Below are 57,147 nucleotides of genomic sequence, written 5' to 3'. Positions count from 1 at the left end.
GAACTCATCTCGGTTGTGTCGCAACGTTATCCAGGCATCGCGTTGCGCGTCGACATCGGATACGCGGGGCACCTGGCACAGTGGCTCGAACTCGGCGACGTAGACGTCGCATTGCTCTTCGAGCAGCCGAGTACCTCTGCGTTTCGCATCCGTCCGCTGCTGCGCGAAGACCTGTGGGCGGTGGCGCCGAGTTCGGCTGGTCTACACGCCGACGAACCTGTCGCGCTGGAGGAGTTGCTGCAGCATCCCCTCGTGCTGCCCGCCCCTCCGCACGGGTTGCGCAGCATCGTCGACGCCGCGTCCGCGGGCGTCGACATCTCCGTCGCGGTGGAGACCAACGATGCCGGCGTACAACGTCGGCTCGTCGCCGATGGTCACGGGTGGACGGTGCTTCCGGCCGCGATGGCGATCGACGCGGCGGAGGCGGTGAGCTGTGCGCCGATCGTCGGCGCGGCTCTGTCACGGACGATCGGCACCGCGGTAGCGCGCAACCGGGCGCAATCGACGGCTTGTGACCTCGTCGTCGAGTTGCTCGGAGAGGTCGTCGCCACCTCTGTCGCGAGTGGACGGTGGCCGTCGGCCCGGCTGGTCTGAGGATGGTCTGACCGCGCTTTCGGTAGGGGGCATCGGCAAACGGCACGAGCTTTCCAAAGGGACTGTTAGGAAACGCCGCGAGGCATTGGCTGCGCTTGTGACCGCTGCCACAGTGATGGGGAAAGCAAGTCCCACCTCACAAAAGTCCCATTTCACAAAGGAGCGTGTGATGACTCAACAGTCCTCCACATCCAACCGGCGCGTCGTCGCCAACGTCTTCCGAGGGTGCATCGGCAACCTGATCGAGTGGTACGACTGGTTCGTCTACGCAGCGTTCAGCGTGTTCTTCGCCCCGGTGTTCTTCCCCAGCGAAAGCCAAACGGCCCAATTGCTCTCCGCGGCAGTGGTGTTCGCCGTCGGCTTCCTGATGCGACCGCTCGGCGGCTACGTCCTCGGTCGATTCGCCGACCGATATGGACGGCGTAACGCACTGACACTATCGGTGTTGCTGATGGCGGCCGGATCGCTACTCATCGCGGTCACACCGGGTTTCGCCACCATCGGGATTCTCGCTCCGGTGATCCTGGTGCTCGCCCGGCTCCTGCAGGGCCTTTCGGTTGGAGGTGAATTCGGTTCGAGCGCAACCTATCTCTCGGAGGTCGCGACGCCGGGCCGACGTGGCTTCTTCTCCAGCTTCCAGTACGTGTCGATCGTGCTCGGCCAACTCTGCGCACTCGGCATCCAGATCATCCTGCTGCAGATCCTCACACCGGCGCAGATGGATTCGTGGGGCTGGCGTGTGCCGTTCGTGATCGGTGCGGTCGCAGCGGTGACAGTGATGATCATCCGGCGCGGAATGGATGAGTCGCCGCAGTACCTCGCGGAGAAGCAGCGGGTCGCCGCACTGGGTGCGGGTGCCGCCAAGCAGGAGGGAACACTCCGCACCCTCATGCAGTACCGCAAGTCGTTCGCGCTGGTCTTCGCACTGGCCATCGGTGGAACCGTTTGCTACTACACGTACACCACCTACCTGCAGAAATACATGATCAACACCGCGGGAATGGATAAGGAGACCGTCGCCTGGATCAGCTTCTGCGCGCTGTTCGTCTACATGTGCATGCAGCCGTTGGCCGGCGCTTTGTCGGACAAGATCGGACGCCGCAAGGTGATGCTCTTCTTCGGTGCGGGCGCCACGCTGCTCACGGTTCCGATCATGACAACCCTCGGCCACGTGTCCAACGCGTTCGTCGCCTTCTGCCTGATGATGGCGGGACTGACCATCGTCACCGCATACTCGGCATTGAGCCCCATCGTGAAGGCGGAGCTCTTCCCGACCAAGGTGCGTGCGCTCGGCGTCGGACTGCCTCACGCCCTGGTCACCGCTGTGTTCGGTGGAACGGCTGAGCCGATCGCGTTGGGACTCAAGCAGGCCGGTCACGAGGGAGCCTTCTTCTACTACGTCTCCGCCTGCGCCCTACTGACCTGGATCGCCGCGTACTTCATGAAGGAAACGCGGGGCGACTCGATGCTCGACCCGGCCGACGCCGGCGCGAAGGAGTCGACTTCCGCACAGGCTGCCTCGCCGGACTCGCTGGTCGGTTCGTCGAACCCATCGACCGTCGACTTTCCCTCGGCGACAGTGCAGTACGCCGAAACAGGAACGAAGTCGCTCATCGATGAGGGTCCCTCTTCATCTCGATGAATTGGACTGAATGCCACCATTATCCGCATTCCGCGACCGCGGGATGCGGATAATGGGCGTCGTGCGTATTGCGGTAGTGGAGGATGACGACGGCGTCGCAGGCGCGATCGTCTCGGGCCTGCGACGCTTCGGGCACGAACCGACCAGATACGCCGTCGGGGCCGATCTGTTGCTCCATCACGCCGGGTTCGATTTCGTGCTGCTCGATCTCGGCCTGCCTGATCAGGATGGCCTCGAGGTACTTCGGCAACTGAGACAGGTGAGTTCGGTACCGGTCATTGTGCTCACCGCGCGCGGCGACGAGCGGTCGGTCGTGCGCGGTCTACGTCTCGGAGCCGACGACTATCTGGTGAAGCCGGCCCGATTCGTCGAGTTGGTTGCGCGCATCGACAGCGTGAGTCGACGAGCCGCCCGCTCGGAACCCGCTGGGGCGCAACACCTCGTGGTGTCCGGCGACCTGGCCATCGACCTCGACGCCCGTACAGCTACCGTCGACGGACGCGATATCGAGCTCACCGCAAAGGAATTCGACATCTTGGCGGTTCTGGTCAGAAACGCGGGCTTGGCAGTCAGTCGTGCTGCGCTGATGGATCAGGTGTGGGGCGATGCCTTTGTGGCCGTATCGCGCTCGCTCGATGTCCATATGACCGGATTGCGCGCCAAGCTCGGTCGTCGGGGGCTCATCGCAACGATCCGCGGATTCGGCTACCGCTGGGACGGGGCCGTCGACGATGCGTAGGCGACTGCTGATTGTGCTCGCGATCATCGGGGCTGTCAGTATTGCCGGCTTTGCAGTGCCACTGATCGAGGTGTCGTCGCAGGCGCGCACGCGGCAGTTCGTGCAGCAGCGCGAGAGCGATGTGAATCGATTCGCTGCGATGTCGAATGAGTATGTGACGACGGGTAACTCGGCCCGTATCGCCGATGAGATCCGCGCCTATCACGACGTGTACGGCGACTCGGTGCTGATCGTCTCCACCCGTGGCGTCGCTGATCTGTCGGTGGGGCCGACGGATCAGGAGATGCGGGCCGCCGTGACACGCGGACTACGCAATGAGAAGTCGTCGGAGCTTCGACATGTAGCGCCGTGGGGTCCCGACTCGGCGGTGTTCGTCGCCCCGGTCGGCAGCGGCGCCCAGGTGAACGGCACTGTGGTCATGCGATCCTCGACAGCGGCGACGAGGTCCGACGTCACCCGCTGGTGGCTGCTCATCGTCGGTGGCGCCGCTGCGGTGATCCTCGCATTCGCCGCGCTCGCAGTGGTGTTGAGCCGCTGGGTGCTGCGTCCGCTCGCAGACCTGTCGGACGCGATGACCGATCTCGCAGCAGAACTGCCGTCCATTCCGACTTCGGCGGCCGACGATCCGATACACGCGGCGTCGGACGCCAAAACCGGTGGGCCGCCTGAGGTGCGTCAACTCACCGACACTTTCGACGGCTTGGTGACGACTGTGTTGAGGTCGGTCGAAATGCAGCGCCGCCTGGTGGCAGATGCCTCACACCAACTGCGTAACCCGTTGGCGGCGCTGCAGTTCCGGATCGACATCGTGGAGTCGGAGGTTCCCGATGCGTTGTCAGAAGACTTCGCGATGATCGGTGCCGAGGCGCAACGCCTGCAGCTGATCCTGGACAAGCTCCTGACCCTCGCCAGTGCGGAGACGCCGAGGCTCGAGAGTGGCCGACGTGACGAATGGAGCACGGCCGCAACGGTCCTCGCCGACCGCGTCGAGTTCTGGTCGGTGCCGGTGCGTGAACGAGGTGCGCGGCTGACCTTCCGCGACGAACTCGACGATCCGGCGACGCAGGCACGGATCAGCGAGGATGCGCTCGCGCAGGTGATCGACGTCCTCGTCGACAACGCGTCACGGCACGCCGGGCCACATCCGGAGATCGCGCTGTCGATCGTGATACCCGAGGACTCGCCCGACTCGGTGGTGATCGAGGTCGCCGACGATGGGCCCGGCGTGGCAGACGAGGACGTGCCGAGGCTGACGGAGCGATTCTTCACGCGCGACAAGGCGCACGGAACGGGCCTCGGACTCGCGATCGTCGACATCCTCGTCCGCGCAGTCGGGGGAGATGTGCACTTCGGCAGATCGACGGAAGGTGGGCTGAGCGTTCGTGTGCTGTTGGTGAGACGCACGGACACTACGACAGGCTTCGACACCGCAGTAGATGTCAACGCTGGGGGAGATGCCCTATGAAGCGTCGGACACTGCTCAAGGGCCTGGTGGTGATTCCGCTGCTTGCCGCCGGCTGCGCGAACGGTGACGTGCGCGAGTATCGGATCGCTACCGGTGAGCCGGGAGGGTTCCAGTCCGAGTTCGCCAAGCTGCTGTCGTCGGCGATGGCCGACGGTTCCACCCGTCTCGTACCGATGAACACCACCGGCTCGGTGCGCAATATCGAACTTCTCGAACAGGGGCGCGTCGACTTCGGCCTCTCACTCGGCGATGTTGCCGCGGCGCGGGGCGGGCCGCTGCGCGCCGTGGGACGTGTCTATGAGAACTACGTCCAATTCGCGGTGCCCGCGACGAGCGACATCCAGACGTTTGCCGATCTGCGCGGGAAGCGCATCAGTCTCGGTGCGCGTGGCTCGGGTACCGAATGGACGGGACGTCGCGTCCTCGCCGCGGCCTCGATGACGCCCGACGATGTCGAGATCACACCGGTATCGCTGACCAATGTGCTCGAATCACTGGCTTCGGGCACGGTTGCCGCGGCGATGTGGGCGGGTGGCGTTCCCACCCCGTCGGCCATCCCCCGACCGGGCTACGGTCCGGCGGGCGGGATCAGGTTGCTCGACCTGTCAGCCGAACTCGCCGTACTGCGCGAGAGGTACGGCCCGCTCTACGAGCCGGTTGCGGTGCCCGCGGGGATGTACGGCACGCGCACCGAGACGGCGACGATCGGCGTGCCAAGCGTGCTGCTCACCACTGCGAGCACACCGGACTCGGCGGTCACAGCGGTTGTCGACGCGTTGGTCGACAAGGCGTCGCAGCTGATCCCCAAAGGTACGGTCGGAGTGCAGTTCTTGGATACTCAGACCCTCATTCAGGTCTACGGACTGCAACTTCATCCGGCCGCGATCGCGGCCTATCGTCGCCACCACGGGTGACGGTCTTGCCGCACCGGCCACAGGGTCACCCCAGCGCGCTCAGTGCTTTCAGCCGCTCGTGTGCCTGATCCATGATCGACTGGATGAGGGCATCGCAACTGGGGAGGTCGTCGATCATCCCGACCACCTGGCCGGACGCGAGAACCCCTGCGCGCGTATCACCTTCGACGAGCCCCGCGCGCAACAGCATCGGGGTGTTGCCCGCCATGATGACCTGCTGCCAACTGCGCTCGCCCGACTTGCGCATCGCACGCCCGTCGCGCAGCATCGTCGTCCACTTCATGCCGGTCAACTGCTTGAACTCGTTGGCATTTCGTGCCGCCGCGAACAGCGCGCGGATCGGGCTGCCACTTTCGAGCGCCTCGACGAGTGGGGTGCGCAGCACCCGATGCGGCATACCGTCGACCTTCACCGAAACGACGGTGTCGTTGAGAGTGCGCGTCAGATACTCCTGCTTCACCGCGTCGGGAACTGCGGAGTCGGCGGTGAGCAGGAACCTGGTACCCATCGCGACACCCTCAGCCCCGTATGCCAGCGCCGCAGCGAGCCCCCGACCGTCGAAGAAGCCTCCCGCCGCGACGACCGGCATGTCGGAACCGCTGTCGCGCAATGCATCCAGCACGGAGGGAAGCAGTAGTGTCGTCGCGACCGGTCCGGTGTGGCCGCCGCCCTCACCGCCCTGCACGATCACCGCATCCGCACCCCACGACGCGACCTTCACGGCGTGCTTGGCCGCACCGATCGACGGGATCACGACGACACCGTTGTCCTTGAGCTTCGCGATCAGGTCCTTCTTCGGTGCCAGCGCAAACGACGCGACGCGCACCCCCTCGCGAATCAGCAGGTCGATCCGTTCGGTGGCATCGGTGGCGTCGGCGCGGATATTGACCCCAAAGGGCTTGTCGGTCAACGACTTCGTCTTCGCAATTGCCGATTCCAGCTCGGCATAGGTCATCGTCGCCGACGCCAGGATGCCGAGACCGCCCGCATTCGATGTCGCAGAGGTCAACGACGGGCCTGACACCCACCCCATCCCGGTCTGCACGATCGGATATTCGACGCCGACCAACTCGGTGAACCGGGTCGGTAGCGCGGCCGCGCGTGCCGTCGAACTCATTTCACCTCCCGGTCGCGAACACCCTTGGGGTCCAGAATGTCTCGGATGATGGCGAGCTCGTTCTCCGACGGCGCCCTGGTCGACGGGGCCTCCGTGAGACCCGCGATCTCGAACGAGGTGTTCTCGACGACCTCTGCCGCCTCGACGCCGGGGTGTAGCGACAGTGCCCGCATCGTGTGGCCGGGTCCGCCGAAGTCGAAGACGCCGAGATTGGTGACGACGCGATGAATGTCGAGGTCGTCGAATGCAGGATTGTCGGGATCGACCTTGTCGTAACCGATTCCGCTGACGACGTCGACCTTGTCGCCGAAGACACGCGCGGAATGTCGGGGGACCCAGTAACTCGTCGGATGGTTGATGGTGTTGCCCGGCGCTCCGCGCACACCGAACATCTGACGCGTGGGGTGTTGGAGTGGACCGAACGCCGACAGGTTCTGGTTACCGTGTCGGTCGATCTGGTTGGCGCCCATGACCACGTGTCGCCTACCGGACGCCACGACGTCGAAGACTTTTGAGAACGGCATCCATCCCTCGATGGGACCCGACTTCCCGATCGGCGGTGTGTCGGCGAGGATCAACGCCTCGCCGTCGGTGATGAGCAGGTCGGGTGAGAAGGTCAGGCGCGCCAACCGGGCACCGAGCAGCGGCACCGGCGCCATGGGCGACGCCATGATCTCGCCGGCATCGCGGAAGATCTCGGCGCACGCGACGACGCACACCTCTGCACGGGTGACATCGGTTTCCGTTGCCGCAGCTTCTGTTGCCGCAGTTGTCACTTCGACTCCTCCTGCTCACGGCGCCAGGCGTCGACCTCGCGCTGATATGTCGCCTCGTCGACGTCGAGAAAGCGACGACGGAACGTCGACCACTTCTCGGGATCCTTGGCGCATTCGACGTAGAACCGTTGAAACGCCTCGTCGCGGCCGTACTCGCCCGCAAACGTGAAGTGGGCGCCGTTGGGAGCGTGCACAACCTTGTCGACGTGCATCCGGTTGAGTAGAAGCCGTTGCGTCGGAACGGACTTGGCGAGTACCTCGGTCGAGACCAGTTGATCGGTCTCGAGGTAGCGACGCTGCGCCGCGGCGCAGAACAGATCGTCCATGTACGGGTCGACGCCGGTGTAGGCGGCGTTGCCGCGCGAGTCGGCGATGTCGAGGTGGACGAATGCGGCGTCGAGTTGCAGTGCAGGCATGGCGATCAGGGTCTGGGTTCGGCCGTCGCGATCGGGATACGGCGACGCGACGGTCTTCAGTTCGCCCTCCCAGAAGTCGGGCACCGACGATCCGAGACCGGCGCGTGTCGGTAGGAACGGCAGGCGAGCGGCAGCCGCTTGGAGCCCGCTCTTGACCATGCCCTCGTCCATCTCGCGGGATTCGATGGCGCCACTGGTGCGCGCCGCCGAGAACCACGGGTCGTAGAAGGGTGCCGAGTCGAGCGAGACGAAACCGTAGTACGCTCGGCGGACTTTGCTTGCGGCGCAGAGCAATCCGAGGTCGGGCCCACCGTAGGTGACGACGGTCAGATCCTTGACGTCGGAGCGCGCGAGAGCCCGGACGAGTGCCATCGGCTTGCGACGCGAACCCCACCCGCCGATTCCGATGGTCATGCCGTCGCGGAGTTCTCCGATGACGTCGTCGAGCGTGCTGGTCTTGTCGGCTGGTGTCGAGGTCTGGGGTGTCGAGGCCTGCAGCGTCGCGGTCTGGGGTGTTGAGGTGTCGGCCATGTCAGCGGCTCCCCTGTGTGGTCTTCGGCTTTCCCGTCGCGACGAATGCGTCGCGGTGCTCGTCGGCAACGCCTGCCAGATTGAGTTCGAACGTGTACCCCTGCTCCAGGCGATAGCTGGCCTTCACGTCGACGGGGTCGATGTGGTTGATCGCCGATTTCGCAGCACGGATGACCCGCGTGTCCTTGGCGGCGATCTGCTCGGCGACGTCGAGCGCCGTTGCGTCGAGCTCGTCGGCCGGCACCACCTTGTAGACGGACCCGAAGTGCAGGAGCTGTTCTGCGGTGACGTTGCTCGCCGTGTAGTACAGCGTGCGCATCATGTGCTGCGGGACGAGCCGGGCGAGGTGCGTTGCCGCGCCGAGCGCGCCGCGATCGACCTCCGGCAACCCGAAGACCGCGCCCTCCGACGCGACGATCACGTCGGCGTTGCCGACAAGACCGATTCCGCCCCCGACGCAGAACCCGTTGACCGCGACGATGACCGGCACCTTGCAGTCGTAGACCGCGGAGAACGCGGCGGCACAGCCGTGGTTGGCGGCGATCAGTGCGTCGAACCCCTCGGTTGCCTGCATCTCCTTGATGTCGACGCCCGCGTTGAATCCCCGACCTTCCGCCCGCAATACCACCGCGTGGGTGTCTAGATCGTCGCCCGCCGCGAGAATCGCGTCGGCCAACTCGAACCACGCTGCGGACGGCAGCGCGTTGACCGGCGGATAGTCGACGGTGATGGTCGTGACACCACTCGCCGAGCGCGTACTGGTGATCGGCACGCCATGCCCTCCTCCCGGGACGCATCCCGTGTGTGAACCCCGTGACCAAGGCAGTGAACTCGGATGACCACTGACTCTGAAAAACATACCAAGCAAATGCTTGGTTGTTTGGTAGGGTAGCACCCATGGGTCCGCGGTCACAGGTCACACGTCTCGACCCGCCACGGGAGACGAATCTCGGTGTGGAGAAGAAGGTCGTCCTCGTCACCGGTGGTGCGCGCGGCGTCGGCCTGGGTATCGCCAACGTGTTGGCCGATCTTGGTGCGGTTCCGGTGATCTGCGCGCGCAACCCGACCGACGATGCGTTGGCGCTCGGTGAGTTCATCGCGTGCGACGTGCGCGACGAAGCTGCGGTGGCCGCGATGGTTGCGCAGATCGTCGAGACCTACGGATCGCTCGACGGCGTGGTGAACAATGCCGGCGGATCGCCGTTCGCGCTTGCGGCCGACGCGTCGTCGTCGTTTGCGGGCAAGATCGTCGAGTTGAATCTTCTTGCACCGCTACTCGTCGCTCGCGCCGCGAATGCGGTGATGCAGCAACAGGAATCAGGTGGAGTGATCGTCAACGTGTCGAGTGTCAGCGGTCACCGACCGTCGCCGGGCACGTCCGCGTACGGCGCGGCAAAAGCCGGTCTCGACAACGCGGCAACGTCGCTTGCCGTCGAGTGGGCGCCCCGCGTTCGGGTCAACTCGGTGGTGGCCGGTCCGGTGGAAACCGAACTGGCACAGATGCATTACGGTGATGCAGATGGCATCGCGGCGGTGGGGCGCACCATCCCGATGGGGCGGATGGCAACGCCGCGCGACGTCGGCAATGCCGTCGCCTTCCTGCTTTCGCCGCTGGCCGGCTACATCACCGGCTCGACGCTCACCGTCCACGGCGGTGGCGAGAAGCCTGCATTCCTCGACGCCGCCAATGCGGGTAACGCCGTGTGAGTGACTCGGAGTCAAGGACATTGCATGGGTCGACGCTAGTGAAGGGATTGTGTTGAGCGACAACGGACATGGGTCGAACGCAGGTCGCGTGGCCATCGTAACGGGCGCGGGTCAGGGGATCGGACGTGCCCACGCGCTGGCGTTCGCGGCAGACGGTGCGTCCGTCGTGGTGAACGACTACGCCGAGGATGCCGCCGCGGCGGTCGTCGACGAGATCACCGCGAGCGGCGGTCAGGCCGTCGCTTCGGTCGGCGACGTCGCCGACTGGGACGCCGGTGCCGCGATGGTGGCGACCGCACTCGACGAGTTCGGGGGCCTCGACATCGTGGTCAACAACGCGGGATTCGTGCGCGACAGGATGCTCGTCGCGATGTCGGAGGACGAGTGGGATGCAGTCGTCCGCGTCCACCTGAAGGGGCACTTCGTCGGGCTACGCCACGCTGCAGCGTATTGGCGGGCGGAATCCAAAGCGGGGTCGACGCGGCAGGCCCGGGTGATCAACACCTCGTCGGGCGCAGGGTTGTTCGGATCGGTCGGCCAGGGCAACTATTCGGCGGCGAAAGCAGGCATAGCCGAACTGACCATCCAGGCGGCGGCCGAGCTGGGTGCCTACGGCGTGACGGTCAACGCGATCGCACCGTCGGCACGCACGCAGATGACGCTTGGCGCCGGTGAGGCGATGGCGGCGCAGATGGCTGCTCCCGATGACGGTTCGTTCGACGCGATGGACCCCGCGAACATCTCCGCGCTGGTCGTGTGGCTCGGATCGGTCGAATCGGCGAACGTCACCGGGAGGGTCTTCGAGGTCGAGGGCGGCAAGATCACCGTGGTCGACGGTTGGCAGCGCGCGGCGTCGATCGACAAGGGCGCCCGCTGGGAACCGGCCGAACTCACGCCTGTCGTCGACGATCTGTTGGCCAAGACGCCCGCCCCGGTGCCCGTGTACGGGGCACGATGACCGACAGTGCTCCTGCCGACGACGACGGCGATTCCGTTGGCGGACAACGGATCGCTGCCGCGCGGGCATACGTCGACGCGCTGGTCAGCCACGATTCCTCTGGCGTTCGCCTTCATCCGGATTGCACGAGGGTGGAGATGGGGATCAAGACCGGACGAAGCGGCGACCACATCGCCCGCAGCCTCGCGCGCGGCCCGCAATTTCGTCTGATTCATCGGGTCAGTGGGTTCGAGGCGGTGGTCGAAGGGCACACGGTGTCGACCAAGTATCGAGTCCACTTGGCCCCCAAGGCATTCGGCCTGTGGGCGCCGGTGAGCGAATCGTTTCTGATCGACGACGAGGTCCGGATTCGCACCATCGTCGCGCGTTTCGGGTTTCCGCGTCGACGCTGAGTGGGCCACTCAGCGCCGACGCGGTGATGCCAGACCCGGTTACGTCAGACGAGCTGTCCGTCAGACGCCCGGTGCGCGCACCACCATGGGAACCCCGGGGAAGTAGCCGGCCATCTCCGAGCGTGCCTTGCGCATGGCGGCGGTGGCGTAACCCTGCTTGCGGAAGTCGGGGTGGACCCAGACGCGGACGTCGACCTCGCCATCGGTGAGTTCGCCGAATACGAAACCCACCTTGTCGGTGCCGTCGGTCACGACCAGCCAGGCCGCCTCTTCTTCGTCGACGCGTCCGGCAGCCTGTGCGATCTCCTGGTCGATCTCGCGCGCGGGCTGTCCCGAGCCGTCTCCGGCGACCCCGAGTTCGCGGGTGCGCTCGGCGAACAGTTCGGCGTCGTCACTGGGGGAGAAAGCGCGCAGCACGACGGTGTCTCCGCTGCTCGCGGGCCGTTCGGCGAGCGTGAAGGTCAGTTGGTGGTTCAGGTCGTCGAGCTCGCTCTGGTTTCTGCGGCGCTCATCCTTGGTCAACTGGTCGAGCTTCATGTCGAGGATTGCCGATGCGCCGAGCTGTGATTTGCCGAGGAGTTCCGCGATCGCGGAGACGGCTTGGGTGTGATCGTCGGCGTCGACGATGGCGTCGAGCACCTCGTGTCGTCGGTCGAGGGCGGTGAGGAGAGCGTCGGCGATGTCGCGACGTTCGGTTGCCAGATCCACATCAGTCATGCTGTCGATCCTAATGAGCTACTGGCCGGTAGGACATGGAACAGGTTCTAGTTGATCTGATTGGGTTGTGAAGGCTGATAGGTGCACGTAGAGATATGAGTTCGACCTTGGAGCTTCCCTGAATCTAGAACACGTCCTACTCTGAAACTCATGGCATCTGAGATCTCTGAGTCCGGAATCGACCACTTGCGCGGATCGACCCATATGGGCGACCTTCTTGTCGCGGCACTGGCCAAGAACGCGTCGGGCAACGTGCTCGAACTCGGCGACACCACGCTCACCGGCGCCCAGATGGCCGACGAGATCAGCCGCTACGTCCAGGCTTTCGAAGGGTTGGGTTCGGGCACGGGATCGTCGGTAGGGCTTCTCGCGCTCAATCGCCCCGAGGTGCTGTTCGTGATCGGTGCCGGCCAGACGCAAGGTTGGCGACGCACCGCGCTGCATCCGTTGGGCTCGCTCGACGATCACGCCTACGTGCTGTCCGACGCGGGGGTGACAACGCTCGTCATCGATCCGGTGCCGATGTTCGTCGAGCGCGCTGTCGCGCTCATGGAGCGAGTCGACGGTCTCAAGCAGATCTTCACGCTCGGCCCCGTGCCCGAGGCGTTGTCGGAGGTGGGTCGAGACGTCGTCGCCGAGGCGGCGGGTTACGACGCTACGACGCTCACCGCGGCAGAGCTCTCGCCGGACCACATCATGTCGATCACCTACACCGGTGGCACCACGGGAAAACCCAAGGGCGTCATCGGCACGGTTCGCGCGATGACGACGATGACGCAGATCCAGTTGTCGGAGTGGGAATGGCCAACGCGGCCGCGCTTTCTGATGTGCACGCCGCTGTCGCACGCAGGCGCGGCGTTCTTCCTCCCGACGCTGATGAAGAACGGGTCGATGGTGGTGCTGAGCAAGTTCGATCCCGCGGAGGTGCTGCGGACCATCGAGGAGGAGAGAATAAGCGCGACCATGCTCGTGCCGTCGATGCTCTACGCCCTGATGGATCATCCGGACTCGCGCACCCGCGATCTCTCGTCACTGGAAACCGTATATTACGGTGCCTCGCCGATCAATCCGGTGCGGCTGGCCGAGGCCATCGAGCGATTCGGGCCGATCTTCGCGCAGTACTACGGGCAGTCAGAGGCGCCGATGGTCATCAGCTACCTCGCAAAGGACGAGCACCCCAAGCCGGGCGAAGACACGCACAAGCTGTCGAGTTGTGGGCGGCCGTCGTCGTTTCTGCGTACTGCGCTCCTCGGGCCAGACGACAAGCCGGTGGCGCCGGGCGAGCCGGGCGAAATCTGTGTCGCCGGACCACTTCTCGCCGCTGGGTACTGGGGGTTGCCGGAGCAGACAGCGGAGACGTTCCGCGACGGATGGCTGCGCACCGGCGACGTCGCGCGTGAAGACGCCGACGGATACTGGTACATCGTCGATCGCACAAAGGACATGATCGTCACCGGTGGCTTCAACGTGTTTCCGCGAGAAGTGGAAGACGTTGTCGCAGAACATCCGTCGGTCGGTCAGGTCGGTGTAATCGGTGTGCCGCACGAGAAGTGGGGTGAGGCGGTGACCGCCGTCGTCGTATTACGTGGCGACGTCGAGGCCGATGACGATGACCGGCAGCGGATCACGGCAGAGATCCAGGATGCGGTGAAGCAGCGGAAGGGCGCCGTGCAATCGCCGAAGGACGTGATCTTCGCCGAGTCGCTGCCACTCACCGGTCTCGGTAAGCCCGACAAGAAGGCGTTGCGCGCTAAGTTCTGGGCGTCGTCGGAGCGTGGCGTCGGCTAGCGCCGTCAGGCGGCACGCCTGCATATCTGGAGCCGTCAGGCGGCACGCCTGCATATAGAGTCGGGCCTGCCGCCGCTGCCTGCAGGATTACGTCACATGCGGCGTCGACTGCCTCTTCCGGATCGACGATGCGACTCGCCAACGCCTGCGCCGCGCGATAGGGCTCGCTGGCAGTGAGCAATTCGAGGTCGGTGTCCGCGAGCCGCGACAGCGGCGCGCCGGTCCCGGCTCCTCGATCGCGAAGAGCGGCCGCCCAGAGTGGTTGGTCGGCACTGAGCCAACCGATCACTGATGGGATTCCAGCTCGCAGAGCGGCGGCGGTGGTGCCGGCTCCACCGTGGTGGACGGCTGCTCGGCAAGCAGGGAAGAGGATCTCGTGGTCGACAGGGTCGGTGATGTGCAGCAGGCCATCGCGTTCTGGCAGTGCGTGAGGCGTATGGGCGATCACACGAAGGCGTAGCGACAGGATCGCATCAACGATCGAAGAGATGCGATCGGGTGGGATGTGCATACTCCCGAAGCCGACGTAGACGGGGGATGGCCCCGATCGAATCCAGTCGAGAATGCCGGTGGTCTGGCTATTGTCGTTGTGTCCGTTGAGTTTTGCTCGGGTCTGACTGTCAGGGAGCAGGAAGCCCGTGAACGGGCGCTGTTTTCCCCACTCGTCCTCGAGGAGTGGGAACAGTTCGGCGTCGTACGCCTGGATCTCCGGTGTTCCCTGCCGCCGAAGCCTCGCGCCTATCGTTCCCGATACCGACGGGAGACCCAGGCGACGGCGCAGAGCGCGGTCGTTCGGGCGCTGGGTGAGTGAGAAGAGGAAGTCGGCTGTGCGCCATACGGCGGCGCTGATCGCAGTGGGCAATGGCCGGTACAGCGGCGACAGCTGGTGGTTGGGACGTATCGGACAGTAATGCAGTGGCACGAAAGCGATGCGTCGACTCTCTGCGACTGTCGCGGCCCGCTCTTGCGCCAGTGGTCCGCCGACGAGGACATCCGCCGTATCGGCGAGTTCGCCCATGACTCTCTCCGACATCGCCGATCCGTGCGATCCGACCTTGCGGAGTGCGGTCAACCGCTTATACGGATTCCACGACTTGAGGTCTCGCTTCACGAGCGGACTCGAGAGCAATTCCGAAGTCGACGGACATAGGCTGCGCGTCGGCAATCCAGAACGTGACACCGCAGCGACCAGGTCGTCGGGAACAGCCAACTCGACGCTGTGTCCGCGTCGGCTGAGTTCGGCTCCGAGCGCGACCGCAGGTTGAACGTCACCTCGACTGCCGTGCATGACGAATGCTATTCGCATATGCCCCAATCTGTTTCGGTCAATTTCCACGAAGCGAACTCGGTGGCGATCAGTGCGCGGAGCGAATCCCGATCGTTGATCCGGGACGGGTTCAGCGAGCTCACCGCCAGCGTCAGCACCTCATCTCCGGTACACAACCAGCCACTGATACCGCCGGCGTGTCCGGCCAATCCGGCGGTATCCGTGGTGACCGCACGCATCGCGGTGACTCCGGGGCGGTCGGTACCGAATGACGCAAACAACGGATTCACCCGCCCGACGTTCGACGCGACACACAAGGGCGTCGACATCCCACCAGCGAGTCGACGCACGGCTCTGTCGCCCAAAGCCTGTGCAACAGTGGACATCGCGGCGATGGGACCGGGCTGCGAGTCGAGTGAGCGGTATGCGGCCTTGCATGCGTCGCGAATCTCGCTGAGGTCTGTGTAACGGTTGTCATCGAGACGAATGTGGGCGGTGACGCCTGTCGTGGCGTTGGCGCGTCGATCGTCCTCGCGATGCTGTGACACCGGAATCGACACCGGGACGACGTCTCCGGGCGATGCGATGCCGGCTTTGTCGAGGATCCCGACCATCAGTCCGACAAAGAGCGAGTTCAGTGTGCCATTGCGTTCTGCGGCAACCCGAAGTGCTTCCTCGCGATTCACGGTCACGATCACCGAGGGAGGTAGGCCTGGTTCAGTTCCTCTGGCCGCTCCCGCGCTCGTCGTCGCTACTGCACTGGTCGGGGTCGCGCTCTCAGAAGGTGCGTGCACCGGTTGTGGGCGCGCGGATCCTCGTGGTGATGCGTCGCGCATACTCGCGACGACACTGGAAACCGCCGCGCGAGCTGCCCGTGCCGCAGTGCCTGCTCCATCGGATACGTCGGATACGAGGGCAGGCATGTCTACGTCGGTGTCGTAGGCGGTCCCCGACAATGCTTCGACGATCGCCGTTATCAGCGTCGCACCGTCGCCGATCGCGTGGGCCGCCGTGAATGAGACGTACGTACCAATGCCATCGGAGTGAGCGGCGCTCAGTCGCCAGGAGGGTCCCGACACACTGTTCAGAGCGAACTGTGCCTGAGTGTCCATCCATGCGGCGGCGTGGTCGGCACTGACTGTCTCAGTGAAGAATTCGACCGAACCGGCGGTCGGCGTGTACCGCCACGCGTCGCGAGCCGGTGGTGGCCGTCGCGCGACGAGTCTCGATGCGCGACCCGCGCAGAGTCGCTCGCCGAGTCGGGAGAATGCGTCCTCGTCGAGGCGAGTGGGTAGCTGCCACACGCATTGATTCACAACCCCGAGTCCCAGGGCGTGTTCCATCCGTACGAACAGATCGTCGTCGGTGGTCAGACGCTCAACCGGCAGGGCCGAGTGTATCGACCCGGTCGTGCGCGTCGAAGTGATTGTCATGACCGCGAAAGGTAGGCACGCAACGTAAGGGGGACAAAGACAATCAAGATCGCGGTGGTTCCCACCAGCGTCCATCCGACGTCGCTTGTGATCTGTCCCTCGTTTGCCAGCCCGCGAAACGCGGAGATCAGGTGTGAGACCGGATTGACGTCAGCGATCGCCTGCATCCAACCGGGCATTGTCGTGGTCGGCACGAACGCATTGGACGTGAACGTCATCGGCATCAGCACGAGCATCGAGATGCCTTGTATCGCTGATACTTTGCGGAGCAGGACACCCAGCAACGCGAAGATCCAGCTCAGCGAGAACGCTGCGTAGACGACAAGTGTGACGCCTGCGATGACCCCGATCACGCTTTCCGGCCGGTAGCCCATGCAGAGGCCGACGACGAGAGACATCACGCTCGCGATGACGTATCGCAGGGTATCCGCAGTCAGCAAGCCTGCGAGTGGTGCGATGCGCGCTATCGGCATCGAGATCAGCCGATCGAACACACCGCTGTCGATGTCTTCACGCAACTGTGTTCCGGTGACCACCGACGTGGTCACCGCCACCGAGACCAGGACACCGGGGACAAGCAGTACGAGGTAGTTGTCGACGCCTCCCGCAACGGCTCCGCCGAAGATATTGGCAAACATCACTGTGAAGACGATGGGCACGATGATCACGTCGAACAGTTGCTGCGGGGAGTGCTTCATCCGGAGAAGCCCGCGACGAGCCAGTGCGAACGTCTGCCGCAGCCCCTGGCTGAAGGGAATCCTGTCGACAGGAGTGATCGGCCATTCGATTCCGCTACTGGTGGCGTCGGCCGTCGCCGCTGCTCCCGAATCGGCGACGCCGGACTCCGTCTGATCGATGGTGCTGCTCATGTCCGGGCCGACTCTCGGGTTGTCATGGCGAAGAAGACATCGTCCAGTGTGGGGCGCTGGAACGAGAAGTCGGCGACCTCGATGCCCGCGGACTCCAGTTGGGACACCGCGTATGCGGCCCGCCCCGGCTCCGAGGTGATCACCGAGAGAGCGCCCTCGGCAGGAATCTGAACGACATCCGCGGACAACGTTGCCCCCATGATCTCTGCGGCCTCCCGCATTCTGGATCGGTCTTCGAGTTGAACGTGCAGTGTGCGCGTTCCGATGCGCTCCTTGAGCGACTTGGCCGTACCTTCGGCCACCACCCGCCCGCCGTCGATCAGGACGATTGAGTCGGAGAGTTTGTCTGCCTCGTCGAGGTATTGGGTGGTGAGTAGCACCGTCGTACCGTTATCGACGAGGTCGCGGACGACGGCCCACATCTGAGTCCGTGTGGTGGGATCGAGACCTGTCGTCGGTTCGTCGAGGAAGAGTAGCGGCGGAGCGGAGATCAGTGAGGTGGCGATGTCGAGTCGTCGTCGCATGCCGCCGGAGAAGCCCGACACGGGGCGCGAGGCGGCGTGACTCAGTCCGAACTGTTCGATCAACTCGTGCGCACGAGAACGAGCCGCACGTCGGCCGAATCCGCGCAGGGTGGCGAACAGCTCGAGGTTTTGCTCTGCCGTCAGATCCTCGTCGAGTGAGGCGTACTGACCGGTCACCGCGATCATCGAACGCACGGCGGTCGCCTGCCTCACGACGTCACGGCCGAAGATTCGTGCTGAGCCGGAATCCGGCCGGATGAGCGTCGCCAGCATACGCACGGTCGTGGTCTTGCCTGCGCCGTTCGCGCCCAACAGTCCACACACCGATCCCGTCGGTATCGACAAGGAAATGTCTGAAACTGCATTGACATTTCCGAACTTCTTACCGAGCGAGTCGGCCTCGATTGCAATCGTCGGCAACATCACCATCGAGTGCCCTCCATCCTCGTCGGATCATCCGTCAGATCTTCAACAGGCTATTTGCTCGTCGAGAAAGTGTCGAGGCGAGTTGAACCCTGCGAGATTCCTGACAATTCACATCGAGTGGTATATGTCTCTATCCCCTTAAATTGCCGATCAGCGCACGCTACGGTCACACGGTCCGTGTGCGAGGGTATCGCTTAGTCGCTATTCTTTGGCGACTCCCCGTCGCGATCTGGAGGTAATCGTCATAGCTCAAAACCGCAGACCGCGCCTTGCGTGGCAATGTGCCGTATCAGTTCTGATCACTGTGATTGCAGCGGCGTCGCTGGGGGCTGGGGTTGCACGAGCAGAACCCCTACGTCCGACGATACAGCGAACGGTCGCAGAGGGGCAGGGCGTAACGGCGGTGTACGTGTACTCGGTTGCCATGCGCAAGACGATCAAGGTGCAGGTGATCACGCCCCGTAACCCTTCGGGAACCAGGCCATCGCTGTACCTGCTGAGTGGTCTCGGTGAAGAGGATCCGACCAACAGTATGTGGCTACGCAAGACCGACGCCCGAAACTTCTACGCGAACAAGAATGTGAACGTTGTCATGCCGTTGGCGGGCAACGGAAGCTTCTACACCGATTGGCAGCGCGACGACCCGAAACTAGGCCGCTACCAGTGGGAAACCTTCCTTGTGAAGGAGCTGCCGCCCCTTATCGACGCCGCGTTCGACGGCAACGGGCGACGAGGGATCGCGGGGATCTCGATGGGCGCGGGAGCGGGGTTAGTGCTCGCGGCGAGGAACCCGGGTTTCTACAGGGCGGTAGGTGCCTACAGCGGTTGCTACAGCACCACAGGCGTCGCGGGCGAGGCTTACCCACGGGCGATCGTCGCAGCATTCGGGGGTGACGCAAATAACATGTGGGGACCTCCGGGTAGTCCGGGCTGGGTGGCCCACGACGTACTGTCGCTCTCGCATAACCTCCGCGGCACCACGCTCTATATATCCACTGGAACAGGGCGCGCGGGCACGTACGACCAACCCGGATATCCGGACAATTCCGACCCCATTGATCGGCAGGTCATTGGTGGAGCAATCGAAACGGGTTCCCTCTGGTGCACCCGACAATTGGAGTCCCGATTGACGGCGCAGCATATAGGGGCGACAATTCGTTACGTTGATCCTGGAACTCACGCATGGCCTTACTGGCGAGACCAACAGCGTGAGAGCTGGCCCATTCTTGAGCATGGGATGAACAGCTGAATTCCATTCTGTTAACAATGGCTGCAAACCCTCCTCGATACCCGGGGTATTCACGTGTACCCGTGCACGGGTGACTGAAAAGGATGCCGATGGAATACACAGAGCTCGCTGACTATCAGGTTCCCACCGGTGCGATCACTGCGTGGGAAGCCACTGCCGACCCGGATTCATGGTGTGCCGATTCTCGTCGGCTCTCATACATGCACCTCGAGCACGCTCGACGCGCTGCCGAACTCGGTGACGAATGGCACGGACACTGGATCGGAACGGCCTTCACCATCGAGGAGCGGTTCGACCGCGATGCGTTCGCCGCGACTATCAGGCAGTGGTTCGCCCGCCACGAGGCGCTCCGTTCCGCAGTCCAGCTCGGCGGGACTCCTGAGGACGATCTGGTGCGGATGACCATCGAGCCGGAGGCCGTCGGGGTTTCCGGGCTTTCGATGGGTGTGGCGGCGTCGCCCGACTCGGCCCGCCAGAGGATTCAGGACTTTTTCGATACCACGGTCAACCCGTTGACCTGGCCGCACTGCGTCGTCGTGACTCTGGAACCTGATGACCGTGACGACGGATTCCTCGTCGTCTTCGGTGCTGACCACACCGTGATGGACGCCTACACACAGGTTTTCGCGATCAATGAGCTCAGCGCCCTCTATCGCGCGGAGATCAACGATGAGCACCATGGGCTCGCCGAGTACGGCAGCTACCTGGACTTCAGCGATGCGGAGCGGCATCTGGGTGAACAGATCGATGCGAACAACTCTGCCGTCGTCGCCTGGCGGCAGTTCTTCAACGAGTCGCCCACGTCCGTCCAGCCACATGCGATGCCCCGCTTCCCTCGATGTGTCACCGGTGGCCTCGACGCCGTAGTGCCTCCCCGCGAGCCGGATTCCGGTATGCAAGTGAGTCTTTCGCAGGACCTTCTCGACAGCGCGGAGGCCGCTCGATTCAACGACATCTGCAAGGCAGCAGGTGGCTCGGTGACCACGGGTATCTACACTGCGATGTCGATCGCGAGTGCGGCGCTCGCCGGAACCGGCGAAGTGCGATTCGTCAGCCCTGTACACACGCGCACGGGATCCGAGTGGGGCGAGGCTGTCGGGTGGTTCGTCGGTCTCGTTCCCGTGCACCTCGATCCATCTGATGCGCAGACCTTCTCTCAGGCTCTGCCGCGTGTCGCCGAGTCGGTGTCGCGGTACAAGAACGTGGGTACCGCACCGTTCGCCCCGATCGCTGATCTGATCGGAGGCGACGTGACGCCCCCGGGATTCGTCGTGTCCTATATCGATCTGCGGCGGGCGCAGGGAGCTGCGGAATGGGATCGTCGAAACGCGCGAGTGTTGCGCAGTGCCACCCGGGAAGTCGACGAGGTGTACCTGTGGATCAACCGGATTCCCGACGGGATCAACATCTCGACGCGCTATCCGTCGGGGGAGCGTAGGCGCGAGGTCGAAGCTTTCCTCTCGGTGTTCGCGGAGGTTCTGCGCACGATCGTCGACGCTGGTGACCACGACTACATGTTTGCGCGCGAGATGACGTCGCAAGCGTCGGCGGACATCACGGCATGACGGTGGTATTCGGCGCGGCTGCGACGCCAGAACCGCTGCTGCGTAGGCAGTTTCCTGGTGGTACGCCCATCGAGTGGTCGCTGTGTTCACCTGATGCGGCGTTGCAGGCCGCACGTGTGACCGGTGGTGCAACGTTTCTGCAGACCGAGCACGTGGTCACTTCGACCGCGGCGCGAGCCCGCGGCGACGAGCACCGTTCCGTCGTGGGCGCTGTTGCCAGATTCGATACCCCGCTGGACCCGGCTGCGATGGCCGCAGCGCTGACGGCCTTCGTACGACGGCACGACGAACTGCGGAGCTACTACACGCTGGGCGAGGTGGGTGTCGAACGGTACGTCATTCCGCAGACCCACATCGAGATGGTGGCGCAGTGGCCGCTGGGCCGGAGTCGGAGAGTCGACGCGGAGGACGCGGGTGACTACCTCGCGAATCGCATCTCCGTTGCGACCGCGTTCGATTCCCCGCAGTCGATGCACTTCGGAGCGTTCGACGGCGATGGTGGATTCACGTTCTACCTCGGCGCCGATCACGTGCACGGGGACGGCTATTCGTTATGGCTGGCGATGGACGAGATCAACGCACTGTATCGGGCGGAGACCTCGGGAACGTCGGTCAAGCTGACCGATGTGGCATCATTCGACAGCTACGTCGCCGATGAGCATCGTCGCGCTGCGCGTGTGCGCGCCGATGACATCGGCGTCAAGGCGTGGCGAGAAGCGCTGGCCATCAAGGGATCCCTTCCTGATTCGCCGGTTCCACTCGGACTTCACGACGACGCTCCCGCGCCTGCTGTGCGCTGCCGTCGGGATCTGCTCACAGCGGACGAAGCGGATGCGCTCGACATCGTCAGTGCTTCGTCGAGCTGGGTCACCATTGCCGGATGCCTGTTCTCCGCGTTGGCATCTGCGCAGTACCTGTGCACAGGGGAGAAGCGCTTCTTCACGACGACTGCGCTGGCAACTCGCGGGCCTGAGTTCGAGTTCACTCAGGGCTGGGCATGCAACTTCGCACCGGTGTACTTCGACGTTGAACCCGGAGCTGACCCGATTGAGTTGGCGCGCACGGCATCCGTCGCGGTGAAGCGGGCCAAGAACGCTGCGGCCGCTCCGATCGGAGCGGTTCTGCAGGTCCTTGCGCGGTCCGGCGAGCTTCCACAGATGGCCGGTTCTCCTCAGATGGTGACCTACATCGATCACCGTCGGCTGCCGGGAATCGACGACCCCACTGTCGGAACCACTGTGGGGTTCCCTGGTATCGGCAAAACCAAGAACTCCAACTTGTGGCTGAGTCGGATGGTTGACGGATTGGTCGTCGAATCTCAAATTCCCGACAACGATGTCGCACGCGCGAACATCAATCGCTATCTCGACACAGTTGCGGCACAGCTCAGAGCGCTCCTGGAATCTGCAGACTCCGCGGTCACCGCGATCGCGGGTACCCGGGTGAGGCAATGAAACTAACTGGTACACAAGATTATTCACTGAGCTCAGGTCAACTCTCCGTCTTTCATGCCGATCTCATCGGAGACGATCTGCCTTCTGATACCGGACTGTCGGAGAACGAACGATTTCACGTTGATTCACATCGAGCGGGGCATCCGGGTTCGCTGACACTGGTTCTCGACTTTCCCTATCCGGTTGAGCGCGGGCTGCTGGCACGGCTTCCCGAGGTGTTGCTGTCGCGGCATGATGTCCTGCGAACCTATGTTGTAGCGGATGGCCATGACCTCAGTCGGCGCGAAGTCCCCTTGTCGTCGATCGGCGTCGGTGTCGACTCCCAGGCTCCGACCGACGCCTCAGACGCGGGCATGACGAAGCTGGTGCTCGACCGAATCGCGCTGGCATGCAACCCAACCGAGCCGCTTTCGCACTTTTTCGGGGCGGTGCTCCGCCCTGATACCACCACGGTGATCTGCGCGTTCGATCACTTCTACGTCGACGCGCGATCATTGACGGTGCTCGCAGCCGACATCTCTGACGTGGTTGCCGGCCGTGCATTGTCGAGTGCCGGCTCGGGGTTGGCCGCCGTGCGCGCGCACACGTTCAGCGGCGACGTGGCTCCCGACGATCCACGACTTGCCGGTTGGTTCCGATTCCTCGACGAATCAGACTGGGAGATACCAGCTTTCCCCCTCGACCTGGGGCTGGAACCCGGACGGCGAGCGCCGATGAGAACACGGGTGAGCACCCTCCTCGGTAGGTCTGAGGCGCAGCACTTCAGCTCGGCTGTACACACGCGTGGCGCGAGAACGTTCTCGGCGCTGTTGACGTGCATCGGGCGCGCGATCCGGCTGGCTGGTGGTCCGGCCGATACCGCGCTGATCGTGCCGTCGGGGCTCCAGACATCCGAGTCGATCGTTGCCTGGGTGGTTGCCAACATCCCGCTGCGTGTCCGCGGCGAGGGGGACCTCGTCGAACTGTTGCCGCTCAACGCAGATCGACTCGCCGAAGCTCTACCTCTCGCGAGCGTCGGACTGACGGCGGTTTATCAGACATTCGGCAGCAGGCTGCGCAGCACACGCGGCGATGTCTTCATGGTTTCGTACGTCGATTACACCCGTCAACGTCGGCCGTCGAAAGATATTGCAGTGCAGCAGTTATCGGGCGACCACGCGACTGACAACGTGCAGTGGTGGCTGTGGCGCGACGACGATGGCATCCATGTCAGGGTTCGGTACCCCGCTACAGCGGCGGCGGAGTCCGTGGTCGGCGATGTACTGGAGCTCACCGGTGCTGCGGTCAGGGAGATCAGCGAGCGCCTCGTTGATCAGCGAACATCTGTGGGCACGTCGCCGTCGCCCGCGTTCTTGGATTGATACCAATCGAGGTAACCCCGAGTGCCGTAGGCCTGCAGTCGGCGAAGAGATGTGTAGACAACGGCATGCGGTGCGAGCGCTACGGAATCGGCTCCCGCCTGTGCGGTGACGCGCTGCTGTAGGACCGCGTCCTCATCGACATCGTCGATCTTCGTCCGCGGGAATCCACCTGCCGCACAGTAGGTATCAGCGGTGACCGCCAGATTGTTGCCGACAACCAGGAAACTCTTTCGTAGGTGCGCCGGCTGAGATCGTGTGCGCAACCAGGTGATGAGGTGTCCGAGGCGCCACGTCGTGCCGATCAGGTTGAACGCGATGGCACGCGCTCCGTCGGAACTGCGGGCACGCACTCGACCTCCCGCGAGGCTCTTGCCATCGAGCAGTGGGGCGACGATCTGTGTCAGCCAGTCCGGCGCGGGGAGCGTGTCGGCGTCGGTGCGAGCGATGAACTCGGCTCCGGCGTCGATGGCGTAACGAAAGCCCGAGTCTGCGGCACTACCCGTGCCCTTCTCGACTTCGGTGAGCACATCGATGGGGACAGCCGAGTGGGACGCGAGCTCGCGAACGAGATCACCGGTCCCGTCGGTACTGTTGTTGTCCACCACGATGATGCGGAATGGCGCGCGCGCATCGTGGGCGGCAGTATCGCGAAAAGTTTGCTGTTGCAGCGCGCGGATCGTGTCTTCGATGTAGTCGACCTCGTTGTAGGCGGGGACCACGACAGCGACTCGCGGGGCCGCCAACTCAGTGCTTTCGTTCGCCATGCTGCCATTCAACCGGGATGGTGACTGTCTTGCACGTGAATGTGATGTGAGTAAAGCGACGTCGGGGTAGTGGGCAATCCAGAGACGCAGAGACTGCTCAGTGCGCGACCGGGCAGCCCCCAGTTGCGCCGTAGCGAACGGGCAGGTCTTTGACGCCGTTGAGCCAGCCTGATCGCACACGACGCAGCTCGCCGATCCGCTCGATGTCGGGAAGTACGTCTGCGACAGCGTTGAGGATCAGGGAGAGTTCGAGGCGCGCGAGGTTGGCGCCGATGCAGAAGTGGGCGCCGCTACCGCCGAAAGCAAGATGTGGGTTGGGATCTCGGAGGATGTTGAACGTGAACGGGTCGTCGAAGACGTCCTCATCGTAGTTTGCCGAACCGTAGAAGATGCCGACCCGTTGTCCCGCAGCGATGTCGACGCCCTCAATGCTGGTGTCCACCTTGGCCGTCCGCTGGAAGGCATTGACCGGGGTCGACCAGCGCAGCACCTCGTCGATCGCGGTCTTCGGGCGCTGCGACTTGAACAGCTCCCACTGCTCGGGGTGAGACATGAAGGCGTTCATGCCGTGGCTGGTCGCATTGCGGGTCGTCTCATTCCCTGCGGTGATCAGCAGGATGACGAAGAACCCGAACTCGATGTCGGACAACGACTCTCCGTCGATGTCGGCCTCTATCAGAGTGGTGACGATGTCGTCGGTGGGGTTACGCCGACGCTCCTCGGCCATCGAATAGGCGTAGCCGAGCAATTCGGCATTGGCCATCGCAGGGTCGATCGTGTGGTCGGGATCGTCGCTGTTGATGATCGCGTCGACGAGCTCGTGAATACGTGGACGGTCGGCTGTCGGGACACCGATGAGATCTAGAATCGCCTGCAGGGGAAGGTGGATGGCCACGTCGTCGACGAAGTTTCCCGATTCCTTGGCTGCGGCCGATTCGACGATCCGGCGCGCCGACGTTGCGAGATTCTCCTCCAGTGACCCAACAGCCTTCGGCGTGAACAGTCGCGACACGATCTTGCGCAGACGAGTGTGCTCCGGTGGATCGTGGTTGACGAGGAGCGCCTTGGTGAACTCGATCTGGTCGGGGGTGACGTAGTCAGGGAGTCGGATGATGGCGCCGTTGGCATTCGTCGACCACACCTGGTTGTTCTTCGAGATCTCGCGCACGTCTCTGTGTCGCGAGATCACCCAGTAGCCGCCGTCCGTGAAACCCGAGGTGCCGAGTGGCTGTTCGTTCCACCAGACGGGCGCGGTCTGGCGCAGGTGAGCGAATTCGGTTTTCGGTAGCCCGGATTCGAGCACATCGGGATCGGTGAAATCGAAGCCCTTGCCGAATGGGCAGGCCGCATCGGTGGTGATGGCTGTCATGGCTTCACCATACAGTCTGATCGCATGTGTATGGTCGTTTTCCCGTGATACGGTCTGCGCTGGTAGAGGTCGGTACTGGGAAGTCGGTGCCGCGAAATGATGCTTGAGTGTTGCGGGAGGTGATCGCGAGCAATGCGTACACACGGCTGGGCCGGTAGTGTCCCGGTCGACGACGCCGAAGCGACGGCGCGCATCCTTGCGGCCGCACGGTCGGCGATCGACGAACACGGCGTAGCGACGACGATCAGCGACGTCGCGCGCACTCTCGGGGTCACTCGCCAGACGGTGTATCGATACTTCCCCAGCACCGAGGCGCTGCTCCGGGCAACCGCTCTCGACGCCGTCGGTGCATTCCTCGAGCGAATCGCGCTGCTTATCAGTGGTATTCGTGAGCCCGACGTCGCGGTCGTCGAGGGGATCGACGTCGTACTTCAAGAGCTGCCAGACGACCGCTACGTCGGCCTTCTGTTCGCGGCAGACAATGTGAGTCTGTTCGCGGTGGAGGGGGTGACGTCGGAGGCCGGTCAGGCATTCGCACGTTCGATGGTCGAGCGCATGGATGTCGACTGGGCTGCACGCGGATACGGGCCGGCCGAGATGGACATCATCGTCGAAATCGTCTTGCGCACACTGCAGTCCATGATGATCGACCACAGCACGGCACGTTCGGGTGCGCAGCGTCGCGCATTCCTCGATGCGTGGGCGGGTGCGGCGATCCGCGCGTTGCCGACGGGCGCAGCCGTGCCGGGTGATCGCAGCTGACTCAGCGTGGTGTGCAGATCACCACCGGGATGGTGCGCTCGGTCCACGCCTTGTAGGTGTCGAAGTCGGCGTACAGCTCCACCAGGCGAGGCCAGAGTCGTTCGCGCTCCTGTTCGTTCGCCGTATGTGCCGTGTATTCTCCTGTCTGCGAACCGATCTGGATCGACACGTCGGGGTTGCTGCGCAGGTTGAGGTACCACGCCGGGTTCGACGGTAAGCCGCCCTGCGAGGCGACGACGACGATCGTGTCGCCGTCGCGCAGATAGAGGAGCGGCACGGTGCGGGGTTGGCCGGACTTGCGGCCGATCGTGGTCAGCAGACATACGTCGACGGGGTTGCGCATCGCCGAGCCGACCCGCCAGGTGCGGCCGAGCCGACCTCCGCTGCGTTTGTACAGTGCGGTGTTGAGGCGTGAGCCGAGTTTGATCACTTTCGACACGATCGGTGAATCGAGTTGTGTGGGACGGTTTTCGGCCTTCATGCGCTCTCCCGTGGCTCTCAGATGCGCTCGAGGACGGTGCCGGTTGCCAGTGCGCCGCCCGCGCACATGGTGACCAGAGCGGTCTGCGCGTCGCGCCGTTCGAGTTCGTGGAGTGCGGTGGTGAGCAACCGCGAACCCGTACTGCCGACCGGATGTCCGAGGGCGATAGCGCCGCCGTTGACGTTCACCTTGTCCATGTCGGCGCCGTGCACGCGAGCCCAACTGAGGACAACCGACGCGAATGCCTCGTTGATCTCGACGATGTCGATGTCGGACAACGACATTCCCGCCTTGGCCAACACCCGTTCGGTGGCTTGGACCGGGCCGTCGAGGTGGTAGTACGGTTCTGAACCGACGAGGGCGGCCGCCCGCAGTCGTGCTCGCGGGCGGAGTCCGAGCTCGCGCGCTCTGGTCTCGTCCATCAGCAGGACGGCGGCAGCGCCGTCGGAGATCTGCGACGACGTCCCCGCGGTGTGGATGCCGCCGTCGATGACCGGCTTGAGTGCCGCAAGCGATTCGGGTGTGGTGTCGCGAAGTCCCTGATCGCGTGTGACGTCGATGATGTTGCCGGTCACCACGCCCTCTTTGGTGCGCTCAGGAGCCTTGAGGCTCAACACTTCACGGTCGAACCGGTGCTCGTCCCACGCCTGACGTGCGCGTTGCTGGCTGCGCACACCGAGTTCGTCGACGTCGGCGCGGGTGATACCGCGGCGTGCCGCGATACGCTCCGCCGCTTCGAACTGGTTGGGCATCTCGACGTTCCAGGATTCCGCGTGGTACGGACCGGCGTCGACTCCGACGTTGGACCCGAGGGGTGTGTGCGTCATGAGCTCGACGCCGCACGCGATGCCGACGTCGATCACGTCTGCGGCGATCAGCCCGGCGATCAGGTTGTTTGCCTGTTGCGCCGAGCCGCACTGGCAGTCGATGGTCGTCGCGCCGGTTTGCTCGGGAAGTCCGGCCGACAGCCATGCCTTGCGCGTGATGTTGCCGGCCTGCGCCCCTGCCTGGGTGACACATCCGCCGATGGCCTGCTCGACCAGCGATGCGTCGATACCCGCCTTCTCGATCAAGCCGCGCTGCGTGAGGCCGAGTAGTTCTTCCGCGTGTAGACCGGAGAGCCAGCCCGCCCGCTTGCCGATGGGGGTTCGCACTGCTTCGACGATTACCGGCACACCCATGTCCGTCACCTTTCGGGCTTCTACTTTTCTGCTACTTCTCCGCGCAGCCCCGTTGCGCGCGGACTGCACTGGCACAGATCTACTGCTCTGGCACGAAAGTAGAACATGTTCCTGTTCCTGTCCATTGCGGCCGCAGAAAAGTAGAACGAGTTCCTGTTTTGGTGCGATACTGTGTGTACAGTGAGCGTCAGTGAGACGTGAACACGTTCGCGTCTCGGTTGCAAACATTGAGAACAGGGTGGTATTTCACGTGATCCAGACCGACGGCGTGGGGGCCGACCAGACGTCATCCTCACCAGCATCATCATGCCCGTTCATGCATCAGGAGGGATGGGATTTCACCAGTCCCGACCTGCTCGAGAAGGGTATCCCGGTCGCCGAGTTCGCGGCTCTGCGCAAGACCGCTCCCGTCTGGTGGAATGCCCAGCTCCCGGGTAAGGGTGGCGGTTTCCACGACGGTGGGTACTGGGTTGTCTCAAAGCACGCGCACGTTCGCGAGATCTCGAAGAACAACGAGGACTGGGCAACGTCGACCAATGGCGTCATCATGCGCTTCGACGATGAGATGCCTCAAGACCAGCTCGACGTCACCAAGGCACTGCTGATCAATCACGACCCGCCGGAGCACACCCGCCTGCGCAAGGTGATCTCGAAGGCGTTCACGCCCCGTGCCGTACAGGCGCTCGAGGAGAAGCTCGACGACGCCGCACGCACCATCGTGCGCCAGGCGGCCGACCGGGGAACCGGCGACTTCGTCCACGACGTGGCCGTCGACCTCCCGCTGCTGGCGATCGCCGATCTGCTCGGTGTCCCGGAGTCGGATCGCAAGAAGCTGTTCGACTGGTCGAACGGCATGATGAACTACGACGATCCCGAGTTCGCAGGCGTCGATCCGCAGATGGCGTCGGCAGAGATCCTCGGCTATGGCTACAACATGGCGGAGGAGCGTCGAAAGTGTCCCGTCGACGACATCGTCAGCACGCTGGTCAATGCCGATATCGACGGGCAGCACCTCGATGAGGCCGAGTTCGGATTCTTCTTCATCCTGCTCACCGTCGCGGGCAACGAGACCACGCGCAACGCGATCAGCCACGGCATGAACGCCTTCCTGGAGCATCCCGACCAGTGGGAGTTGTTCAAGAAGGAACGTCCCGCAACGGCGGTCGATGAGATCGTGCGCTGGGCGACGCCCGTGAACTGCTTCCAGCGCACCGCCAAGCGCGACACGCAGGTCGGCGGCGTCGACATCAAGCAGGGGCAGCGCGTCGGATTGTTCTACGGCTCAGCCAATTACGACGAGGACGTGTTCGACGATCCGTTCTCGTTCAACATCCTGCGCGACCCCAACCCGCACGTCGGATTCGGCGGCAACGGAGCGCACTTCTGCGTCGGCGCGAACCTCGCCCGCATGGAGATCAACCTGATGTTCAACGCGATCGCCGACCTCGTGCCCGACATCTCGCGGCTGGACGAGCCGCGTCGACTCCGGCACGGCTGGATCAACGGCGTGAAGGAACTCCAGGTCGACTACGGGACTCGGTGACCGATGACCAGTGCAGCCCAACAGGATTCGAGTCAACCCGCATATCTGGGCATCGATAGGGAGAACAATCCCGCAGTGGTGGCGGGCCGTCGATCGCGGGAGGCGGTCGCGGCTCGTGACAAGGAGGCCTGGCTCGACAATTTCGCGGCCGACGCGAAGGTCGAGGACCCGGTCGGGCCGTCGATGTTCGATGAACGAGGGGTCGGATTCCAAGGGCGAGAGCGTATCTCGCAGTTCTGGGATCTGTCGATTGCGACAACCGAGAGTATCGACTTCGTCTTCGACGACGAGATCATCTGCGGCAACGAGGTCGCGTACGTCGGGAAGATCGTGACCCACATCGCGGGCCACGTGTCGGAGGCGCACGGCGTGTTCACCTATCGGGCCGACGACGAGGGGAAGCTGTCGGCGTTGCGCGCGTTCTGGGAGGTCGAGAAGACGATCAACTCGGTCCGGCCGGCCTGATTCTGGCCTTTCTTGGTCTGACGTCGAAATCCGCACCTCGTCTGTGGCACTTCACCTTCGGCACTGCCGAAGGTGAGGCGTGACAGATGAGGTGCGGACTTTTCATGGAACCGATTCGACGCTGCGTGCGTCACAACGTGCATGGTCCACTTCCATGGCGTCACGGGCGCGGTCAATCGCGCCGAGCTCCTCGCGGCGGGTTACGTCGACCGTGAGATACGGCTGGCGCTCGACGTCGGAACCCTCGTGTCGCTGGCGCCGGGAGTGGTGATTCCCCGCGATCTGCTGGCAGAAGACACTCCTGAGGAGAGGCACCGCCAGCGAGCGCTTGCCGCGATACGACGCGACGCCCGCACGCCGGAGGCGCGGGCTGCCAAACACACTCGTGCGCTGGCACTTTCGTCGGCCGCCGCGGTGCTCGGCTTACCTGTTTGGGGGTTGGACACCTCGCGGGTGTCGATCGCAGACAGCGGGCGCACGCCCGGCACGCGCACCACATCGCGCACGAGGTTGATCACCGACACCCGACCACCAGCCCTCGTCGAGGTCGACGGTGTGCTGGTGGTGTCGCCTGCCCGTACGGTGGTCGACATCGCGCGCACCGGCGCACGGATACCAGCGATCGCGGTGGGCGACGCCGCGCTGCACGCGGGACTGTGCACCGTCGACGATCTGCAGAATGAGCTGGACCTGCTTGCGGGGATGCGGGGGCGTGCCGCGGCGATCCGCGCGATTGGTCGGTGCGACAGTAGGACGGAGTCGGTGCTCGAGACGCGCAGCCGCGTCGAACTGGTCGACGCAGGCGTCCCGGAACCGGAGCTGCAGGTGAACATCTATGACGCGCACGGGAACTTCCTCGCGCGCGTCGATCTGTACTGGCGCGATGCGCGGCTGTGCGGCGAGGCTGACGGCAACAAGAAGTACGGCGACGATCCCGACGAGACCCGACGTGCACTACTCGCCGAGAAGTCGCGCGGTGACGGGATCGTCGAGACCGGACACGCCTTGTTGCGGTGGGGCTGGCGCGACGTCGACGAGCCTGCGGTCCTGGCGCGTCGGGTGCTGGGCATGCTCGGGCGGCGCGCGGCGTGAGGGCGACTCTCGATGCAACTCTCGGCACAGCTACCTGATCTACCTGCAGCCACCTTGGGCGGTGCAGAAGGTAGCTGTGCACAGATGAGGTAGCTGTGGGCTGAGTCTCTTGGACCAGCTGGTGTGCGGCCCGACTAGTTCGACGGCTTGTCGGCCAGTGGTCGGGTGTTGGGCATGCTCGGGCGGCGTGCGGCGTAAGGGCGGCGCCGGGTCGTTCTCCGTTCAGCTCTCAGCACAGCCACCTGATCTGTGTGCAGCTACCTTCGGCGGTGCAGAAGGTAGCTGTGCACAGATGAGGTAGCTGCGCGCCAGGCTGGTGCGGCCCAGCTAGTTCGACGGCTTGTCGGCGCCGACGAGCCACATCGAGTAGTACTGCGCCCCGCCGCCGTAGGCGTGGCCGAGGGCTTTGCGGGCGTCGGCAACCTGGTGGTCGCCCGCCTTGCCCATCACCTGGATCGCGGCCTCGGCGAAGCGGATCATGCCCGACGCCCCGATCGGGTTCGACGACAGCACGCCGCCCGACGGGTTGAACGGGATGCGGCCGCCGATCTCGGTCTCGCCGGCTTCGGTGAGCTTCCAGCCCTCGCCCTCGGGGGCGAAGCCGAGGCTCTCGAGCCACATGGGCTCGAACCACGAGAACGGGACGTAGACCTCGGCGACGTCGACCTCGTCGATGGGATTGTCGATGCCCGCGGACTTCCACAGTGCTGCTGCGGCGTCGCGGCTGGCCTGGGGGTTGACGGTGTTGCGGTGCGCGAAGAACAGCGGTTCGGTCCGCATCGCGGTGGCGTGGACCCAGGCGACCGGGCGGCCGTCGGTGACCGCGGCGTCGGCGACCTGCTCGTCGCCGATGACAACTGCGCACGCGCCGTCGGACGATGGGCATGTCTCGTCGTAGCGGATCGGGTCCCAGAGCATCTGCGACGCCATCACACTCTCGACAGTGATGTCGGGTTGGTGTAGGTGGGCCAACGGGTTTCGCGCGCCGTTGCGTCGATCCTTGGTGGCGACCATCGCGCCGATGTGCTCGGGCGCGCCCGACTGCCGGATGTAGGAGCGCACGTGCGGGGCGAAGAATCCGCCCGCTCCCGCGCCGACCGGCTTGGTGAAGGGAACCGGAAGCGACAACGCCCACATGGCATTCGACTCCGACTGCTTCTCCCACGCGATCGCGAGCACACGCTTGTGGACGCCCGCGAACACCAACGACGCCGCGACGTTGGCCGTCGAGCCGCCGACGGAGCCTGCGGTGTGCACGCGGATCAGTCGTTTGCCGACGGCGCCAAGGGCATCGGCCATGGCCAGCTCGGGCATCATCGAACCCTCGAAGAGATCCGGTGCCTTACCGATGACGATCGCGTCGATCTCGTCGATGCTCACCCCGGCGTCGGCGAGGGCCGCGTCCATCGCCTCACGGCACATACCTGCCATCGTGACGTCGTGCCGCTTGGCGACGTACTTGGTCTGCCCGGTGCCCAGGACCGCCGCACGGTTGTTGTGTGCCATCAGTTGTCGTCTCCCACAATCGAGTCGCCGCTCGTCGAATCACCGCTGTTCGAGTCACCCTGCAGCGTGACCACCATGTTCTGTTGCAGCAGAGGGCCGCTCGTCGCGTGCGCCACCGCGGTCTGTGCCTCGCCGGTCAGAATGGCGTGCGACGCGTAGCCGATGCGCTGCAGTCCGCCGCTGAACAACGAATTGCCCGTGAGCAGGCCGCCGGACGGATTGATCCGCACGGAGTCGGGCAGGCCGAGCGCGTTGCGGACGATGATCTCCTGGTGTGTGTACGGGGCGGCGATCTCGGCGACGTCGACGGCGCGGGTGCGATCGCCGAACGCGGTGTCGGCGGCCAGTGTCGTCGACGGCGAGACCGTCAGATCACGTGCACCGAAGTTGGCGCTGTCGATCCGGTGGTCCCATCCGGTGACGAATGCGGGATTGGCGACGAGCTCGCGGGCGCGGCGCTCACTGGCGATGATCACGGCCGCGGCGGCGTCGGTGAACGGCGCTATGTCATGTGCACGAAGGGGATTGGCGACGTAATCGGTCGCGAGCAGGTCGTCGGTCGACGCCCCGGTCGTGCGTGCTGCCACTGCGGCCATGTCGGTTTCGGTCCACGTACCCCCGTCGAGACCCGCGCGGGCCTGCAGTCCGGCGAGAGCGCGGTCGCCCGGCCAGAGTGGGGCCACCGTGTAGGGGTCGGTCTGCATCGACAGCGTGCGATTGCTATCTCCCGCAGAGGATTTGCCGAAGCCGTAGGCAAGGGCGAGGTCGACCTCGCCGCTCGCGATCTTCACCCACGCCTCGTACAGCGCCCACGCGCCGTCCATCTCGACGTGGGATTCGTTGATCGGCGGCATCGCTCCGATCGAGTCGATCGCCGAGATGAACGAGAAGGCCCGTCCGGCAAGATAGTCCGACGATCCGCTGCACCAGAACTCGATGTCGGTGCGGGAGATGCCGAGTTCGGCGTAGAGCTTGTCAAAGCAGGGGATCAGCATTTCGACACCGTTGGTGGTGCCGTGTGTGCCGACGATGTTGGGGCTGTGGGCGAACCCGACGATCGCGATGCGGGGGAGTGTCACGTGCTTCTCCTAGAGATGGGGATCGCGGGTCAGAGGAACTCGCGGTAAGTGTCGTACTCGGCGTCGGGTTCGCCGGTGGGGCGGAAATGGCTGATCGATCCCATCGACAGCTCGCGCTCGTCGTCGGGAACCCAGACCGCCTGCACCCGCATGCCCATGCGGACCTCGTCGGCGGCAGCGTCGAGGATGAGGTGCAGGAATGGGATGTCGGAGCCGTCGAGCAGCACGTACGCCGCGACGTAGGGGGGCTTGATCCGCTGCCCCTGGAAGGGCACGTTGACGATGCAGAACGTCGTGACGGTTCCGGTGTCGGGGAGTTCGACGTGTTCGACGGCGGGCGCACCGTCGGCGGGACTCACCGAGCGTGGCGGGAAGTAGACGCGCCCGGCGTCGACTCCTGAGCCGATACGCGTCCCGATCAGCTTGCCCGCCTTGAGGCCTTCGAGATAGCGCGATTCCTCTTCGGTCGCGGAGTGAATGATGCTCGTCGTGATCGGGGTGGTGATGATGACGTTCTCGTCGTCGGGGTTCTCGGCGGTGTTCGGCTCGGCCTGCTCAGCGGAGTCGCCGGGTGCGAAGTAGGCGATGTCGTCGATGCGTCCGCTGCGTGCCGCGCGCCAGACCGCATGTACCCGCATACCCGTTTCCATGTCTGCCGGCCCGTCGACCTTGACCGCGTGCAGCAACGCGGTGTCAGCGCCGTCGAGTCGGATCAGCGCCCATGCGAACGGTGCGTCGAACGGCTGGCCGTCGATGTGGTCGGGATTCCACGACCACGTGACGACCGTGCCGACGGAGGCGACATCGACGATGTCGGTGATCGGTGCGCCCGACGCGGCGTCGTATTCGATCGGCGGTACCGACACGGTTCCGTCGGCCGACCGCGATCCGACGATGTGGCCGTCGCGTAGCCCGAATGCGAACCGGCTCAACACCGGTCCGAGCGAACGCGTGTAGCTGAACGTGTTGCTCAGCTCAGCGGTCAGGATGGCGGTCTCGGGATCGGGCACCACGGCGACGGGGCTGGCGGTCGTCGCGGCCGGAGATGTGTCGATGCTGCTCACACTTCGAGTAGAACACGTTCTAGTATTGGGGCACAAGGCCGTGATGACGGTTGTCTTCGTGGTGCCGACGTGGAGAGGTCGAGGTCGTGAAACTTGCGCTGCAACTGGGATATTGGGGAGCGGATCCCATCGTCGACGCCCCGGAGCTCATCGCCGCGGCCGAGGAGTCGGGATTCGACGCCGTGTTCACCGCTGAGTCGTGGGGGTCGGACGCCTACACCCCGCTGGCCTGGTGGGGCGCGGCGACGTCGAGGATTCGGCTCGGCACCGCGGTTGCGCAGTTGTCGGCACGACCGCCGACGTCGCTCGCGATGCATGCGCTGACCCTCGACCACCTCTCGGGCGGCAGACACATCATCGGGCTGGGGGTGTCTGGACCTCAGGTCGTCGAAGGGTGGTACGGGCAGCCGTTCGGCAAACCACTGGCTCGCACAAGGGAATACGTGCAGATCGTGCGCGACGTTCTGTCTCGCGCCGACCGAGTGCGCAGCGCGGGACCGCACTACCCGCTGCCGTATCCGGCCGACGCACCCGGTGCGACGGGACTGGGCAAATCGCTCAAGCCGATCACCCATCCGCTACGCGCCGACATACCGATCTGGTTGGGCGCGGAGGGACCGAAGAACGTCGCACAGACCGCGGAGATCGCCGACGGCTGGCTTGCGATCTTCTACAGCCTGTCGCTCGCGGATCAGTACGAAGCGTGGCTCGCCGAGGGATTCGCGCGCCCGGGTGCGCGTCGGACACGCGACGACTTCGAGGTCGCAGCGACCGTGCAGGTGGTGATCACCGACGACGTCGCCGCCGCCGTCGACGCGTATCGGCCCGCCACCGCGCTGTACGTGGGCGGGATGGGCGCCAAGGAGAAGAACTTTCACGCCGAGCTGTACCGCAGGATGGGGTACGGCGACGTGGTCGACGAGATCGGCAGGTTGTTCCTCGCGGGTCGCAAGGAGGAGGCGCTCGCAGCGGTGCCCGACGAGATGGTGCGCGAGACGATGATCGTCGGTACCGCCGACGAGGTGCGCGAGCAGATCAAGCAGTGGGAGTCGGCGGGTGTCTCGATGCTGATGGTGACCACGCGCGACGTCGCAACGATCCGCGAGCTCGCGACGCTGGTGTGAGCGGCCGTCAGCCGACCGGCTGTTCCGACAACCGGGCGGGCACTCTGCGCGGTGTCAGCGAGACGTAGAAGTCTTTGGGCACCATGGTGAGTCGCTCGTCGACGCGAAGTTCATAGTCGGGATCGGGTGCGACGTCGTATCGATGGAGCAGGCTCGCGAGGACGAGTACCGACTCGTGGAGCGCGAATTGTCTTCCGATGCAGGCGCGTACGCCGTTGCCGAACGGTTTGTAGGTGTGCGCCGGACGCTTCTTGATGTTCTCGGGGAGGAAGCGGTCTGGGTCATAGGAATCGGGATCGTCCCAGACCGCGGGATCGCGGTGGACCTGGGCGAGGATGATGACCGCCCAGTCTTCGGGTGTCATGCGGTACCGCCCGCCGAGCATCGTCGTCGATCGTGGGCTGCGTGCGAATGCGGGCACCGTCGGCCAGATGCGTAATGCCTCGTCGAGTGCGCGCCGGATGTAGCGCATGCGTGGCACCTGCTCGAAAGTCGGCATCGCCGTCGGCTCGTCGCCGAGTGCGTCGTCGGCCTCGCGTTGCGCCTGTTCCAGGCACTCTGGGTGCTGTGACAGGTAGTACAGCGCGAACGACAAAGCGCCCGAGGTGGTTTCGTGTCCCGCGACGAGGAAGGTGAGGATCTGGTGTCGGATGTTCAACGGTGACAGGCGTTCTCCGGTCTCGGGATGTGCGACGTTGAGCATGATCCCGAGCAGGTCGTGCTGGTCGGTGGTGTGTTCGCGTTCGGCGATGAGGTCGTCGAGCAGGTCGTCGACGTAGTTCTGTGCCTGCGCGTTGCGGCGGTCGAGCAGGGCGGTGAGGTAGCGTCCGCCGGGCGCGGTGCGCAGTGCTCCCTTGCGTCGACCGGTTTCGAGCGCGCGGATCATGGCGCTGACGAACGGGTGCTGCTCTGCGGAGGTGAAGGACCCGAAGTCGTGGCTGAATGCGGTGCGGCTCAACGTTTCCATGGTCAGCTTCGTCATGTCACGCGTGACGTCGACGGTGGTGGTGCCGGCGGGGTCGGTCGGTAGTGCGTCCCAGTAGTCGAACAATTCGTTGGCCGTCTGCAGCATGATCGGGTGATAGGAGCGCATGGCCGACTTGGTGAACGCGGGCATGAGAAGGTCATGTGCCAGTTGCCAATTGGACTCGTCGTTGCGGGCCGTGAACAGGCCGTCGCCCGCGTAGTCGCGTAGCGCCTCGATCGCGGGCGGAAGTGCCTTGCAGAACTGCGATTCGTCGCAGAGTTCGGCGGTGAGTTCGGCCGAGGCGATGAAGACGAACTTCTGGCGGAAGACCTGCATCTCGTAGATCGGGCCGAGGTTGGCGCCGAGGGTCAGCATGCTCAGCAACGGATGGCGGGGATCGGCGACGCCGAGATCGCCGATCAGTGGCTTTCGACGCCCGGGACTCGGAAATCGTTGACCTGACCAGTCGTTGTTGATGTGCAGCCGCGCCATGCTCCGACCCTGCCGCCTTCCGGTTGGCCTGTCAACGAGTGGTCACTCGGGGGCGGGTGGTCACTCGGTGGTGTTCACCAGTGGTCACTCGCCGGTGAAGACGGGCTTCTCCTTGTTGGTGAATGCCCGTGGGCCGACTTTGGCGTCTTTGCTCATGAAGACGCGCATCCCGAGGTCGGCGTCGATCTTGAACGCGTCCTCCTCGTGCATCCCCTCGGTGTCGCGGATGGTCTTGAGGATCGCCTGTACCGCGAGGGGGCCGTTGGCGGCGATGACGTCGGCGATCTCCAACGCTTTGTCGAGCGCCGAACCGTCCGGTACGACGTGGCCGATCAGGCCGTACTCCTTGGCTTCGGATGCGGTGATGTGGCGGCCGGTGAGCAGGATGTCGGCGGCGATCGTGTACGGGATCTGACGAACGAGCCGTACGGCGCTGCCGCCGAGGGGGAACAGACCCCATTTGGCCTCGGACACACCGAACTTCGCGCTCTCGCCCGCGACTCGGATGTCGGTGCCCTGCAGGATCTCGGTGCCCCCGGCGATCGCGGGTCCCTCCACGGCTGCGATGAGCGGTTTGGTGAGTCGACGGCCCTTGAGGAGTGCGGGCATCCGGGTGAGGTCCCAGTCGCCTGCGGCGAACTTGTCGCCCGCAGGCTTGGCGTTCATCGACTTGAGGTCGGCGCCCGCGCAGAAGTATCCGCCTGCGCCGGTCAGGATGGCGACACGGATGTCGGGATCGGCGTCGACCTGATCCCAGGCCTCCTCCATGATCGCCATCATCTCCGTCGACAGCGCGTTACGCGCCTCCGGTCGGTTCATGGTGACGATGAGAACGTGGCCGCGCTTCTCGACGAGGCACTCCGGCATCGGTACTCCTTGGTGGCTGGTGATCGGTAGCCGAACAGGCCTTGCCGAAAACAGTAACACGTTCTAATTTTGTCGTCATGGCCTTCCATATCGCTGACCTGATCGAGCACGCCGTCGACCTGATGCCCGACCGGACCGCGCTGGAAACAGACGACCGGTCGATGACGTATGCCGAGCTGGAGCGAGAGGCTAACGCGCTCGCGCACGAACTGATCGTGCTCGGCGTCCGGCCGACCGATTCGGTCGGTCTGTACAGCAGGAACACACTCGAGTGCGTCGTCGCGATGCTGGCGATCTTCAAGGTCCGCGCGGTGATGATCAACGTCAACTATCGGTACGTCGCGGCAGAACTCGAGCACATCGTCACCGACTCCGACATGAAAGTGTTGATCTACGAGCGGCAATACGGCGACCGCGTGCGGAACGTGTTACCAAAAGCGCCTGAACTGGCGCACGTGATCGTCGTCGAAGACGGCAGCGATGAACCTGCTCCCGACGACGCGATTGCGTATGCGGACGCCATTGCCAGGGGGAGCGTCGACCGTGACTTCGAGCCGCGCAGCGACGACGACCTGTACATGCTCTACACCGGCGGCACGACGGGGTTCCCGAAGGGCGTCGTCTGGCGCCAGGAGGATATCTGGCGTGTTCTCGGCGGGGGAATCAGCTTCTACACCGGTGAGCGTGTGTCCGACGAGTGGCAGCAGGCTCGCGACGGTGCAGCGGGCGGTCAATTGGTGCGTTTCCCGATCCCGCCATTCATCCACGGCGGGTCGCAGTGGGCCGTGTTCCAGGAGCTATTCGTCGGCGGCAAGGCCGTGATCTACCCGGAGTTCGGCGCGCACCGCACCTGGCAGATCATCGAGCGGCACAAGGTCAACGTCGTGATGATCACCGGAGATGCGATGGCGCGCCCGATGGTCGACGCGTTGCGTGCGGGACATCCCGATGGGCGGACATACGACACCAGTTCGGTTGTGTCACTTGCATCGTCGGCCGCGCTCTTCTCTGCGAGTGTCAAGGACGAGTACCTCGATCTGTTGCCGAACCTGCTCGTGATCGACGCGATCGGGTCGTCGGAAACGGGTTTCAGCGGGATGTCGGCGGCGCAGAAGGGGCAGTCGCACACGGGTGCTCCGCGGGTGACCGCCGACAAGGCTGCTGTGGTGCTGCGGGAGGACGGAACGCCCGTGGAACCGGGTTCGGGCGAGGTGGGAATCCTGGCTCGTTCCGGCAACATTCCGCTGCGCTACTACAACGACCCGGCAAAGACCGAACGAACCTTCAAGGAGTTCAACGGGATTCGCTACTCGATCCCTGGTGATCTGGCGACTGTCGAAGCCGACGGGTCGATCACGATGATGGGTCGTGGATCGCAGTCGATCAACACCGGTGGCGAGAAGGTCTTTCCCGAAGAGGTCGAAGCGGCACTCAAGGCGCATCCGGATGTGTTCGACACCGTCGTCGTCGGCATTCCCGACGAACGGTACGGCGAGCGCGTCGCGGCAGTCATCGCTACACGTGACGGTGCGAGGCCGACGCTAGAAGACCTGAACACCGTTGTGCGCGAACAGGTTGCGGGATACAAGTGTCCTCGCAGTGTGTGGTATGTCGACGAGATCAAGCGGTCGCCTGCGGGTAAGCCGAATTACCGATGGGGCAGGGAAATCACCGAGACACGACCGGCCGACGCGACGGTGCAGGCCGTCAGTGGAAGGGCATAAAGATATGGGCGAGAGAGTGATTCGCACGGAACTGACCGAGAGGTTTGGTATCGACTATCCGATCTTCGGCTTCACGCCGAGTCAGGAGGTCGCGGCCGCCATTAGTCGCGCCGGCGGAATGGGTGTTCTCGGATGCGTTCGCTTCAACGAGGCGTCGGAGCTCGACGAGGTGTTGGAGTGGATGCACGAGAACACCGACGGCAAGCCGTTCGGTGTCGACGTCGTGATGCCTGCCAAGATCCCCACGGAGGGAAGCAAGGTCGACCTGGAGTCGATGATTCCGCCCGAGCATCGGGCATTCGTGGAACGTACCCTCGACGACCTCGGGGTGCCGCCGCTGCCGGACGGCAACCGGGTGGATGCCGGGGTGCTCGGCTGGCTGCACTCGGTGGCGCGTTCGCACGTCGACGTCGCGATGGCGCACGCCCGAAAGTACGGACAGATCAAGCTGATCGCGAACGCGCTGGGTTCACCGCCGCCGGATGTGATCGGCGTCGCGCACGACAATGGTGTGCAGGTCGCAGCGCTTGCGGGCGCGAAAGACCATGCGCTGCATCATATCGAGGCCGGCGTCGACATCGTGATCGCACAGGGCTACGAGGGTGGCGGGCACACCGGCGAGGTGACGTCGATGGTGCTCTGGCCCGAACTCGTCGACGCCGTCGGCGATCGCGCACCTGTGTTGGCAGCGGGCGGCGTCGGCAGTGGTCGGCAGATGGCGGCGGCGATAGCCCTTGGCGCACAGGGTGTGTGGATGGGCACGTACTGGCTGACCGCTGCCGAGTACCGACTCGGTGCCACCGGCGACGGGCCGTCGACGGTGCAGAAGGCGCTGCTCGCGGCGTCGTCGAGAGACACGGTGCGTCGTCGGATCTACTCGGGCAAGCCCGCCCGGCTGTTGAAGACGAAGTGGACCGACGCGTGGGATGCTCCCGGCGCTCCGGAGCCGCTACCGATGCCGCTGCAGAATCTGCTCGTGGGGGAGGCGCACGCGCGGATCTCGCAGGCGGACGACGCCGGCGTCGTCGCGATGCCCGCGGGCCAGATCGTCGGCCGGCTGAACTCGATCACCCCCGTCGCCGAACTGATCGCCGACCTGGTCAGCGAGTACCAGGAATCCGCCGCTCGGCTCGGGAAGACGCTGGAGTAGGTGGGTCGGGGTCTGGTGTCGGGCGGGCGGCGATCGGGGTTGGTCGGCAGCGGGGTGGGTGGTCAGGCGTACGTGCGGCCGTGGCGGGTCCAGGTTGCAGGTGAGTCGGATTGGCGGAGAGTGCGTTTAAGCGTCTTGAATGTTGCCGTCTCGGGTAGTTCGTCGACGATGCGCACGCGGTGGGGCCACTGTTTGGGGCCCAGGTCGCTCTGGGCAGCGAGGAAGTCGCTGAACTCTGATGGTTCGAGGGTTGGAGCAACCAGGACTGCTTCGATCTCGTCGCCGATCTCGACGGGCACTCCGTACACGGCGACCTGTTCGATTCGGTGGTGGCGCAGTAGGATTCGCTCGATCGGGCCGGCGCCGAGGTTCTCGCCGTCGACGCGCATCCACTCGCCGAGGCGACCGGCGAAGTGTATGTAGCCTGCGTCGTCGACCCAGCCGAGGTCGCCGGTGTGATAGATCCCGCCACGCATGCGCTCCGCAGTCGCGGCGTCGTCGCCGTAGTAGCCGCTGAAAAGTCCTGGGCCAGAGGTGTTCACGATCTCACCGACTTCACCCGGCGGTGCCGGGTCCCCGGTTTCCGGTTCGACGACGGCTGTTGGCGAGCGCAGGGGTCCGAGTGCGTCGTCGGGAGTATCGGGAGTTCGGGTGATGGCGACACCTCCCTCGGTGGAACCGAAACCGTCGACGACGCTGCAGCCGAATCGGGTGGTGAAGCGTCGTCGATCGCGTGCCGACGCCTCGTTGCCGTAGACGATCCGCAGTGGGTTCTCGGCGTCGTCAGGTTTCTCGGGTGTCGTCAGGATGTAGTTGAGTGGCTTGCCGACGTAGTTGGCGTAGGTGATGCCGTAGCGGCGAACGTCGGGCAGGAAGGCACTCGCAGAGAACCTGCGCCGCAACGTGATCGACGCTGCGCCCGCCACCGCGACCGACCAGCCGGCGATGGTGGCGTTGGAGTGGAACATCGGCATCGAGAGGTAGATGTTGTCGGTGGGGCCGATGCCGAAACGTTCGGCGAGCATCGTGCCGCTTGCGGCGAAGGTGCGATGTGTGCAGCGAACCGCCTTCGGCTCGCCGGTGGTACCGGAGGTGAAGATGAGCATCAGGAGATCGTCGTCGGCGCAATCGGGGAACTCGACGAGTGTATCGACATGGGGTGCAAGTAGTTTCGGCCACTCGTCTGAGTCGACGTCGATTGTTCGCGCGCCGACGTCGACGTCGCCGAGGAGGTGGCGGGTGTCGGAGTTGGTGAGTACCAGATCGCAGTCGGCTGTAGCGATGTCGGCGGCGAGGGCGGCGCCGCGTCGAGTGGTGTTGAGTCCGACGACGACGAACTCGCCGAGCGCCGCCGCAGCGATCAGGTAGCTGAACTCCGCGACGTTGCTCATCAGCACGCCGACGTGGGGCGGTCGGCCGTCGGTCAGCAGATCGGTGACCGTAGCTGCGCGTTGCGCCGAGCGGCGCAGATGCTCACTCCACGTGACGAATTCGTCGTCGACGTGGAGTCCGCGGTCGGTGACGTCTGCCAGTTTCGACAGGAGATCGGTGACGGTCACGACGGTGTGATCGTCATGCAGGCTCGGCCGCGAGCGCGTCGCCGAGCCGTCGGAGCGCCGTGCTTGCAGATCCGAGGGTGAACTCGTTCTGCTTGGCGCGCAGGAAGTATCGATGCGTGGGATGGCTCGTGTCCAAGCCGACGCCGCCGTGGACGTGGACGGCCGTGTGCGCAACTCGATGCCCGGACTCCGCTGCCCAGAACTTTGCGGTTGCGATTGCGGCGGAAGTGTCTGCGCTGCCGGTGGTTTCAGGGTGTTCGGGGTCGTTGGATGAACCGACGTCGGACCGCGCGAGGAGCCACGAGGCCTGGGTGGTGGTCAGCGACAGCGCCGAGACGTCGATGTAGCCGTCCGCGAGGCGCTGCGCGACGGCCTGGAAGGAGCCGATCGGTCGCCCGAATTGCTCACGCTCGCGGGCGTAGCGTGCGGTGGCGTCCAGCGCGGCGGCGAGCACACCGGACTGCTCGGCACAGACCGCAAGGGTGAGGCGATCGACGAGATCGGATACGACCTCGACGCCGTGCAGGACATGGGCGTCCTCGAGTGCGACGTCGGAGAATTCGACGTGATAGGTCGGGGTGAGTCCGGTTGTGCGGGTTTCGGTGATCGTGATGCCGGTGGCGGAGGCGTCGACGACCGCGACGGCGAGCGAGTCGGCATCGCTGGCGGTGACCAACAGCACTCCGGCTGCCGCGGCGTAGCCGACGTTGATCTTGCTGCCGCGCAACACGTATCCGGCGTCGGTTTTGGTCAGAGTCGTTGTGGGCGAGAGCGCGTCGTCGCCGAGATCTTCTTCGACTGCGGCTGTTGCGATGAGTGTGCCGTCGGCGAGGCGGGGTAGTAGGTCTTTTGCGAGGGTCGTGGTGGCGTGTCGGGCGAGGATCGGGCCGGCCGCGATGGCGTGCTGTCCGAAGGGGACGCGGGCTAGGTGCGTGCCGAGTTGCTCTGCGACGGCGGTGTTCTCCACGGTCGAGAGTTCGCCTGCGACGTCGCCCGCGAGGGTTTCGGGGAGTTCGAGGGCGAGCAGGCCTGCGGCCGCGAGCTCACGCCAGAGCTGGTCGTCGAGCGGCGCCGACGAGGCTTCGAGCGCCGCGACGCGTTCGTCGGTGCTGATCTTGGTCGCGATATCGGCGGCGAGATCGCGCACCGCCGTTGCGGTCTCGGGGAGAGTGAAGTCCATGGCGGGTGCTCCTCGGTGGGTGGGTGATCTCGACAAGCTCGATCAGCGGGATTGAAGTTCGATCAGCGGGCGGTGATCTCGACAAGCTCGGTCGGCGGGGTGATCTCGACAAGCTCGATCATCGGACGGAAGCTCGGTCGGCGGGTCGATTAGCGGCGGGCGGGCGGCAGGCCGAGGGCCAGCATGCCGATGATGTCGCGCTGGATCTCGTTGGTGCCGCCGCCGAAGGTAAGGATTAGCGACGTCCGCTGGTAGCGCTCGAGTCGGCCGTGGAGTTGGGCGCCGGGTGAGTCCTGCCTCAGCGTCGCGGCAGGGCCGACGACCTCCATCAGCAAACGGTAAGCCTCGGTGGAGAATTCGGTGCCGAAGACCTTGGTGGCCGAGGCGTCGGCAGGACTCGGTGATCCGCCGGAGGCCGCCGCGGAGGCGATCTTCCAGTTGATCAGCTTCAGGTACTCGACCTTCGCGTGTACCCGCGCGAGGTTTGTGCGCACCCACGGTGCGTCGATGACGCGCTGGCCGTCGCCGGTCTTGTGTTGCTGTGCCCAGGCGACGGTTTCGCGAAGCGCGGTCTGTACGGGGGCGGCGCTGCAGAGCGCGACCCGCTCGTGGTTGAGCTGATTGGTCACCAGCGGCCAGCCGCCGCCCTCTTCGCCGACTCGCGCGCTCACCGGTACCCGGACGTCGGAGTAGTAGGTGGCCGACGTGTCGACGCCCGACATCGTGTGGACCGGCGTGTAGTCGAATCCGGCGCTGTCGGTCGGGACGATGAGCATCGAGATGCCCTTGTGTTTCTTTCCGCCGGGCTCGAGGGTCGACGGGTCGGTGCGGCACGCGAGCCAGATGTAGTCGGCGTATGCGACCAGCGACGTCCACATCTTCTGTCCGTTGATCACGTACTCATCGCCGTCGCGCACGGCGGTCGTGCGTAGGGCCGCGAGATCGGTGCCAGCCTCCGGCTCGGAGTATCCGATCGAGAAGTGCAGTTCGCCTGCCGCGATCTTGGGCAGGAAGAAGGCCTTCTGCTCGTCGGTGCCGTAGTTCATGATCGTCGGCGCAACCGAGTTGATGGTCAGGAACGGGACGGGCGCGCCCGCGATCGCGGCCTCGTCGGTGAAGATCAACTGGTCCATCATCGAACGGTTCTGGCCGCCGAACTCGGTCGGCCAGCCGAGCGCGAGCCAGCCGTCGGAGCCCATCTGCGCCACGACGTCGCGGTACGCGTCGCCCTCACCGAGTTCGCCGTCACCGCCCGTGAGTGCGGCGCGTCGTTCGTCGGTCATCAGTCCCGCGAAATACGACCGCAGCTCGCGACGGAGATCGGCCTGTTGCTCTGTGTACGCGATGCGCATGTTCGACCCCTGTGCTTTCGGTGGGTACTCGCCAACTTCTGAAACACGTTCTAACCTGTATCCACCCAGCCGTCAACCAGCGGACCTGACAACGAAGAGGGGTACTGATGCGAATCAAGGCGGATTTCGACCTATGTGAGGCCAACGGTGTGTGCGTCGGATTCGCACCCGAGTTCTTCGACCTCGATGACGACGACTACCTGGTGATTCTGTCTGATGAGGTGCCCGATGAGAAGGTCGACGAGGTGCGTCGGGCAGTGGCCGGATGCCCTAAGTCGGCACTGCGGCTCGAGTGAATTCGACGAGTGGTTTCGGGGGTTCTGTTCCGGCGCGCAGGGCGCGCATGTTAGAACAGGTTCTAGTAATCGAGAGGGGTTCGTGATGGTGCAGTCTCTTGACGATCGGGTCGCCGTGGTCACTGGCGCCGGTGCTGGTCTCGGCAGGGCCGAGGCGATCGGTCTCGCCAAGGCGGGTGCGACGGTGATCGTCAACGACCTCGCGAACGCGCTCGACGCCAGCGACACGATCGAGGCCATCACCGGCGCTGGTGGCCGAGCGGTGCCCGTCGCAGGCGACATCTCCGACTCCGGCGTCGCGGCCGAGATCATGCGTGTTGCCACCGAAGACCTCGGCCGACTCGACGTCGTGGTCAGCAACGCGGGCGTCGTCCGCGACAAGATGCTGTTCAACATGACCGACGACGAGTGGGATCTGGTGATCCGGGTCCATCTCCGGGGACACTTCCTGCTCAACCGCAATGCGGGCGCCTACTGGCGTAACGAGTCGAAGAAGGCGGGCGGACCCGTCTACGGGCGCCTGATCAACACCTCGTCGGAAGCCGGTCTGCTCGGCCCCGAGGGGCAGGCGAACTACGCCGCGGCCAAGGCCGGGATCACCGCGCTCACCCTCTCCTCGTCGCGCGCGCTCAAGCGCTACGGCGTGCGTGCGAACGCGATCTGCCCGCGCGCACGGACTGCGATGACCGCCGCGGTATTCGGTGATGCACCCGCCGATGGCGTCGACCCGCTGTCGCCCGAGCACGTCGTGCGGCTCGTGAATTTTCTGGCGTCGCCCGACTCCGACGACGTGACCGGACAGGTCTTCGTCGTCTATGGTCCGCGCGTTACCCTGATGGCCGCGCCGACCGTCGACGAGGTCTTCGAGGCCGAGAGTGGCACCTGGGATTCCGACGATCTCGCTAAGACGCTCACGTCGTATTTTGCCGAGCGCGATCCGTCGAAAACCTTCACGGCGCGTGGGCTGGTCAACTGACCCACTTCTGTGTGTTTTGCGTGCTAGGTTGCTTGGAAACCGGGGAAGAGGAGCAGACGTTTGTCGCGCAGGCTTGACGCGCCGCTGGAACAGGTCGGCGACTTCGTTGCCCTAGGTGTCGATTCATTCCGCGAGCTGTTTCATCGTCCTTTTCAGTGGCGGGAGACGGTCGAGCAATCGTGGGCGATCGCGCGTGTTTCGATGATGCCGACGCTGCTCGTGGCGATCCCCTTCACCGTGCTCGTCAGCTTCACGCTCAACATCCTGCTTCGCGAGATCGGTGCGCAAGACCTGTCGGGAGCAGGCGCAGCTCTCGGCACGATCACTCAGATCGGTCCCATCGTCACGGTGCTCATCGTCGCCGGAGCGGGCGCCACGGCAATCTGCGCCGACCTCGGCGCACGGACGATCCGCGAGGAAATCGACGCGATGGAGGTGCTCGGGATCAACCCGGTGCACCGACTGGTGGTTCCCCGCGTGATCGCCTCGACCGGCGTGGCGCTGTTGCTCAACAGCCTTGTGTGCACGATCGGTATCGGCGGCGGATTCTTGTTCTCGGTCTATCTGCAGGACGTCAATCCGGGTGCGTTCCTCGCCAGCCTCACGCTGCTCACCGGCTTCGGCGAACTGATGATCTCGATGGTCAAAGCGGCGCTGTTCGGGCTGTTCGCGGGATTGGTCGGCTGCTATCAGGGACTCAACGTCAAGGGTGGGGCCAAAGGCGTCGGCGACGCGGTGAACGAGACCGTCGTCTACTCCTTCATGGCGCTGTTCGTCGTCAACGTCGTGGTGACCGCGGTCGGCGTGAAGGCGACGGCGGGCTGAGAAATGGTCCTTCCCTTCACGACGCGGCTCCAGACCGCCAGAGTCGCGATCAAACGCGCGGGCGACGACTGGAACCAGATCGGCGATCAGGCGCTCTTCTATTGGGACAGCCTGATTGCGATCCCGCGAGCGGTACGCCAGTACAAGAAGGAGACGCTCCGGCTGATCGCGGAGATCTCCATGGGCTCTGGTGCGCTGGCGATGATCGGCGGCACCGTCGTCGTGGTCGGATTCCTGACGTTGTTCACGGGCGGCACCATCGCGGTTCAGGGCTATAGCTCGCTGGCGAACATCGGTGTCGAGGCGCTGACAGGATTCTTCTCGGCGTTCATCAACGTCCGCATCGCGGTTCCGGTGATCGCGGGTATCGCGCTTGCCGCGACGATCGGCGCGGGAGCGACAGCACAGTTGGGTGCCATGCGCGTCAGCGAGGAGATCGACGCACTGGAGACCATGGCGATCTCGTCGATTCCCTACCTGGTCAGCACTCGCATCGTGGCGGGCATGATCGCGATCATCCCGCTCTACTCGCTGGCCTCCCTCGCCGCCTTCGTCGCCAGCCGATTCGCAACGGTCGTGCTCTACGGGCAGTCGTCGGGTGTGTACGACCACTACTTCAATACGTTCCTGATCCCGTCGGACATCCTCTGGTCGTTCGTGCAAGCCATCTGTATGGCCATCGCGGTGATGCTGATCCACACCTACTACGGCTACAACGCCGACGGCGGTCCGGTCGGCGTGGGCGTCGCGGTCGGCAACGCGGTGCGCGCGTCGCTGGTCGTGGTCGTCGTCATCACTCTGCTCACCTCGCTCGCCATCTACGGCGCCGACGGCAAGTTCAACCTGGCGGGCTGATCAGATGGCGCGCAGACAAGAGCGGAGCCCGCTGGTCCGCAAGACGGCAGCGGTGATCATGGTGGGTGGTCTCGTCGCGGTTGTCGTCGGTGCCGGCGCACAGTTCCTCGGCTGGTTCGCCGACACCCAATCGGTCACGCTCAACACGCCGCGAGCCGGTCTGGTGATGAGCCCCGACGCCAAGGTGAAACTGCGCGGTGTGCAGGTCGGCAGGGTCGCGACGATCAGGCAGGCCGACGGTCACGCGGTGCTCGACCTCGACATCGACAGCGACAAAATGTCGCAGATCCCCGCGAACGTGACCGCAGACATCAAATCCAACACGGTTTTCGGGGCGAAAGCCGTCAACCTGGTGATCCCAGAGACCGGACCGCAGGGCCACCTCTACGCCGGGCAGGTCATCGCGGCCGACCGGGTCGTCGTCGAACTCAACACCGTTTTCCAACAGTTGGTCAACGTGCTCGCCGACCTCCAGCCCGACAAGCTCAACGCCGTGATGGGCGCCGTCGACACCGCACTGTCGGGGCAGGGCAAGCAGATCGGCGCGTCGCTCGACCAACTTTCGGGGTTGCTCGCGAAGACCAACCCGCATCTGCCGGAGCTCAACGAGGCCATCGAACAGGCCGCGGGAGCGACCAATGTGTACGCCGACGCCATGCCGGATCTGATGCGGACCGTCGACAACGCGACGTTCCTCGGCAACACGTTGCTCGACAACTCGGCCAACCTCGACGCGCTGCTGATCAACGCGACCGGGATGGCCAATACGATCAACGGCGTGCTCTCGCCGCCCAAGCAGACACTGATCAACACCCTGTCGAACCTGAACCCCGTCGCGCGGCTTCTCGGCTACCAGTCGCCGGGACTCACGTGCTTCTTGACGGCGAGCGCGCAGGCCGCTGATCTCGCCAAGCCGATGCTCGGCGGAAAGAACAACAATCTGCTCCTGTACGCGGGATTGCAGCCGGGCACCGACCCGTACACGTATCCACAGAGCCTCCCGATTGTCGGCGCCGACGGCCCGCCGACCTGCGATGGAGCCCTGAGTGATCCCACAACCGACGTCAACTCGGGTTTCTACGTGACCGATAACGCTCCGGTGCCCTACCAGCCACGCACCACTGCCAAGGCCTCACGCGAGAAGCTCTTCCAGGTGCTCTTCGGGGAGCCCGCCCGTGGTTGACAATCGCACCCGCGCGTTTCGCGCCACCGTCATCAAGCTGGGCGCGTTCGCGACGGTCATGATCTTGGTTTTCGTCGGCCTCGTCGCGGTGTTCAGCAACTATCGACCAGGGTCGTCGTCGGACTACTCCGCCATCTTCGTGAGTGCGTCGGAGATGAAGTCGGGGTCGAAGGTGAAGATCGCCGGTGTGCAGGTCGGCACCGTGGACAAGGTCGCGTTGACGCGGAACAACGACGCCGAGGTGTCGTTCAGCGTCGACGAGAAGTACCGGCTGCCGAAGTCGGTGCGCGCGTTGATACGCTACGAGAACCTGACCGGCGACCGCTATCTCGACATCGAGCAGGGCGGTGGCGATCCCGACGACACACTGCCCTCGGGTGCGACGATCCCGATCGGGCAGACCGAGCCCGCGATGGACCTCGACAAGTTGCTCGGCGGGTTCAAGCCGCTGTTCCGCACGCTCAATCCCGACGAGGTGAACCAGCTGTCGGCGTCGTTGATCGAGGTCTTCCAGGGCCGAGCCCAGCGGGAGGCGCTGACGAACCTGCTCGCGCAGACGTCGTCGTTCACGGGTGCGCTCGCCGATCGAGATCAGTTGATCGGCGACGTCATCGACAACCTCAACCAGACGCTCGGCATTCTCGACGGGGACAAAAAGGGTCTCGACACGAGCCTCGATCAGATGCAGCAGTTGATCACCGGACTGTCGGCGCAGCGCGGAACCATCGGCAATGCGCTGACGCAGACGGCCGCGGTGACCAACGGACTGTCGGGGTTGCTCGGTGCGACCCGCCCCGATCTCAAGCAGATCGTCGCCGAGACGGGCACGGTGTCGGGCAACCTGCTGAAGTCGGAGCCATACCTGCGGCAACTCGCGGGACGACTCCCCAACGACTTCAAGAAGCTCTCCAATCTCGGCAGCTATGGCGCATGGCTGCAGATCTACTTCTGTCGAATCCGATTGCTGCTCAGCGGACCTGACGGCAAGCAATATTTCTTCACCTCCAACGACGTGATGGGCGATACCACGAAGGCAGGCGGGAGGTGCGCGGCGACATGAGTGAGAAGCGGGCGCTCCTCAACGGGCGCAGCCGAGTTCAGATCGGCCTCATCGGCGTTGTCGTCACCGCGATGGTCGTGATCGTCGCGATGCAGATGGACAAGCTGCCGTATCTGTCGCCGATCAGCAGGTACACCGCGTATTTCGACGACGCGGGTGGGCTGGTGAACGGCGACATCGTGACGGTCTCCGGTGTGAAGGTCGGTACGGTCGAGAACATCGTGCTCGCACCGACCGACCAGGGCACGAAGGCCGCGGTCACCTTCCGCATGAACGACACCGTGGTGATGGGTAGGGATACGCAGGCAGCGATCAAGACCGAAACAGTGCTCGGCAGAAGGAATCTGACGATCCTGCCGCACGGTGGTGGACGTATCCGGCCGGGCGAGTCGATCGCCAACCGCAACACCATCGCACCGTATTCACTCTCCGACGCTCTCGACGAGTCGACCAATTCGCTCGCACAGACCGACACCGATCAGCTCAACAAGGCCCTCGACACCCTGTCGGTGACGTTCTCGTCGACCCCCGACGAAGTACAGGGCGCGGTCGACGGCGTGTCACGGCTGTCCAAGGCCATCGCCGACCGCGACAACAACCTTCGTGCACTGCTGGCCAAGGCCAACGGTGTCACCGACGTCATCGGCGACCGGAGCAAGCAGATCAATCAGCTTCTCGTGGATGCCAATTCGCTCGTCGGCGAACTGCAGTTCCGACGCACCGCCATCGCGCAGCTCATCAGTGGTACCCGTGACGTCGCCGACCAGATCTCCGGATTCATCAAGGAGAACAACGAACAACTGCGGCCTGCACTGACGAAACTCGACGGTGTACTCGACATCCTCAACGACAACGAGGAGAACCTCAAACAGACCCTCGACCGGCTGGGGCCGTACGCCAACGCGCTCGGCGAGGCCGTCGCGTCCGGGCCACGGTTCGAATCGCTGGTCGGTGTCAGTACTTTCGGCGATTACACCGCGACGTTCATGAAGATCCTTCAGCAGAAGTATCCCGAGGCATGGAAGGCGTTCGGCTACAGCGGGTTCCCGCTGCTGCCGCAGGCATGGAGCCAAGCGCCGCCCTTCCCGCAGAAGAACACCGCACCGGCTCCGCCGCCGACCTACCCGACCCCGACGGCAGGTGGCTGACATGGCATTCCGTCGCTCCCTCCCGGGGAGTCGAAAGGCATGGGGCGCAGCGGGTCTGGTGGCGCTGCTGGTTCTGGCGGGCATCATCGGATACGCCGTGTACGACAGGGCGACCACCAAGACGATCACCGCCTACTTCCCGTCGGTCAACGGTCTCTACACCGGCGACACCGTGCGCGTGCTCGGTGTCCGCGTCGGAAAGGTCAGCTCCATCACGCCTCGTGCGGGCGATGTGAAGGTGACGCTCGACGTCGACCGTTCGACGCCGATCCCGGCCGACGCGCGGGCGGTCGTGGTGGCTCAGAGCCTCGTTTCCGGCCGGTTCGTGCAACTGACTCCGGTCTACGCGGGCGGAAAGCAGCTCGACGACGGCAGTGCGATTCCCATGGAGCGCACCGCCGTTCCGATGGAGTGGGACGACGTCAAGAAGCAACTCTCGAGCCTGACCAAGGCGATCGGACCCGATGGCGCCGACAAGGGATCGGCCGCCAAGTTGATGGACGTCGCCGACAAGAACCTGCAGGGCAACGGTGAGGCGATCAATTCGTCGATCACCAACCTCTCCGACGTGATGTCGACGCTGTCGTCGGGTCGCGACGATCTGTTCTCGACGATCCGCAATTTGCAGAAGCTGACCGACGCGCTCTCGACGAGTCACGAGGAGCTGGTGCAGTTCAACGGCCGGATCGCCTCTGTGACAGATGTTCTCGCCGACAACACGACGCAACTCGACGGCGCGATGCACAATCTGGATTCGGCGATGAGCGATATCAACGCGTTCATCGACCAGAACAAGCAATCGTTGACCACCTCGGTGGCGAAGCTGTCGGACACGACGCGAATCCTCGCGGAGAAGGACAGCCAGATCCGCGGGTTGCTGCACTCTGCGCCCAATCAGCTCGCCAACTTCTACAACATCTACAACCCGCTGACCGGTTCGCTGTCCGGAGTTTTCGGCCTCGGCATGGGCAACAACCTCATCACGCTGCTCTGCGGAACGATGGAGGCCAACAACAGGCCGGGGCAGAGCCGGGCAGACGTCGAAAAGTGTGTCGATGTGCTTGCGCCCGTTCTCGGTTCGCTCTCGGTGGCATATCCGCCGTTCATGTCCGACCCCGTCGTCGGCAAGAGTGCGCTCCCCAGCCAGGTCACCTACCAGAACGCCGACGTGAAGGCCCGCGCCCAGCAGGGCATTCGCGATCAGGACGCTGCGACGCGTCGCGGCAACGGCGGCGGGCTCGGCGACCTGCTGGTGCCGTGGGGAGGTGAGGGCTGATGCTGCGCCCCAACCGAACTCGCGGGCCGCGCAGGAGCCTGCGCGCCGCACTCATGATCGCGGTGGTCACGGCCATCGCGACGGCCTGTGGATTCGACGGCGCCGACAGCCTGCCCGTGCCGGGCGCGCAGGGCACCGGCAACGGATCGTACGAGATCTCGGCGGTGATCCCGACCGCGGCGGGCCTTACCAACAACTCCCCGGTGATGTTGAACGACGTGACGGTCGGAAGCGTCGGGGATATCGATGTCGACGCGAATTGGCATGCGGCGGTTCCGATCAAACTCAATCCGGGAGTGCAGGTTCCACGCGGTTCATATGTGAAGGTCGGGATGACGAGCGTGCTCGGGTCGACACATCTGGCGATCGTGCCGCCGGAGAAGACGACGGCCGGCTATCTGCACGCAGGCGATGAGATTCCGCTGCCCGCGTGTCCAGAGCAGAAGAACATCGCGCAGCCATCGGGTCAGCGGGTCGCAGACATCAATTCCGCGCAGCAGGTGCCCCAGTGCGCATTCCCGACCACGGAACAGGTGCTTAGCGCACTATCGGTGGTGCTCAATGGCGGTGGACTCTCGCAGCTCGGCGACATCACCCATGAGCTCAGTCAGGTCCTCGGCGGCAACGCCGAATCGATCCGCGCGCTCGTGCCGCGCCTGAACACGCTCATCTCCGACCTCTCGAGCCAGTCGGGCGACATCATCGACGCGATGGACGGCCTCGACCGGTTGAGTACGACGATCAACCAGCAGAAGCCGACCGTCGAAAAGGCTCTCGCCGACGGGCCGGCCATCTTGGCGATGCTCAACGACGAACGCGACAAGTTCACCGGCGCATTGTCGGCGCTCAGTGGCCTCTCGAAGACCGTCAACGATGTGCTGCGCGCCAACACCGACGACATCAAGACCATCGTCGCGAACCTGAATCCGACGCTCGGCGCGCTCGCCGCGGCGGGTCCGGCGCTGCCGGGGGCGACCAGAATCCTGTTCACCTTCCCCTTCTTGGAGGAGACGATTCCGCAGATCGTCAAGGGCGACTACGTGAACTCCGACCTCGTGCTCGACCTGACGGTCGACAGACTCAAGCAGACAATTCTGATGACCTCGGGTCTCGTCGGGCCGGAAGGGGTGACCGGCCAACCTGCCGGAGCGGCCAAGCGCGGGCTGGATCCGTTCACGGCGCCGCTGGTACCCGGCGGTGAGAAGCGGCTCGACAGTGCGGACCCTGTCCCCGCCGGAACGCAGGAGTCGACCGCGACGGGAACGTCCACCGCTCCCCGGACACCCGTTCCCGCGAACGGTGGTGGCCGATGAAGATCACCAGGTTCGTCCGGATGCAGCTCACGATCTTCGCGATCGTCACCGTCGTCGCACTTGTCGCGATGGCCGTGTACTACGTGCGCTTGCCCGCGATGGCTGGTGTCGGTCGCTACGACGTGACGCTCGAACTGCCGAGCACGGGCGGCATCTACACCAACGCGAACGTCAGCTACCGCGGAGTGAACGTCGGCAAGGTCAAGGAGGTCCGCCTCACGTCGAACGGTGTCGCGGCGACGCTGTCGATCGACAGCTCGGCGAAGATCCCCGCCGACTCCACTGCGTCGATCCGCAGCGTGTCGGCGGTCGGCGAGCAGTTCGTCGAGTTCACACCCAAGTCAGGGTCGGGTGGCGACTACCTCGGCGACGGTGCGGTGGTGCACAGCACCGACGTGCCGGTCGAGATCTCGTCGGTGCTCGAGCAGGCCAATGCCCTGCTCGCCAAGGTAGGCGACACCCGATTGCGCAACGTGATGGACGAGGCGTTCACCGCATTCAACGGAACCGGTGAGGATCTTCGGCGCCTGCTCGACTCGATGACGCTCCTCGTCGCCGACGCCGACAAGAACGTCGACGTGACGATCGATCTGATCAAGCAGACCGGCCCGCTGCTGGAGACGCAGAACAGGACTGCGGACTCGGTCCGCGCGTGGACGGCGAACGCCGTCAAGGTGACCGATCAGTTGCGCGCCAACAAGCCGGAGATCACCGACATCCTGACCAAGGGGCCGTCGACGGCGTCGAAGTCGCAGCAGTTGTTCGCGGACATGGATCAGACACTTCCGATGCTGATCAACAACCTCGGCGTCGCGTCGAAGACGCTTGCGCTCTACCTGCCGAATCTCCAGCAGGTGGTGGTGATCTATCCGCGATTGATCAGCTCGCTGCTGACCGCGGTTCATCAGGGCTCGGCCGAGTACGGGCCGAGCGTGCTGTTCTCGCTCGGCTTCCAGGATCCCGCGCCGTGCACCGTCGGATTCATGCCGTCCAACGAGTGGCGCAGTCCCGCGGTGCAAACCGCCCGCGACCTGCCTCCCGGTCTGCTGTGCCGGTTGCCGCAGGATGCGCAGATCGCGGTTCGTGGTGCCAGGAACTTCCCGTGCGCCGAGTTCCCCGGCCGACGCGCCCCGACGCCTGAGGAATGCCGGACGGGCTTCAAGGCGAGTACGGAGAAGAACGTCGCTCTGCCCAACGGGATCCCGGGCCTCGTGCCAGCCCCCGCCGGCTATACGACGCCTGGTACCCCCGGGTCGTATGAGGCTGGTCCGGCCGTTTACGGCACCACGTACGATCCGGATACGGGTGACTTCATCGGCCCGGACGGCAAGACGTACAACGCCGGAACCGGCAGGGACGCTCCTGCAAGCAGCGACAGTCAAGGACAAAGCAGCACGTGGCAGGGATTGATCACCAGCGGGATGGCAGGGTGAATCGGCAGGTGGGCGCTCAACCGGTCCGCTCGGCGCCGTTGCGGCGGGGCCGTAAGGACAAACGCGAACCGATCAAGCCCGCCGAGAGCGCGCCGGCAACTGATCAACTCGACGAGAACACTGCCGAAGCCGAAGCCGAAGCCGTTGAGAGCGCGGTGGAGCCCGCTGAGTCCGTCGAGGAAACTGCCGAGAGCACCGTCGAACCTGCGGGGGGCACCGCCGAACCCGCCGGGGAGTCCGCGGTCAGCTACCGCGAACGCCGCGCCAAAAGGCAGGGTTCGACGCCGAGCCGGCCGGTGGAGCGTCGAGCAAGGGTCGGTCGCGGAAGAGGTGGCAAGTGGGTCGTCGCCGGTGCGGTGTGCGCTCTTTTCATCGTCGCGTGCGTGGTCGCGTCGACCTTCTTCGCCGTCGGCACCAGTCGGCTCGATCACCGAAACGAACTCCGGGCGTCGTATTCGACGTTTGCGCGACAGATGACCATCGACCTGACATCGCTCAACCCGGGCAACGTCGACAAGGCATTGCAGACCGTGCAGGACAAGACGAGTGGCCCTGCGCAGCAACGGATCAAGCAGTCGATGGCGCAGGTGACCGACCTGATCCGTACCCAGAATCAGACCGTCACGTCATCGGTGATCACCGACGCGGTCACCAAGGCGACCGACGACGAGGGGTCGGTGATCGTCGTGTACGGGTGGGAGATGAAGTCGCAGGATCCCAAGCAGGAGACCGTTATTCAGACGTTCCGCTGGCGGGTGGACATCACACGGATCAACGGTGATCTCAAGATGACCAACTTCGAGTGGGTGGTCTGATGTCGACCGCAATCACCACACGACGGCTCGTGGTAGTGGGTCTCGCCGTCATCGCTGTGGCGTGTGTGGTGGCGACCGGATTTCTCGGGTTCCGATACTTCGACGCTCGTGCGACGGAGGATTCGCGTGAGTCATCGCTTTCTGCGGCAAGGGATTACGCGACGACGATGTTCGGCTACGACCCGGTGAACGTCGCCGACCACGTGCAGCGGTCCAAGAACGTCGTCATCGGATCGGCGAAGACCGAGTACGACAGGCTGATCGCGCAGCCGCTGCCCGACGACAAGGACGACTTTGTCGAGGGAGTGCGCAAGCAGCGCGTCGTCTCTCAGGCCGTCATCC

Annotated in this window: 53 protein-coding genes (2 of these 53 cut by a window edge); 32 read left to right on the top strand and 21 right to left on the bottom strand. The window is 64.6% G+C overall.

The annotated features are described in order from the left end of the window. The 5 genes from ACRVY7_RS08780 to ACRVY7_RS08760 form a co-directional block, all read left to right on the top strand. On the top strand, nucleotides 1–594 hold the 3' portion of the coding sequence (locus ACRVY7_RS08780; RefSeq protein WP_431816765.1) for a LysR substrate-binding domain-containing protein. It extends 324 nt beyond the left edge of the window; 594 of the gene's 918 nt are visible here — the last part of the coding sequence; its start codon lies beyond the left edge, outside the window; the stop codon is at nucleotides 592–594. Between the two features lie 169 nt (nucleotides 595–763). Beyond that, nucleotides 764–2,236, top strand: a complete 1,473-nt coding sequence (locus ACRVY7_RS08775; protein ID WP_431816764.1) for an MFS transporter — start codon at nucleotides 764–766, stop codon at nucleotides 2,234–2,236. A gap of 61 nt (nucleotides 2,237–2,297) precedes the next feature. Beyond that, nucleotides 2,298–2,975, top strand: a complete 678-nt coding sequence (locus ACRVY7_RS08770; protein WP_431816763.1) for a response regulator transcription factor — start codon at nucleotides 2,298–2,300, stop codon at nucleotides 2,973–2,975. Continuing rightward, complete coding sequence (locus tag ACRVY7_RS08765) at nucleotides 2,968–4,440, top strand: sensor histidine kinase (RefSeq protein ID WP_431816762.1); 1,473 nt, start codon at nucleotides 2,968–2,970, stop codon at nucleotides 4,438–4,440. The genes ACRVY7_RS08770 and ACRVY7_RS08765 overlap by 8 nt, the downstream gene beginning before the upstream one ends. Then, nucleotides 4,437–5,354, top strand: a complete 918-nt coding sequence (locus ACRVY7_RS08760; protein ID WP_431816761.1) for a TAXI family TRAP transporter solute-binding subunit — start codon at nucleotides 4,437–4,439, stop codon at nucleotides 5,352–5,354. The genes ACRVY7_RS08765 and ACRVY7_RS08760 overlap by 4 nt, the downstream gene beginning before the upstream one ends. Nucleotides 5,355–5,379: 25 nt before the next feature. Here the strand turns inward: ACRVY7_RS08760 and ACRVY7_RS08755 are convergent, their stop codons facing one another. The 4 genes from ACRVY7_RS08755 to ACRVY7_RS08740 are packed head-to-tail and all read right to left on the bottom strand — an operon-like array spanning nucleotide 5,380 to nucleotide 8,966. Continuing rightward, entirely contained in the window at nucleotides 5,380–6,471 is a 1,092-nt protein-coding gene (locus tag ACRVY7_RS08755) for an NAD(P)H-dependent flavin oxidoreductase (protein ID WP_431816760.1), read from the bottom strand. Beyond that, on the bottom strand, nucleotides 6,468–7,247 hold the full coding sequence (locus ACRVY7_RS08750; protein ID WP_431816759.1) for a CoA-transferase subunit beta: 780 nt from the start codon (nucleotides 7,245–7,247) through the stop codon (nucleotides 6,468–6,470). Before ACRVY7_RS08750 ends, ACRVY7_RS08755 begins: the two co-directional genes overlap by 4 nt. After that, a complete protein-coding gene (locus tag ACRVY7_RS08745) occupies nucleotides 7,244–8,194 on the bottom strand; it encodes a CoA transferase subunit A (protein WP_431816758.1) in 951 nt (316 codons plus the stop codon). The genes ACRVY7_RS08750 and ACRVY7_RS08745 overlap by 4 nt, the downstream gene beginning before the upstream one ends. A 1-nt stretch (nucleotide 8,195) precedes the next feature. Then, nucleotides 8,196–8,966: an enoyl-CoA hydratase family protein gene (locus ACRVY7_RS08740; RefSeq protein ID WP_049699916.1), complete on the bottom strand. Its 771-nt coding sequence runs from the start codon at nucleotides 8,964–8,966 to the stop codon at nucleotides 8,196–8,198. A gap of 125 nt (nucleotides 8,967–9,091) precedes the next feature. On the opposite strand from ACRVY7_RS08740, the gene ACRVY7_RS08735 reads away from it, so the two are divergent. From ACRVY7_RS08735 to ACRVY7_RS08725, 3 genes are read left to right on the top strand one after another with little or no spacing between them, the layout of a single operon-like run. Further along, entirely contained in the window at nucleotides 9,092–9,901 is an 810-nt protein-coding gene (locus ACRVY7_RS08735) for an SDR family oxidoreductase (RefSeq protein ID WP_431816757.1), read from the top strand. Between the two features lie 49 nt (nucleotides 9,902–9,950). Then, nucleotides 9,951–10,859, top strand: coding sequence for an SDR family oxidoreductase (locus ACRVY7_RS08730; protein WP_431816756.1), 909 nt, complete (start codon nucleotides 9,951–9,953; stop codon nucleotides 10,857–10,859). Next, entirely contained in the window at nucleotides 10,856–11,251 is a 396-nt protein-coding gene (locus tag ACRVY7_RS08725) for a DUF8021 domain-containing protein (protein WP_431816755.1), read from the top strand. Before ACRVY7_RS08730 ends, ACRVY7_RS08725 begins: the two co-directional genes overlap by 4 nt. Nucleotides 11,252–11,311: 60 nt before the next feature. Here the strand turns inward: ACRVY7_RS08725 and ACRVY7_RS08720 are convergent, their stop codons facing one another. Further along, nucleotides 11,312–11,968, bottom strand: a complete 657-nt coding sequence (locus ACRVY7_RS08720; protein WP_064864258.1) for a GNAT family N-acetyltransferase — start codon at nucleotides 11,966–11,968, stop codon at nucleotides 11,312–11,314. A 150-nt stretch (nucleotides 11,969–12,118) separates the two neighbouring features. On the opposite strand from ACRVY7_RS08720, the gene fadD8 reads away from it, so the two are divergent. Next, entirely contained in the window at nucleotides 12,119–13,756 is a 1,638-nt protein-coding gene (fadD8, locus tag ACRVY7_RS08715) for a fatty-acid--CoA ligase FadD8 (RefSeq protein WP_431816754.1), read from the top strand. On the opposite strand, the gene ACRVY7_RS08710 is transcribed toward fadD8, so the two are convergent. From ACRVY7_RS08710 to ACRVY7_RS08695, 4 genes are read right to left on the bottom strand one after another with little or no spacing between them, the layout of a single operon-like run. Then, a complete protein-coding gene (locus ACRVY7_RS08710; protein ID WP_431816753.1) occupies nucleotides 13,719–15,062 on the bottom strand; it encodes a glycosyltransferase in 1,344 nt (447 codons plus the stop codon). The genes fadD8 and ACRVY7_RS08710 overlap by 38 nt on opposite strands. After that, complete coding sequence (locus ACRVY7_RS08705) at nucleotides 15,053–16,456, bottom strand: hypothetical protein (RefSeq protein ID WP_431816752.1); 1,404 nt, start codon at nucleotides 16,454–16,456, stop codon at nucleotides 15,053–15,055. Before ACRVY7_RS08705 ends, ACRVY7_RS08710 begins: the two co-directional genes overlap by 10 nt. Beyond that, complete coding sequence (locus tag ACRVY7_RS08700; RefSeq protein WP_431816751.1) at nucleotides 16,453–17,325, bottom strand: ABC transporter permease; 873 nt, start codon at nucleotides 17,323–17,325, stop codon at nucleotides 16,453–16,455. Before ACRVY7_RS08700 ends, ACRVY7_RS08705 begins: the two co-directional genes overlap by 4 nt. Beyond that, nucleotides 17,322–18,278, bottom strand: a complete 957-nt coding sequence (locus ACRVY7_RS08695) for an ATP-binding cassette domain-containing protein (RefSeq protein WP_431816750.1) — start codon at nucleotides 18,276–18,278, stop codon at nucleotides 17,322–17,324. The genes ACRVY7_RS08700 and ACRVY7_RS08695 overlap by 4 nt, the downstream gene beginning before the upstream one ends. A 301-nt stretch (nucleotides 18,279–18,579) precedes the next feature. Between ACRVY7_RS08695 and ACRVY7_RS08690 the strand changes: the two genes are divergently transcribed. From ACRVY7_RS08690 to ACRVY7_RS08675, 4 genes are all read left to right on the top strand, one after another. Next, entirely contained in the window at nucleotides 18,580–19,524 is a 945-nt protein-coding gene (locus tag ACRVY7_RS08690) for an alpha/beta hydrolase (RefSeq protein ID WP_431816749.1), read from the top strand. Nucleotides 19,525–19,613: 89 nt separating this feature from the next. Then, on the top strand, nucleotides 19,614–21,089 hold the full coding sequence (locus ACRVY7_RS08685) for a condensation domain-containing protein (protein ID WP_431816748.1): 1,476 nt from the start codon (nucleotides 19,614–19,616) through the stop codon (nucleotides 21,087–21,089). Continuing rightward, nucleotides 21,086–22,543 carry a condensation domain-containing protein gene (locus tag ACRVY7_RS08680; RefSeq protein WP_431816747.1) on the top strand — a complete coding sequence of 486 codons (1,458 nt, stop codon included), beginning with the start codon at nucleotides 21,086–21,088 and terminating at the stop codon, nucleotides 22,541–22,543. Before ACRVY7_RS08685 ends, ACRVY7_RS08680 begins: the two co-directional genes overlap by 4 nt. After that, nucleotides 22,540–23,904 carry a condensation protein gene (locus ACRVY7_RS08675; RefSeq protein ID WP_431816746.1) on the top strand — a complete coding sequence of 455 codons (1,365 nt, stop codon included), beginning with the start codon at nucleotides 22,540–22,542 and terminating at the stop codon, nucleotides 23,902–23,904. The genes ACRVY7_RS08680 and ACRVY7_RS08675 overlap by 4 nt, the downstream gene beginning before the upstream one ends. On the opposite strand, the gene ACRVY7_RS08670 is transcribed toward ACRVY7_RS08675, so the two are convergent. Then, complete coding sequence (locus ACRVY7_RS08670) at nucleotides 23,856–24,668, bottom strand: glycosyltransferase family 2 protein (protein WP_064864271.1); 813 nt, start codon at nucleotides 24,666–24,668, stop codon at nucleotides 23,856–23,858. The two genes, ACRVY7_RS08675 and ACRVY7_RS08670, sit on opposite strands and share 49 nt — an antisense overlap. Before the next feature lie 97 nt (nucleotides 24,669–24,765). Further along, nucleotides 24,766–26,037 carry a cytochrome P450 gene (locus ACRVY7_RS08665; protein WP_431816745.1) on the bottom strand — a complete coding sequence of 424 codons (1,272 nt, stop codon included), beginning with the start codon at nucleotides 26,035–26,037 and terminating at the stop codon, nucleotides 24,766–24,768. Between the two features lie 132 nt (nucleotides 26,038–26,169). On the opposite strand from ACRVY7_RS08665, the gene ACRVY7_RS08660 reads away from it, so the two are divergent. Further along, nucleotides 26,170–26,799: a TetR/AcrR family transcriptional regulator gene (locus ACRVY7_RS08660; protein ID WP_431816744.1), complete on the top strand. Its 630-nt coding sequence runs from the start codon at nucleotides 26,170–26,172 to the stop codon at nucleotides 26,797–26,799. A 1-nt stretch (nucleotide 26,800) separates the two neighbouring features. Here ACRVY7_RS08660 and ACRVY7_RS08655 read toward each other — a convergent pair whose 3' ends face one another. Both ACRVY7_RS08655 and ACRVY7_RS08650 read right to left on the bottom strand, forming a co-directional pair. Beyond that, nucleotides 26,801–27,280, bottom strand: coding sequence for a nitroreductase family deazaflavin-dependent oxidoreductase (locus ACRVY7_RS08655; RefSeq protein WP_431816743.1), 480 nt, complete (start codon nucleotides 27,278–27,280; stop codon nucleotides 26,801–26,803). A 17-nt stretch (nucleotides 27,281–27,297) separates the two neighbouring features. After that, nucleotides 27,298–28,461 (bottom strand): steroid 3-ketoacyl-CoA thiolase, encoded by a 1,164-nt coding sequence (locus tag ACRVY7_RS08650; protein ID WP_431816742.1) that lies wholly within the window; start codon nucleotides 28,459–28,461, stop codon nucleotides 27,298–27,300. Nucleotides 28,462–28,711: 250 nt separating this feature from the next. Here ACRVY7_RS08650 and ACRVY7_RS08645 point away from each other — a divergent pair, with 250 nt between their 5' ends. The 3 genes from ACRVY7_RS08645 to ACRVY7_RS08635 all read left to right on the top strand — a co-directional run bounded on the left by ACRVY7_RS08645 (nucleotide 28,712) and on the right by ACRVY7_RS08635 (nucleotide 31,561). Further along, complete coding sequence (locus ACRVY7_RS08645; protein ID WP_431816741.1) at nucleotides 28,712–30,004, top strand: cytochrome P450; 1,293 nt, start codon at nucleotides 28,712–28,714, stop codon at nucleotides 30,002–30,004. A gap of 3 nt (nucleotides 30,005–30,007) precedes the next feature. Then, nucleotides 30,008–30,469: a nuclear transport factor 2 family protein gene (locus tag ACRVY7_RS08640; protein WP_049699901.1), complete on the top strand. Its 462-nt coding sequence runs from the start codon at nucleotides 30,008–30,010 to the stop codon at nucleotides 30,467–30,469. Between the two features lie 141 nt (nucleotides 30,470–30,610). Further along, the gene (locus ACRVY7_RS08635; protein ID WP_431816740.1) at nucleotides 30,611–31,561 is read left to right on the top strand and encodes a type IV toxin-antitoxin system AbiEi family antitoxin; all 951 of its coding nucleotides are present in this window, start codon (nucleotides 30,611–30,613) and stop codon (nucleotides 31,559–31,561) included. A gap of 327 nt (nucleotides 31,562–31,888) precedes the next feature. Here the strand turns inward: ACRVY7_RS08635 and ACRVY7_RS08630 are convergent, their stop codons facing one another. From ACRVY7_RS08630 to ACRVY7_RS08620, 3 genes are read right to left on the bottom strand one after another with little or no spacing between them, the layout of a single operon-like run. Continuing rightward, nucleotides 31,889–33,067, bottom strand: a complete 1,179-nt coding sequence (locus ACRVY7_RS08630; RefSeq protein ID WP_431816739.1) for a thiolase domain-containing protein — start codon at nucleotides 33,065–33,067, stop codon at nucleotides 31,889–31,891. Further along, a complete protein-coding gene (locus ACRVY7_RS08625) occupies nucleotides 33,067–34,146 on the bottom strand; it encodes a thiolase family protein (protein ID WP_431816738.1) in 1,080 nt (359 codons plus the stop codon). Before ACRVY7_RS08625 ends, ACRVY7_RS08630 begins: the two co-directional genes overlap by 1 nt. A 29-nt stretch (nucleotides 34,147–34,175) precedes the next feature. After that, nucleotides 34,176–35,156, bottom strand: coding sequence for a Zn-ribbon domain-containing OB-fold protein (locus tag ACRVY7_RS08620; RefSeq protein ID WP_431817059.1), 981 nt, complete (start codon nucleotides 35,154–35,156; stop codon nucleotides 34,176–34,178). A gap of 140 nt (nucleotides 35,157–35,296) precedes the next feature. On the opposite strand from ACRVY7_RS08620, the gene ACRVY7_RS08615 reads away from it, so the two are divergent. Beyond that, on the top strand, nucleotides 35,297–36,334 hold the full coding sequence (locus ACRVY7_RS08615) for an LLM class F420-dependent oxidoreductase (RefSeq protein ID WP_431816737.1): 1,038 nt from the start codon (nucleotides 35,297–35,299) through the stop codon (nucleotides 36,332–36,334). 7 nt (nucleotides 36,335–36,341) lie between these two features. Here ACRVY7_RS08615 and ACRVY7_RS08610 read toward each other — a convergent pair whose 3' ends face one another. Both ACRVY7_RS08610 and ACRVY7_RS08605 read right to left on the bottom strand, forming a co-directional pair. Continuing rightward, nucleotides 36,342–37,793, bottom strand: a complete 1,452-nt coding sequence (locus tag ACRVY7_RS08610) for a cytochrome P450 (protein WP_431816736.1) — start codon at nucleotides 37,791–37,793, stop codon at nucleotides 36,342–36,344. Nucleotides 37,794–37,877: 84 nt separating this feature from the next. Then, nucleotides 37,878–38,660, bottom strand: a complete 783-nt coding sequence (locus ACRVY7_RS08605) for a crotonase/enoyl-CoA hydratase family protein (protein WP_431816735.1) — start codon at nucleotides 38,658–38,660, stop codon at nucleotides 37,878–37,880. A gap of 77 nt (nucleotides 38,661–38,737) precedes the next feature. Between ACRVY7_RS08605 and ACRVY7_RS08600 the strand changes: the two genes are divergently transcribed. Together ACRVY7_RS08600 and ACRVY7_RS08595 are read left to right on the top strand one after the other, a co-directional pair. Further along, a complete protein-coding gene (locus tag ACRVY7_RS08600; protein WP_431816734.1) occupies nucleotides 38,738–40,384 on the top strand; it encodes an acyl-CoA synthetase in 1,647 nt (548 codons plus the stop codon). A gap of 19 nt (nucleotides 40,385–40,403) precedes the next feature. After that, complete coding sequence (locus tag ACRVY7_RS08595; RefSeq protein ID WP_431817058.1) at nucleotides 40,404–41,534, top strand: NAD(P)H-dependent flavin oxidoreductase; 1,131 nt, start codon at nucleotides 40,404–40,406, stop codon at nucleotides 41,532–41,534. A gap of 62 nt (nucleotides 41,535–41,596) precedes the next feature. Here ACRVY7_RS08595 and ACRVY7_RS08590 read toward each other — a convergent pair whose 3' ends face one another. The 3 genes from ACRVY7_RS08590 to ACRVY7_RS08580 all read right to left on the bottom strand — a co-directional run bounded on the left by ACRVY7_RS08590 (nucleotide 41,597) and on the right by ACRVY7_RS08580 (nucleotide 45,625). Then, on the bottom strand, nucleotides 41,597–43,093 hold the full coding sequence (locus ACRVY7_RS08590; protein ID WP_431816733.1) for a long-chain-fatty-acid--CoA ligase: 1,497 nt from the start codon (nucleotides 43,091–43,093) through the stop codon (nucleotides 41,597–41,599). Between the two features lie 13 nt (nucleotides 43,094–43,106). Next, entirely contained in the window at nucleotides 43,107–44,273 is a 1,167-nt protein-coding gene (locus tag ACRVY7_RS08585; RefSeq protein ID WP_431816732.1) for an acyl-CoA dehydrogenase family protein, read from the bottom strand. Nucleotides 44,274–44,422: 149 nt separating this feature from the next. Beyond that, nucleotides 44,423–45,625: an acyl-CoA dehydrogenase family protein gene (locus ACRVY7_RS08580; RefSeq protein WP_005204753.1), complete on the bottom strand. Its 1,203-nt coding sequence runs from the start codon at nucleotides 45,623–45,625 to the stop codon at nucleotides 44,423–44,425. 107 nt (nucleotides 45,626–45,732) lie between these two features. Here ACRVY7_RS08580 and ACRVY7_RS08575 point away from each other — a divergent pair, with 107 nt between their 5' ends. The 12 genes from ACRVY7_RS08575 to ACRVY7_RS08520 all read left to right on the top strand — a co-directional run. Continuing rightward, nucleotides 45,733–45,921, top strand: a complete 189-nt coding sequence (locus ACRVY7_RS08575) for a ferredoxin (protein WP_005204755.1) — start codon at nucleotides 45,733–45,735, stop codon at nucleotides 45,919–45,921. Nucleotides 45,922–46,006: 85 nt separating this feature from the next. Beyond that, nucleotides 46,007–46,897 (top strand): 3-oxoacyl-ACP reductase, encoded by an 891-nt coding sequence (locus ACRVY7_RS08570; protein ID WP_431816731.1) that lies wholly within the window; start codon nucleotides 46,007–46,009, stop codon nucleotides 46,895–46,897. A 60-nt stretch (nucleotides 46,898–46,957) separates the two neighbouring features. After that, nucleotides 46,958–47,722 carry an MlaE family ABC transporter permease gene (locus ACRVY7_RS08565; protein WP_005204758.1) on the top strand — a complete coding sequence of 255 codons (765 nt, stop codon included), beginning with the start codon at nucleotides 46,958–46,960 and terminating at the stop codon, nucleotides 47,720–47,722. Nucleotides 47,723–47,725: 3 nt separating this feature from the next. Further along, on the top strand, nucleotides 47,726–48,577 hold the full coding sequence (locus ACRVY7_RS08560) for an MlaE family ABC transporter permease (protein ID WP_005204760.1): 852 nt from the start codon (nucleotides 47,726–47,728) through the stop codon (nucleotides 48,575–48,577). Nucleotides 48,578–48,581: 4 nt separating this feature from the next. Continuing rightward, on the top strand, nucleotides 48,582–49,760 hold the full coding sequence (locus ACRVY7_RS08555) for an MCE family protein (protein WP_290727056.1): 1,179 nt from the start codon (nucleotides 48,582–48,584) through the stop codon (nucleotides 49,758–49,760). After that, nucleotides 49,753–50,820, top strand: a complete 1,068-nt coding sequence (locus ACRVY7_RS08550) for an MCE family protein (protein WP_049699888.1) — start codon at nucleotides 49,753–49,755, stop codon at nucleotides 50,818–50,820. Before ACRVY7_RS08555 ends, ACRVY7_RS08550 begins: the two co-directional genes overlap by 8 nt. Next, nucleotides 50,817–51,968, top strand: a complete 1,152-nt coding sequence (locus ACRVY7_RS08545; RefSeq protein ID WP_431816730.1) for an MCE family protein — start codon at nucleotides 50,817–50,819, stop codon at nucleotides 51,966–51,968. The genes ACRVY7_RS08550 and ACRVY7_RS08545 overlap by 4 nt, the downstream gene beginning before the upstream one ends. 1 nt (nucleotide 51,969) lies before the next feature. After that, entirely contained in the window at nucleotides 51,970–53,244 is a 1,275-nt protein-coding gene (locus ACRVY7_RS08540; protein ID WP_431816729.1) for an MCE family protein, read from the top strand. Next, nucleotides 53,244–54,557, top strand: coding sequence for an MlaD family protein (locus ACRVY7_RS08535; RefSeq protein ID WP_431816728.1), 1,314 nt, complete (start codon nucleotides 53,244–53,246; stop codon nucleotides 54,555–54,557). The genes ACRVY7_RS08540 and ACRVY7_RS08535 overlap by 1 nt, the downstream gene beginning before the upstream one ends. Further along, on the top strand, nucleotides 54,554–55,990 hold the full coding sequence (locus tag ACRVY7_RS08530) for an MCE family protein (RefSeq protein ID WP_005204770.1): 1,437 nt from the start codon (nucleotides 54,554–54,556) through the stop codon (nucleotides 55,988–55,990). The genes ACRVY7_RS08535 and ACRVY7_RS08530 overlap by 4 nt, the downstream gene beginning before the upstream one ends. Nucleotides 55,991–55,998: 8 nt before the next feature. After that, complete coding sequence (locus ACRVY7_RS08525; RefSeq protein WP_431816727.1) at nucleotides 55,999–56,805, top strand: Rv1363c family protein; 807 nt, start codon at nucleotides 55,999–56,001, stop codon at nucleotides 56,803–56,805. Beyond that, nucleotides 56,805–57,147 carry the 5' portion of a hypothetical protein gene (locus tag ACRVY7_RS08520; protein WP_431816726.1) on the top strand. It continues 332 nt past the right edge of the window, so 343 of the gene's 675 nt are visible here — the first part of the coding sequence; the start codon lies at nucleotides 56,805–56,807; the stop codon falls past the right edge of the window. The genes ACRVY7_RS08525 and ACRVY7_RS08520 overlap by 1 nt, the downstream gene beginning before the upstream one ends.

Origin of the sequence: Gordonia jacobaea (genome assembly GCF_965344965.1) — a bacterium.
Classification (GTDB): domain Bacteria; phylum Actinomycetota; class Actinomycetes; order Mycobacteriales; family Mycobacteriaceae; genus Gordonia; species Gordonia jacobaea.
The sequence above is the reverse complement of the archived record's forward strand: the minus strand, read 5'-3'. Positions and strand labels throughout refer to the sequence as shown.

Coding starts and splice junctions, on each gene's coding strand:
- ACRVY7_RS08775 (WP_431816764.1), top strand. CDS start 764: ATGACTCAACAGTCCTCCACATCCAACCGGCGCGTCGTCGCCAACGTC.
- ACRVY7_RS08765 (WP_431816762.1), top strand. CDS start 2,968: ATGCGTAGGCGACTGCTGATTGTGCTCGCGATCATCGGGGCTGTCAGT.
- ACRVY7_RS08760 (WP_431816761.1), top strand. CDS start 4,437: ATGAAGCGTCGGACACTGCTCAAGGGCCTGGTGGTGATTCCGCTGCTT.
- ACRVY7_RS08755 (WP_431816760.1), bottom strand. CDS start 6,471: ATGAGTTCGACGGCACGCGCGGCCGCGCTACCGACCCGGTTCACCGAG.
- ACRVY7_RS08745 (WP_431816758.1), bottom strand. CDS start 8,194: ATGGCCGACACCTCAACACCCCAGACCGCGACGCTGCAGGCCTCGACA.
- ACRVY7_RS08735 (WP_431816757.1), top strand. CDS start 9,092: ATGGGTCCGCGGTCACAGGTCACACGTCTCGACCCGCCACGGGAGACG.
- ACRVY7_RS08725 (WP_431816755.1), top strand. CDS start 10,856: ATGACCGACAGTGCTCCTGCCGACGACGACGGCGATTCCGTTGGCGGA.
- ACRVY7_RS08720 (WP_064864258.1), bottom strand. CDS start 11,968: ATGACTGATGTGGATCTGGCAACCGAACGTCGCGACATCGCCGACGCT.
- fadD8 (WP_431816754.1), top strand. CDS start 12,119: ATGGCATCTGAGATCTCTGAGTCCGGAATCGACCACTTGCGCGGATCG.
- ACRVY7_RS08710 (WP_431816753.1), bottom strand. CDS start 15,062: ATGCGAATAGCATTCGTCATGCACGGCAGTCGAGGTGACGTTCAACCT.
- ACRVY7_RS08705 (WP_431816752.1), bottom strand. CDS start 16,456: ATGACAATCACTTCGACGCGCACGACCGGGTCGATACACTCGGCCCTG.
- ACRVY7_RS08700 (WP_431816751.1), bottom strand. CDS start 17,325: ATGAGCAGCACCATCGATCAGACGGAGTCCGGCGTCGCCGATTCGGGA.
- ACRVY7_RS08695 (WP_431816750.1), bottom strand. CDS start 18,278: ATGGTGATGTTGCCGACGATTGCAATCGAGGCCGACTCGCTCGGTAAG.
- ACRVY7_RS08685 (WP_431816748.1), top strand. CDS start 19,614: ATGGAATACACAGAGCTCGCTGACTATCAGGTTCCCACCGGTGCGATC.
- ACRVY7_RS08680 (WP_431816747.1), top strand. CDS start 21,086: ATGACGGTGGTATTCGGCGCGGCTGCGACGCCAGAACCGCTGCTGCGT.
- ACRVY7_RS08675 (WP_431816746.1), top strand. CDS start 22,540: ATGAAACTAACTGGTACACAAGATTATTCACTGAGCTCAGGTCAACTC.
- ACRVY7_RS08670 (WP_064864271.1), bottom strand. CDS start 24,668: ATGGCGAACGAAAGCACTGAGTTGGCGGCCCCGCGAGTCGCTGTCGTG.
- ACRVY7_RS08665 (WP_431816745.1), bottom strand. CDS start 26,037: ATGACAGCCATCACCACCGATGCGGCCTGCCCATTCGGCAAGGGCTTC.
- ACRVY7_RS08660 (WP_431816744.1), top strand. CDS start 26,170: ATGCGTACACACGGCTGGGCCGGTAGTGTCCCGGTCGACGACGCCGAA.
- ACRVY7_RS08655 (WP_431816743.1), bottom strand. CDS start 27,280: ATGAAGGCCGAAAACCGTCCCACACAACTCGATTCACCGATCGTGTCG.
- ACRVY7_RS08650 (WP_431816742.1), bottom strand. CDS start 28,461: ATGGGTGTGCCGGTAATCGTCGAAGCAGTGCGAACCCCCATCGGCAAG.
- ACRVY7_RS08640 (WP_049699901.1), top strand. CDS start 30,008: ATGACCAGTGCAGCCCAACAGGATTCGAGTCAACCCGCATATCTGGGC.
- ACRVY7_RS08635 (WP_431816740.1), top strand. CDS start 30,611: ATGGTCCACTTCCATGGCGTCACGGGCGCGGTCAATCGCGCCGAGCTC.
- ACRVY7_RS08630 (WP_431816739.1), bottom strand. CDS start 33,067: ATGGCACACAACAACCGTGCGGCGGTCCTGGGCACCGGGCAGACCAAG.
- ACRVY7_RS08610 (WP_431816736.1), bottom strand. CDS start 37,793: ATGGCGCGGCTGCACATCAACAACGACTGGTCAGGTCAACGATTTCCG.
- ACRVY7_RS08605 (WP_431816735.1), bottom strand. CDS start 38,660: ATGCCGGAGTGCCTCGTCGAGAAGCGCGGCCACGTTCTCATCGTCACC.
- ACRVY7_RS08600 (WP_431816734.1), top strand. CDS start 38,738: ATGGCCTTCCATATCGCTGACCTGATCGAGCACGCCGTCGACCTGATG.
- ACRVY7_RS08585 (WP_431816732.1), bottom strand. CDS start 44,273: ATGGACTTCACTCTCCCCGAGACCGCAACGGCGGTGCGCGATCTCGCC.
- ACRVY7_RS08580 (WP_005204753.1), bottom strand. CDS start 45,625: ATGCGCATCGCGTACACAGAGCAACAGGCCGATCTCCGTCGCGAGCTG.
- ACRVY7_RS08575 (WP_005204755.1), top strand. CDS start 45,733: ATGCGAATCAAGGCGGATTTCGACCTATGTGAGGCCAACGGTGTGTGC.
- ACRVY7_RS08570 (WP_431816731.1), top strand. CDS start 46,007: ATGGTGCAGTCTCTTGACGATCGGGTCGCCGTGGTCACTGGCGCCGGT.
- ACRVY7_RS08560 (WP_005204760.1), top strand. CDS start 47,726: ATGGTCCTTCCCTTCACGACGCGGCTCCAGACCGCCAGAGTCGCGATC.
- ACRVY7_RS08555 (WP_290727056.1), top strand. CDS start 48,582: ATGGCGCGCAGACAAGAGCGGAGCCCGCTGGTCCGCAAGACGGCAGCG.
- ACRVY7_RS08545 (WP_431816730.1), top strand. CDS start 50,817: ATGAGTGAGAAGCGGGCGCTCCTCAACGGGCGCAGCCGAGTTCAGATC.
- ACRVY7_RS08540 (WP_431816729.1), top strand. CDS start 51,970: ATGGCATTCCGTCGCTCCCTCCCGGGGAGTCGAAAGGCATGGGGCGCA.
- ACRVY7_RS08535 (WP_431816728.1), top strand. CDS start 53,244: ATGCTGCGCCCCAACCGAACTCGCGGGCCGCGCAGGAGCCTGCGCGCC.
- ACRVY7_RS08530 (WP_005204770.1), top strand. CDS start 54,554: ATGAAGATCACCAGGTTCGTCCGGATGCAGCTCACGATCTTCGCGATC.